This window comes from Bradyrhizobium sp. CCBAU 51745 (assembly GCF_028128715.1).
Taxonomy (GTDB): Bacteria; Pseudomonadota; Alphaproteobacteria; order Rhizobiales; family Xanthobacteraceae; genus Bradyrhizobium; species Bradyrhizobium manausense.
In genome coordinates, this window is record NZ_LBJP01000007.1 from 341,824 (window position 1) to 399,373 (window position 57,550).

50 protein-coding genes and 1 pseudogene (2 of these 51 running past the window's edge) are annotated in these 57,550 nt (G+C 64.8%); 18 read left to right on the forward strand and 33 right to left on the reverse strand.

The annotated features are described in order from the left end of the window. Positions 1-275, reverse strand: the start of a protein-coding gene (locus XH98_RS08865) for a response regulator transcription factor (protein WP_057746069.1). It extends 385 nt beyond the left edge of the window; 275 of the gene's 660 nt are visible here — the first part of the coding sequence; the start codon lies at positions 273-275; the stop codon falls past the left edge of the window. Positions 276-361: 86 nt separating this feature from the next. Here XH98_RS08865 and XH98_RS08870 point away from each other — a divergent pair, with 86 nt between their 5' ends. Further along, complete coding sequence (locus XH98_RS08870; protein WP_271599084.1) at positions 362-1,696, forward strand: histidine kinase; 1,335 nt, start codon at positions 362-364, stop codon at positions 1,694-1,696. Position 1,697: 1 nt separating this feature from the next. Here the strand turns inward: XH98_RS08870 and XH98_RS08875 are convergent, their stop codons facing one another. From XH98_RS08875 to coxB, 9 genes are all read right to left on the reverse strand, one after another. After that, positions 1,698-2,063, reverse strand: a complete 366-nt coding sequence (locus XH98_RS08875) for a nuclear transport factor 2 family protein (RefSeq protein ID WP_057746063.1) — start codon at positions 2,061-2,063, stop codon at positions 1,698-1,700. Between the two features lie 110 nt (positions 2,064-2,173). Beyond that, a complete protein-coding gene (locus XH98_RS08880) occupies positions 2,174-2,938 on the reverse strand; it encodes an SURF1 family protein (protein ID WP_271618389.1) in 765 nt (254 codons plus the stop codon). After that, complete coding sequence (locus XH98_RS08885) at positions 2,935-3,336, reverse strand: DUF983 domain-containing protein (RefSeq protein WP_057746057.1); 402 nt, start codon at positions 3,334-3,336, stop codon at positions 2,935-2,937. The genes XH98_RS08880 and XH98_RS08885 overlap by 4 nt, the downstream gene beginning before the upstream one ends. A gap of 97 nt (positions 3,337-3,433) precedes the next feature. Next, a complete protein-coding gene (locus XH98_RS08890) occupies positions 3,434-4,330 on the reverse strand; it encodes a cytochrome c oxidase subunit 3 (protein WP_271599082.1) in 897 nt (298 codons plus the stop codon). Between the two features lie 65 nt (positions 4,331-4,395). Further along, positions 4,396-5,046 carry a cytochrome c oxidase assembly protein gene (locus XH98_RS08895; RefSeq protein ID WP_271599081.1) on the reverse strand — a complete coding sequence of 217 codons (651 nt, stop codon included), beginning with the start codon at positions 5,044-5,046 and terminating at the stop codon, positions 4,396-4,398. A gap of 6 nt (positions 5,047-5,052) precedes the next feature. Next, positions 5,053-5,229, reverse strand: a complete 177-nt coding sequence (locus XH98_RS08900; RefSeq protein WP_057746048.1) for a hypothetical protein — start codon at positions 5,227-5,229, stop codon at positions 5,053-5,055. Then, the gene (locus tag XH98_RS08905) at positions 5,226-6,170 is read right to left on the reverse strand and encodes a heme o synthase (RefSeq protein WP_271618390.1); all 945 of its coding nucleotides are present in this window, start codon (positions 6,168-6,170) and stop codon (positions 5,226-5,228) included. Before XH98_RS08905 ends, XH98_RS08900 begins: the two co-directional genes overlap by 4 nt. Positions 6,171-6,235: 65 nt before the next feature. Further along, entirely contained in the window at positions 6,236-7,852 is a 1,617-nt protein-coding gene (gene ctaD, locus XH98_RS08910; protein WP_220006769.1) for a cytochrome c oxidase subunit I, read from the reverse strand. Positions 7,853-7,940: 88 nt separating this feature from the next. After that, entirely contained in the window at positions 7,941-8,780 is an 840-nt protein-coding gene (coxB, locus tag XH98_RS08915; protein ID WP_057746038.1) for a cytochrome c oxidase subunit II, read from the reverse strand. A 445-nt stretch (positions 8,781-9,225) separates the two neighbouring features. On the opposite strand from coxB, the gene XH98_RS08920 reads away from it, so the two are divergent. Further along, a complete protein-coding gene (locus XH98_RS08920) occupies positions 9,226-9,798 on the forward strand; it encodes an invasion associated locus B family protein (RefSeq protein WP_271599079.1) in 573 nt (190 codons plus the stop codon). Between the two features lie 216 nt (positions 9,799-10,014). On the opposite strand, the gene XH98_RS08925 is transcribed toward XH98_RS08920, so the two are convergent. After that, a complete protein-coding gene (locus XH98_RS08925) occupies positions 10,015-10,503 on the reverse strand; it encodes a GNAT family N-acetyltransferase (protein WP_271618391.1) in 489 nt (162 codons plus the stop codon). Between the two features lie 89 nt (positions 10,504-10,592). Between XH98_RS08925 and tldD the strand changes: the two genes are divergently transcribed. Genes tldD through XH98_RS08940 form a run of 3 tightly spaced genes read left to right on the forward strand, consistent with a single transcriptional unit; the run spans position 10,593 to position 13,372 of the window. Continuing rightward, entirely contained in the window at positions 10,593-12,020 is a 1,428-nt protein-coding gene (gene tldD, locus XH98_RS08930) for a metalloprotease TldD (protein ID WP_271599077.1), read from the forward strand. Further along, positions 12,017-12,793 (forward strand): signal peptidase I, encoded by a 777-nt coding sequence (lepB, locus tag XH98_RS08935; RefSeq protein WP_057746034.1) that lies wholly within the window; start codon positions 12,017-12,019, stop codon positions 12,791-12,793. The genes tldD and lepB overlap by 4 nt, the downstream gene beginning before the upstream one ends. Positions 12,794-12,805: 12 nt before the next feature. Continuing rightward, on the forward strand, positions 12,806-13,372 hold the full coding sequence (locus XH98_RS08940) for a nucleotidyltransferase family protein (protein WP_271599076.1): 567 nt from the start codon (positions 12,806-12,808) through the stop codon (positions 13,370-13,372). A 131-nt stretch (positions 13,373-13,503) separates the two neighbouring features. On the opposite strand, the gene XH98_RS08945 is transcribed toward XH98_RS08940, so the two are convergent. From XH98_RS08945 to XH98_RS08955, 3 genes are all read right to left on the reverse strand, one after another. Continuing rightward, positions 13,504-14,097 carry a PAN domain-containing protein gene (locus tag XH98_RS08945; RefSeq protein ID WP_271618562.1) on the reverse strand — a complete coding sequence of 198 codons (594 nt, stop codon included), beginning with the start codon at positions 14,095-14,097 and terminating at the stop codon, positions 13,504-13,506. A gap of 119 nt (positions 14,098-14,216) precedes the next feature. Continuing rightward, a complete protein-coding gene (locus XH98_RS08950) occupies positions 14,217-15,587 on the reverse strand; it encodes a glutamate--cysteine ligase (RefSeq protein ID WP_057746029.1) in 1,371 nt (456 codons plus the stop codon). A 101-nt stretch (positions 15,588-15,688) separates the two neighbouring features. After that, the gene (locus XH98_RS08955; RefSeq protein ID WP_057746026.1) at positions 15,689-16,183 is read right to left on the reverse strand and encodes a MarR family winged helix-turn-helix transcriptional regulator; all 495 of its coding nucleotides are present in this window, start codon (positions 16,181-16,183) and stop codon (positions 15,689-15,691) included. A gap of 126 nt (positions 16,184-16,309) precedes the next feature. Here XH98_RS08955 and gstA point away from each other — a divergent pair, with 126 nt between their 5' ends. Beyond that, positions 16,310-16,924, forward strand: a complete 615-nt coding sequence (gstA, locus tag XH98_RS08960) for a glutathione transferase GstA (protein ID WP_271599075.1) — start codon at positions 16,310-16,312, stop codon at positions 16,922-16,924. A 249-nt stretch (positions 16,925-17,173) separates the two neighbouring features. On the opposite strand, the gene XH98_RS08965 is transcribed toward gstA, so the two are convergent. From XH98_RS08965 to XH98_RS08980, 4 genes are all read right to left on the reverse strand, one after another. Continuing rightward, positions 17,174-19,384 carry an FAD-dependent oxidoreductase gene (locus tag XH98_RS08965; RefSeq protein ID WP_271618392.1) on the reverse strand — a complete coding sequence of 737 codons (2,211 nt, stop codon included), beginning with the start codon at positions 19,382-19,384 and terminating at the stop codon, positions 17,174-17,176. Between the two features lie 155 nt (positions 19,385-19,539). Then, on the reverse strand, positions 19,540-20,748 hold the full coding sequence (locus tag XH98_RS08970) for an acetyl-CoA C-acetyltransferase (RefSeq protein WP_271599073.1): 1,209 nt from the start codon (positions 20,746-20,748) through the stop codon (positions 19,540-19,542). 48 nt (positions 20,749-20,796) lie between these two features. Next, entirely contained in the window at positions 20,797-22,587 is a 1,791-nt protein-coding gene (locus tag XH98_RS08975; RefSeq protein ID WP_271618393.1) for an acyl-CoA dehydrogenase C-terminal domain-containing protein, read from the reverse strand. Between the two features lie 40 nt (positions 22,588-22,627). After that, the gene (locus XH98_RS08980) at positions 22,628-23,014 is read right to left on the reverse strand and encodes a nuclear transport factor 2 family protein (protein ID WP_271599071.1); all 387 of its coding nucleotides are present in this window, start codon (positions 23,012-23,014) and stop codon (positions 22,628-22,630) included. A gap of 174 nt (positions 23,015-23,188) precedes the next feature. Here XH98_RS08980 and XH98_RS08985 point away from each other — a divergent pair, with 174 nt between their 5' ends. Next, complete coding sequence (locus XH98_RS08985; RefSeq protein WP_057746008.1) at positions 23,189-23,776, forward strand: PadR family transcriptional regulator; 588 nt, start codon at positions 23,189-23,191, stop codon at positions 23,774-23,776. Between the two features lie 38 nt (positions 23,777-23,814). Here XH98_RS08985 and XH98_RS08995 read toward each other — a convergent pair whose 3' ends face one another. From XH98_RS08995 to XH98_RS09010, 4 genes are all read right to left on the reverse strand, one after another. After that, complete coding sequence (locus XH98_RS08995) at positions 23,815-24,741, reverse strand: MEDS domain-containing protein (protein ID WP_442868561.1); 927 nt, start codon at positions 24,739-24,741, stop codon at positions 23,815-23,817. A 225-nt stretch (positions 24,742-24,966) separates the two neighbouring features. Continuing rightward, complete coding sequence (locus XH98_RS09000) at positions 24,967-25,206, reverse strand: DUF6894 family protein (protein ID WP_271618394.1); 240 nt, start codon at positions 25,204-25,206, stop codon at positions 24,967-24,969. Between the two features lie 457 nt (positions 25,207-25,663). Continuing rightward, positions 25,664-26,698: an IS110 family transposase gene (locus tag XH98_RS09005; RefSeq protein WP_271618395.1), complete on the reverse strand. Its 1,035-nt coding sequence runs from the start codon at positions 26,696-26,698 to the stop codon at positions 25,664-25,666. A 177-nt stretch (positions 26,699-26,875) separates the two neighbouring features. Beyond that, positions 26,876-27,772 carry a LysR family transcriptional regulator gene (locus XH98_RS09010; protein ID WP_271618396.1) on the reverse strand — a complete coding sequence of 299 codons (897 nt, stop codon included), beginning with the start codon at positions 27,770-27,772 and terminating at the stop codon, positions 26,876-26,878. Between the two features lie 131 nt (positions 27,773-27,903). Here XH98_RS09010 and XH98_RS09015 point away from each other — a divergent pair, with 131 nt between their 5' ends. From XH98_RS09015 to XH98_RS09035, 5 genes and pseudogenes are all read left to right on the forward strand, one after another. Continuing rightward, positions 27,904-29,277 carry an MFS transporter gene (locus tag XH98_RS09015; protein WP_271618397.1) on the forward strand — a complete coding sequence of 458 codons (1,374 nt, stop codon included), beginning with the start codon at positions 27,904-27,906 and terminating at the stop codon, positions 29,275-29,277. Between the two features lie 33 nt (positions 29,278-29,310). Next, positions 29,311-31,014, forward strand: a complete 1,704-nt coding sequence (locus XH98_RS09020; RefSeq protein WP_271618398.1) for an FAD-dependent oxidoreductase — start codon at positions 29,311-29,313, stop codon at positions 31,012-31,014. Between the two features lie 54 nt (positions 31,015-31,068). Beyond that, on the forward strand, positions 31,069-32,775 hold the full coding sequence (locus tag XH98_RS09025) for an alpha/beta hydrolase (RefSeq protein WP_271618399.1): 1,707 nt from the start codon (positions 31,069-31,071) through the stop codon (positions 32,773-32,775). Further along, positions 32,775-34,508 carry a thiamine pyrophosphate-requiring protein gene (locus tag XH98_RS09030; RefSeq protein WP_271618400.1) on the forward strand — a complete coding sequence of 578 codons (1,734 nt, stop codon included), beginning with the start codon at positions 32,775-32,777 and terminating at the stop codon, positions 34,506-34,508. Before XH98_RS09025 ends, XH98_RS09030 begins: the two co-directional genes overlap by 1 nt. A gap of 341 nt (positions 34,509-34,849) precedes the next feature. Beyond that, positions 34,850-38,336, forward strand: a pseudogene (locus tag XH98_RS09035) (hypothetical protein). Between the two features lie 147 nt (positions 38,337-38,483). On the opposite strand, the gene XH98_RS09040 reads toward XH98_RS09035, so the two are convergent. After that, positions 38,484-39,257 (reverse strand): MBL fold metallo-hydrolase, encoded by a 774-nt coding sequence (locus XH98_RS09040; RefSeq protein WP_271598715.1) that lies wholly within the window; start codon positions 39,255-39,257, stop codon positions 38,484-38,486. 12 nt (positions 39,258-39,269) lie between these two features. Beyond that, the gene (locus XH98_RS09045) at positions 39,270-40,181 is read right to left on the reverse strand and encodes a DMT family transporter (RefSeq protein WP_271598714.1); all 912 of its coding nucleotides are present in this window, start codon (positions 40,179-40,181) and stop codon (positions 39,270-39,272) included. A gap of 97 nt (positions 40,182-40,278) precedes the next feature. Between XH98_RS09045 and XH98_RS09050 the strand changes: the two genes are divergently transcribed. Next, complete coding sequence (locus XH98_RS09050; protein WP_057746801.1) at positions 40,279-41,142, forward strand: LysR family transcriptional regulator; 864 nt, start codon at positions 40,279-40,281, stop codon at positions 41,140-41,142. Positions 41,143-41,255: 113 nt separating this feature from the next. Here XH98_RS09050 and pdeM read toward each other — a convergent pair whose 3' ends face one another. The 4 genes from pdeM to XH98_RS09070 form a co-directional block, all read right to left on the reverse strand. Then, entirely contained in the window at positions 41,256-41,927 is a 672-nt protein-coding gene (gene pdeM, locus XH98_RS09055; protein WP_271598713.1) for a ligase-associated DNA damage response endonuclease PdeM, read from the reverse strand. Positions 41,928-41,969: 42 nt separating this feature from the next. Next, positions 41,970-44,543, reverse strand: a complete 2,574-nt coding sequence (locus XH98_RS09060; RefSeq protein ID WP_271618401.1) for a ligase-associated DNA damage response DEXH box helicase — start codon at positions 44,541-44,543, stop codon at positions 41,970-41,972. 171 nt (positions 44,544-44,714) lie between these two features. Beyond that, complete coding sequence (locus XH98_RS09065) at positions 44,715-45,944, reverse strand: ABC transporter substrate-binding protein (RefSeq protein ID WP_271598711.1); 1,230 nt, start codon at positions 45,942-45,944, stop codon at positions 44,715-44,717. A 115-nt stretch (positions 45,945-46,059) separates the two neighbouring features. After that, a complete protein-coding gene (locus tag XH98_RS09070) occupies positions 46,060-46,986 on the reverse strand; it encodes a class I SAM-dependent DNA methyltransferase (protein ID WP_271618402.1) in 927 nt (308 codons plus the stop codon). Between the two features lie 133 nt (positions 46,987-47,119). On the opposite strand from XH98_RS09070, the gene XH98_RS09075 reads away from it, so the two are divergent. The 4 genes from XH98_RS09075 (at position 47,120) to XH98_RS09090 (ending at position 51,628) form a co-directional block, all read left to right on the forward strand. Continuing rightward, positions 47,120-48,157, forward strand: a complete 1,038-nt coding sequence (locus tag XH98_RS09075; RefSeq protein WP_271618563.1) for a ligase-associated DNA damage response exonuclease — start codon at positions 47,120-47,122, stop codon at positions 48,155-48,157. Then, positions 48,154-49,842, forward strand: coding sequence for an ATP-dependent DNA ligase (locus XH98_RS09080; RefSeq protein ID WP_271618403.1), 1,689 nt, complete (start codon positions 48,154-48,156; stop codon positions 49,840-49,842). Before XH98_RS09075 ends, XH98_RS09080 begins: the two co-directional genes overlap by 4 nt. A gap of 72 nt (positions 49,843-49,914) precedes the next feature. Then, positions 49,915-50,217, forward strand: coding sequence for a DUF6460 domain-containing protein (locus tag XH98_RS09085; RefSeq protein WP_271618404.1), 303 nt, complete (start codon positions 49,915-49,917; stop codon positions 50,215-50,217). An 85-nt stretch (positions 50,218-50,302) separates the two neighbouring features. Then, positions 50,303-51,628, forward strand: a complete 1,326-nt coding sequence (locus XH98_RS09090) for an MATE family efflux transporter (protein ID WP_271618405.1) — start codon at positions 50,303-50,305, stop codon at positions 51,626-51,628. Positions 51,629-51,645: 17 nt separating this feature from the next. Here the strand turns inward: XH98_RS09090 and XH98_RS09095 are convergent, their stop codons facing one another. Then, positions 51,646-52,743 carry a quinone-dependent dihydroorotate dehydrogenase gene (locus XH98_RS09095; RefSeq protein ID WP_271618406.1) on the reverse strand — a complete coding sequence of 366 codons (1,098 nt, stop codon included), beginning with the start codon at positions 52,741-52,743 and terminating at the stop codon, positions 51,646-51,648. Then, a complete protein-coding gene (locus XH98_RS09100; protein WP_057742634.1) occupies positions 52,740-53,084 on the reverse strand; it encodes a DUF952 domain-containing protein in 345 nt (114 codons plus the stop codon). The genes XH98_RS09095 and XH98_RS09100 overlap by 4 nt, the downstream gene beginning before the upstream one ends. A 304-nt stretch (positions 53,085-53,388) precedes the next feature. Between XH98_RS09100 and XH98_RS09105 the strand changes: the two genes are divergently transcribed. Continuing rightward, positions 53,389-54,042, forward strand: a complete 654-nt coding sequence (locus tag XH98_RS09105) for a S24 family peptidase (RefSeq protein WP_271598707.1) — start codon at positions 53,389-53,391, stop codon at positions 54,040-54,042. A 126-nt stretch (positions 54,043-54,168) separates the two neighbouring features. Here XH98_RS09105 and XH98_RS09110 read toward each other — a convergent pair whose 3' ends face one another. The 3 genes from XH98_RS09110 to XH98_RS09120 form a co-directional block, all read right to left on the reverse strand. Continuing rightward, positions 54,169-55,812 carry a lysine--tRNA ligase gene (locus XH98_RS09110; RefSeq protein WP_271618407.1) on the reverse strand — a complete coding sequence of 548 codons (1,644 nt, stop codon included), beginning with the start codon at positions 55,810-55,812 and terminating at the stop codon, positions 54,169-54,171. Between the two features lie 211 nt (positions 55,813-56,023). Next, positions 56,024-56,959: a transporter substrate-binding domain-containing protein gene (locus XH98_RS09115; protein WP_271618408.1), complete on the reverse strand. Its 936-nt coding sequence runs from the start codon at positions 56,957-56,959 to the stop codon at positions 56,024-56,026. Between the two features lie 102 nt (positions 56,960-57,061). Continuing rightward, on the reverse strand, positions 57,062-57,550 hold the 3' portion of the coding sequence (locus XH98_RS09120; protein ID WP_057742628.1) for an SCO family protein. The gene runs 102 nt beyond the window's last position; only the last 489 of its 591 coding nucleotides appear in the window; the start codon falls outside the window, past its right edge — the gene reads right to left on this strand; the stop codon is at positions 57,062-57,064.

Genomic DNA, 57,550 nt, shown 5'->3' on the forward strand with positions numbered 1-57,550 from the left:
TCTTCATTCATGCTGAACATGATGATCTTGGCGCCCGGATCGTCCTTGCGGATCCGGCGCATCAGCTCGAAGCCCGAGACGTCTGGCAGGCTGATGTCGATGACCGTGACGTCCGGCCGCTTGCTGATATAGGCCTTGTGTCCGGATTTGGCGTCGTTCGCTTCGTCGATCCGAATCGAATGATCGGAGGCAAACAGGGTGCGACAACCTGACAGCACAACGGGGTGGTCGTCGACGATGAGGACCCGGGTCGCCAGTTTGGTTGTATCTTGCATTCGCGCTCTCGTGTTTTGGCAAGTCATAGACCGGCGGGAACAAATGGAAAGAGAGAATCCCGCCAATGCGCGTTAGAATTGTCCTAATGTGGCAACGACTTCCATTCAGGACCCAGTTATTCCTTCCACTCGGCGTGAGCTTCGTCGCCGCGCTGGTCATGGGCGGCGTGCTGCTCCAGACCTTCTCGGCCGGCCAGCTGGCCGACGAGAACGAGCCTGGTCGACGCTCGGCTCAGACCATCGCGGTCGCACTCAACAGCGCCCTGAGCGCGTCAGACAATCCGAGCAAGATGCTCGACGCTTTTGTCAAATCTTTGGGCACCTCCTCCGATATCCAATTCCATCCAGCGGAGGCGGGTCCCGCGCCTTCCGTCCGGGACGGCCTGCACGGCGCGCATGGCGTCCCGCAATGGTTCGTGGACCTGATCGCCATCCCGGATATCGATGCAGCATCGCCTGTGATGATCGACGGCAGGCGCGTTGGCGACATCGTGTTCAGGCCCGACCTGTCGGCCGACCTGTTCGAGAAATGGGTCGGTTTTCTGGCCCTGATGGGCCTCGTCGCGGTGCTGATGGCGTTGACCGGCGCGATCGCCTATCTCTTCGCAAGATCGACGCTGCAGCCGCTGCAAGATCTCGGCGCAGGCCTGACGCGCATACAACGCGGCGATTATGCGACGCCGATCCCGGTCGCGGGGCCGCCGGAAATCCGGCAGAGCTGCAAGGAAGCCAATGCCCTTGCCGCAACGCTCGCGCAATTGAGCCAGCACAATCGCGACCTGTTGCATCGCCTGGTGTCGCTCCAGGATGATGAGCGGCACGATCTCGCCCGCGAGCTGCATGACGAGCTTGGCCCGTTGCTGTTCAGCATCCGTGCCGGCACGATCGCATTGAGCGAAGCCTCGCCGCAGACGGGACATCTCGGCAACTCCGTGCAGGAGGTGATGCGGTCCATCGAGGCGCTCCAGCAGACCAATCGCCGCATCCTCGACCGGTTGCGGCCACTCTACATCGAGGAACTGGGGCTCGAGGCCAGCGTGCAAACGCTGCTGCGCAATTTTCGCGCGCAGGCACCGGATATCGGCCTCACCGCAACGATCGATCCTGATCTCAACGGGATCAGAGGGCCGTTGGCCCAGACCGTCTATCGTGTGATCCAGGAGGCGTTGACCAATGTGCTGCGCCACGCCGGAGCGAGGAATGCCCATGTGGAGGCGGCGACGTCAGGCGATGCGCTCACCATCGAAGTCTCCGATGACGGCGGCGGCTTTCCCGCCGACAATGTCTTCGGCCGCGGCCTGACCGGCATGCACGAGCGCGTGCGCGCGCTCAGCGGCTCGCTGTCATTGCTGCGTGCGGACCAACGCACCTATGTGCGCTGCCGCCTTCCACGCGGGGAGATCAGGGCCGAGCCGAGGTAGATTAACACGCACAGCAATCGTGCGAACCCTGCTGCGCCGGTTCGCACAGCGTGCTGTGGATCTTGCCTTCCGCACTGAAGCGAAACGAGGCGCGGATGCGCAGCGCACCCGCAACGGAATATTCGAGATCGATGCCGCTCTGTGCCGGGTGGATTTCCTCCAGGCCGAAACCCGCCGAGGAAAAGGCGCTGAGCTTCGGTCCCCAATAGGTTTCGAGTTCGCCCCGGCCGCGATAAATCTGCGTGCCGTTGCACGTGCATTCCAGCTTGGCGTCGTCGGCATAGAGATCGAGTAGCATCGCTAGGTCGCCCTTGCGGCAGGCATCCACCCAATCAATGACAAGTCCCATCTGATCGAAATCGCTCAACGCCAGCAATCCTGTTTGCCGCGGAAAAAACCTGAAGGCGGATTAGGACCACCCTCGTGAATATGCGCTGAATAATATAGACCGGACGATACCGGGTTCCCACCGGGAACCTACGGGCTCGCGCCGCCCTGGCGCCGTCCTCTCACCCACACGGCAAAGGCGATGAGCACGGCGCCGGCGAGCGTGAACCAGGTGATGGCGTATTGGAGATGATCGTCCTTCAGATGCACATCGAGCGGCCCCGGACGGGGGATGCCGTTCGCAGGCACCGGCTGCTCCAGATCGATATAGAACGGCGCGGTCGTGCCCCAGCCCAAGGCACCTGCGATCGCCAGATGATCGCGCACGAACCACAACCGCTTGTCGCGATTCTCGGCCGGCGTCAGCCATCCCGGCGCCTCCGGGAAACGCAAATAGCCCGTGAGTGTAGCGGGCGTGCCGGTGACGAGCTTCTGCACGGCGCGATCCTCGACGCCGCGGTCCTGCATCGTGTTCTCGACGAAGCCCGCATCGATCACCACGATCTCGCCGCTCGGCAGCCGCGCCGGCAGGAAGGCCCAGGTGCCGGGCGTGGATGCATCCTTGCGCACCGCGGAGCCGGAGGAATAGACCATGGCATCCGGCAGGGGCGCATAGGTCGCGGTGAAGCTGACGCGGCGAAACTCATCGCGCGCAGGCGTCAGCGCGGGCCATTGCTCTGAAGGCGGCAGCGCAATGGGTGCTGCCGCGAGGCGCTCGGTGAGCGCTGCGATCAGCTCGTGCTTGGCGGAGCGGCGCTGCAATTGCCAGATTCCGAGCGCGACGAAAGCCGCGGTCAGCAAAAGTGTGAACAGCATGAAGCCGGCGACGCCGGGCTTGCGCGACGTCTCGTTCATTTCGCGCGGTCGATCAACCGGCCGGGTGCTGCCTTGTGATGGAATTGCAGCGCGATCAGAAGCGACTTCATCGAGCGTAGCGGCAGGAGCGTGGTGGCGAGGATCAGCGGCAGCCACAGCACCGCATGCAGCCAGAATGGCGGCTGATACTTGACCTCGACGACGAGCGCGCAGCCAACCACGATCGCGCCGGCCAGCATGATGATGAAGATCGCCGGACCATCGCCGGCATCGATGAAGGCGTAGTCGAGGCCGCAACGGCTGCAGGAAGGCGCCAGCGTCAGGAAGCCCGCATAGAGCTTGCCCTCACCGCAGCGCGGGCATTTGCAGGCGAGCCCGCGCAGCGCGCTTTGCAGCACGGTGGGCTGGGCCTCCGGGGTGTCGGCAGTGTCGTTCATCACACGCAAGCCTATCACAATTTCGGCCCAAACTCCGGCCGCTGGATAACGAAAGGGCGGCCCTGCGGCCGCCCTTTGCAGATTGATCCGTCCCGGCTCAGTGCGCGCCGTGGGCCATGGCCTCGGCACCGTGTCCCCAGACATAGATGCAGAGGAACAGGAACAGCCAGACCACGTCGACGAAATGCCAGTACCAGGCGGCGAACTCGAAGCCGAGGTGCTGCTTCGGCGTGAAGTGGCCGGCATAGGCGCGCGCCAGGCACACGATCAGGAAGACGGTGCCGACCAGCACGTGAAAACCGTGGAAGCCGGTCGCCATGAAGAAGGTCGCGCCGTAGACGTTGCCGGCGAAGGAGAACGCCGCGTGGCTGTATTCGTAGGCCTGCACGCAGGTGAAGGTCGCGCCCAGCAGGATGGTGAGGATCAGGCCATATTTCAGGCCCTGGCGATCGTTCTCGAGCAGGGCGTGGTGCGCCCAGGTGACCGTGGTGCCCGAGGTGAGCAGGATCAGCGTGTTGAGCAGCGGCAGATGCCAGGGATCGAAGGTTTCGATACCATGGGGCGGCCAGGTGCCCGGCACCGCGCAGGCGCCGGCCGCCGTGCCGAGACCGCAACCGAACACCGCGTCACGGGTGGCGTGGACGGCGTCGGCCGGAAACAGCGCGGCGTTGAAATAGGCCCAGAACCAGGCGACGAAGAACATCACCTCGGAGGCGATGAACAGGATCATGCCGTAGCGGTGATGCAGCTGCACGACGCGGGTGTGGTCGCCCTTGTACTGGGCTTCCTTGATCACGTCGCCCCACCAGCTCGCCATGGTGTAGAGCACGCCGACGGTGCCGATACCGAACACGATCGGCGCGGCGGAGAACATGTGGTGCATCCAGGAGATCGCACCGACCGCCATGATGAAGGCGGAGACCGAGCCGACCGCCGGCCACGGAGACGGATCGACCAGATGGTAGTCGTGATGCTTGCCTTGCGCGGTAGCCATTGCGGTCTGTCTCCTCAATCCCGTGCCTGTCCGGCACTTATCCCCTTGGTCCAACCTCCGAAGCGTCAACCCGGCGGCTGGAGATTTCCCTTGCGCTTGTTGTCATCACCGGATGCGAGCGGCTTCACCACCGGATCCTTCACCGGATAGAACGTGTAGGACAGCGTGATGGTGCTGAGCCCGTCATTGTCGTGGTCGCCGACGATCGACGGATCGACGTAGAACACCACGGGCATCTCGCGCTTCTCGCCGGGCGCCATGGTCTGCTCGGTGAAGCAGAAGCAGTTGATCTTCTGGAAATACGACCCGACCGTCAGCGGCGCGACATTGTAGGCGGCCTGCCCTGAGGTGATGCGCGCGGCCTGGTTGGTCACGGTGTAATAGATGGTGGTGACCTGACCGATATTGACCTCGACCTCGGTCTGCTCCGGCTCGAACTTCCAGGGCAGGCCGGGGGCGACGTTGGAATCGAACCGCACCGCGATCTTGCGTGCGATCGGGCCGCTGGCGGGCGCGGAGGTCGCGACCTGCGTGGTGCCGTTGAAGCCGGTGGCGCGGCAGAACCAGTTGTAGAACGGCACCGCCGCGTAGGACGCTCCGACCATCAATGCGACCACGCCGCCGCAGATCGAGGCGACCAGCACATCGCGGCCGAGGCCCCGGCCCTTGCCGGCCGTTCGGCTCTGATGCTGCGATATGGTCGGCTTCTGATCCATCTGCCCCTACAACGGCCGAACGAGAACCGCCGGTCCCTTGACCATGGTGACGGCGAAGAAAAGGACGACGAGCACACCGAGCGCCAAAGCAATGGCAATGGAGCGCTGACGACGGCTCTTCTTCTGCGCCTCGGTGAGGACGATTCCATCTGGCTCGGGTTTGTCAGCCATCGCCGTGATCATGCGCCCCCTACCATCCGAGCAAGCACAGGGAATACGACCTCGGCCAGCAAGGTCGCGAACATCGCGAACAGGTACAGGATCGAGAAGGCGAACAGCTTTCGCGTTGCGCGCAGCGACTGGCTGCGCTCGCGGCGGAAGTAGACGTTGATGGCGAGCACCAGCATGCCGGCGCCGAGGATCAGCGAGACGATGCCGTAGACGGCGTCGAAATAGCCGAGCGCCCAGGGCGCTGCGGCCACCGCGATCAGCACGATCGTGTAGAGCAGGATCTGCAGGCGGGTCGCGTCCGGGCCGGCGACATTGGGCAGCATCGGAATGCCGGCGCGGGCATAGTCGTCGGAACGGAACAGCGCCAGCGCCCAGAAGTGCGGCGGCGTCCAGAAGAAGATGATGGCGAACAGCAGCAGCGGCTCGACGTCGACCGTGCCCGTGACGGACGCCCAGGCCACCACCGGCGGCAAGGCGCCGGCGGCGCCGCCGATCACGATGTTCTGCGCGGTCCAGCGCTTCAGGCCCATCGTATAGATGACGACGTAGAAGAAGATGGTGAAGGCGAGCAGCGCGCCCGCGATCCAGTTGACGAGGATGCCGAGCGTCATCACCGAGAAGAAGGCGAGCGTCATCCCGAACGTCATCGCCTCGGGCCGGGTGATGCGGCCACGCGGGATCGGGCGGTTCGCGGTGCGCGACATCTTGGCGTCGATATCGCCCTCGAGCGCCATGTTGAGCGCGCCGGAGGCGCCGGCGCCGACGGCGATGCAGAGCAGCGAGGTGATGGCGAGCACCCAGTGGAAATGTCCCGGCGCCATCGCCATCCCGACCAGCGCGGTGAAGATCACGAGCGACATCACCCGCGGCTTGAGCAGCGCGAGGTAGTCACCAACCTCCGCCTCGGAGACGCGGGGATTGATGTCGATGGCATTCTGATCGAGGACGGACACTTAAACCTGCTCGTTTCGTTGCAGAGCCGCGGCGCCCGTCGCGGGCGCCGCGGGAGTCGGGTTGCTTACTGCACGCGGGGCAGCACTTCGAACTGGTGGAAGGGCGGCGGCGAGGGCAGCGTCCATTCCAGCGTGGTGGCGCCGGCGCCCCACGGATTGTCGCCCGCCGGGACCTTCTTCATGAAGGCGTCGAGCACGCAGTAGAGGAAGATCAGCACGCCGAAGCCGGAGATGTAGGAGCCGATCGAGGAGATCAGATTCCAGCCGGCGAACGCATCCGGATAGTCGACATAGCGGCGCGGCATGCCCGACAGGCCGAGGAAGTGCTGCGGGAAGAACACCAGATTGACGCCGATGAAGGTGACCCAGAAATGCGCTTTCGCCAGCGTCTCGTTGTACATGTAGCCCGTCATCTTCGGGAACCAGTAGTACCAGCCGGCGAAGATCGCGAACACCGCACCGAGCGACAGCACGTAGTGGAAGTGCGCGACGACGTAGTAGGTCTCCTGCAGCACGCGGTCGACGCCGGCATTCGCCAGCACGACGCCGGTGACGCCGCCGACCGTGAACAGGAAGATGAAGCCGACGGCCCAGATCATCGGGGCGCGGAATTCGATCGAGCCGCCCCACATCGTGGCGATCCAGGAGAAGATCTTCACGCCCGTGGGCACCGCGATCACCATGGTGGCGGCGACGAAGTAGGCCTGCGTCGCCGAGGACATGCCGACCGTGTACATGTGGTGCGCCCACACCACGAAGCCGATGCCGCCGATCGCGACCATGGCGTAGGCCATGCCGAGATAGCCGAACACGGGCTTGCGCGAGAAGGTCGAGACGATCTGGCTGATCATGCCGAAACCGGGCAGGATCAGGATGTACACCTCGGGGTGACCGAAGAACCAGAACAGGTGCTGGAACAGCACGGGATCGCCGCCGCCGTCAGGCGAGAAGAACGTCGTGCCGAAATTGCGGTCGGTGAGCAGCATGGTGATCGCGCCGGCGAGGACCGGCAGCGACAGCAGCAGCAGGAACACCGTCACCAGGATCGACCACACGAACAGCGGCATCTTGTGCAGGGTCATGCCCGGCGCGCGCATGTTGAAGATCGTGGTGATGAAGTTGATGGCGCCGAGGATCGAGGAGGCACCGGCCAGGTGCAACGACAGGATCGCGAAGTCGACGGCCGGACCCGGATGGCCCGTGGTCGACAGCGGCGCGTAGATGGTCCAGCCGGCGCCGACGCCGTTGGCACCGGGCTCGCCCTCGACGAAGCTCGACAGCAGCAGCAGCGCGAAGGAGGCCGGCAGCAGCCAGAACGAGATGTTGTTCATGCGCGGGAACGCCATGTCGGGCGCGCCGATCATCAGCGGCACGAACCAGTTGCCGAAGCCGCCGATCATCGCGGGCATGACCATGAAGAAGATCATGATCAGGCCGTGCGAGGTCACGAATACGTTATAGGTGTGCGTTTCGTGGAATATCTGCACGCCCGGAAACATCAACTCGGCACGGATCGCGATCGACATCGCGGCACCGATGATACCCGCGATGACCGCGAAGATCAGGTACATCGTGCCGATGTCCTTGTGGTTGGTCGAATAGACGTAGCGACGCCATCCGGTCGGATGGGCGTGCTCGTCATGGTGCGCGTGATCGCCGTGTGTCGCTGCGCTCGTTGCCATTTTCAAATCCTGCCTTGCGTCCCATTCGGACCTGTGGAGGTCCCGCCCTTTATGTCGCGTTCAGTCCGGTTGAGCCGTCGCCCGGCGCTTACTGCGTCGGACCGGCTGCGGAGGCGAAGGTGCTGGTGCCGCCGCTCGCAAATTTCTTCTTCGCCGCATCGACCCAGGAGGCGAACTCCTGGTCGTTCACCACGCGAATGGCAATCGGCATGAAGGCGTGGTCCTTGCCGCAAAGCTCCGAGCACTGGCCGTAGAACATGCCGGTCTTGGTGGCCTTGAACCAGGTCTCGTTCAGCCGGCCCGGGATGGCGTCGATCTTGACGCCGAACGCCGGCAGCGCGAACGCGTGGATGACGTCGGCACCGGTGACCTGAACACGAATCACCTTGTTGACCGGCACCACCATCTCGTTGTCGACGCCGAGCAGGCGGGGCTGCTTGTCCTGGGCCAGCAGCGAGTCGAACTCGAACTTGCCGTTATCAGGATAGGCGTAGGACCAGTACCACTGCTTGCCGGTCGCCTTCACGGTCAGATCCGCCTTCGGCACGTCGAGCTCGAGGAACAGGAGGCGGAACGACGGCACCGCGATGCCGACCAGGATCAGCACCGGCACCAGCGTCCACACCACCTCGATCAGCGTGTTGTGGGTGGTCCGCGACGGCACCGGATTGGCCCTCGCGTTGAACTTCATCACCACGATCACCAGCAGCGCCAGCACGAACAGCGTGATCAGGATGATCAGCACGGACAAGAAGTTGTGGAACCAGACGATGTTGTCCATCACCGGGGAGCCGGAACCCTGCAGGTGCCATTCCCACGGCTCGGGCTGCCCAAGCTCGGCAAATGCCGCACCGCCCGTCGCCAGCGTCAGACCCGCCACGGCCAATCCCAGCAAGTGCCGGCCCACCCGGCCCATCGACATCTTCATGCCGTTCGCGCTCCCCTAACGAAATCACCCCAAGTGCATTCCCCTATTTTTGGGGAACGCTTATTCGATCCGCCCGTCTGACAAACCGCCGCAAGAATACCTCTAGGAGGAATTGGGGCCAGATCGCTAGAACGCCGAAATCAAGCCTCTCAAACCATAATTCTTGATCTATCGCAATGCAGTCTTGAGGCCCCTCTGTCAGCGATCACCCGCAAGATATTTCCTAGTAACATCAGACAAAAATACCGTTTCCCGGGAGGCCGCGGCTTGACAGCCGAATTGCCCGCTGTAGGCACAGGCGCAGGGCCGTGCAGGAACCTGATTCGTGGCGGCAAGGGCGGCCAAGGCGGCGCGGAATTTGCTTGTGAATTGCCTTCAAGACGCCGTCATTCCCGTATCTGTCCACCAGCGCGAGCGACCCGAGCGAGCAGAGGGACCGACCCCGATGGGGCTTTCGAGATGCATGGCAAGATCGGCTCCAAGATCGGTTGTATGGCCGGCTGACTGCCTCACGACGCTGATCCGCCTCGTGGCGGTCGTCCTTTTCCTGTCCCTTCCCGGCCTTTTCCTATCAAGCGCTGCCCATGCGCAGGGCGCGGTGCGTTCCGTTCATGGCGACTGGCAGATCCGTTGCGATACCCCGCCGGGCGCCCAGGCCGAGCAATGCGCCCTGATCCAGAGCGTGGTGGCCGAAGACCGCTCCAATGCCGGCCTCACCGTGATCGTGCTCAAGACCGCCGACCAGAAGAGCCGCCTGATGCGCGTGGTGGCCCCCTTAGGCGTGCTGCTGCCCTCCGGCCTCGGGTTGAAGCTCGACAACCAGGATGTCGGCCGCGCCGGCTTCGTGCGCTGCCTGCCCAATGGCTGCGTCGCCGAGGTCGTCATGGACGACAAGCTGCTCGGCCAGCTCCGCAGCGCCAAGACCGCGACCTTCATCATCTTCGAGACGCCGGAAGAAGGCATCGGCTTCCCGCTCAGCCTGAACGGGCTCGGCGAGGGGTACGACAAGCTGCCGTAGGGGCCCGGCGCATGTTCTCAGGCCCGTCATCCTGAGGCGCGAGTTCGGCAGCGCGGTTGCGCTGCCGTGCGAGCCTCGAAGGATGAACGGCCGAGCTGCCAGTCGGGCCGCCGTCCTTCGAGGCTCGCCTTGCTTTGCAAGGCGAGCACCTCAGGATGACGGTGAGGGACTAAACTCATAGCCGACACACGGCGCTCCGTAGCCGTCCTGATAGCACTAGAACAGCACCGCCATCTGGATCACGTTCTCGTACACGCCGTCGATTCTGACGGCGTTGCGCGACAGCCCCTCGACGGCAAAACCGACCCTCTCGTAGAGCGCGATCGCGCTCAGATTGTTCTCGCGAACAGAGAGTTCGACTCGCGACAGGCCTATCGCTTGCGCGGCGGCGAGCGTCGTCGTGATCAGCCGCGTTCCGAGCCCTTGGCCTCGGAAAGGCTGCAAAATTCCCGTTCCGAGGACGCCGGCATGGGCGTAGATCGGGCGCGGATGGCGCCTGACGTCGCACCAGCCGACGACGTCGCCGCCGGAAAGCGCAACGAATTGCGGATTTCCCTGCGCAATCATGTCGAGGACGAAACTGCGCGTTGCCTCCAGCGGGGGCGCCTCGAGAAAGGCCAGATGACGCCGCTCCCGCGCAACCGTGTCGAGCGCGCGGTGGAAGCTTTCGATCCGGGCTTCGGATATGGCAATGATTTCAATCATGTCGTTTCCGTAATGTGACGCACCGCCCTCTCGCCGAACGGTCCCGAAGCCATTATGTTGCCCGACATCTCTCCGACAATGGGTGATCGATGACCAACCCTGCCACAACCTCCCTGCTCGACCGCGCCAATCTCGATCGCGACCAGGTTCGCAACGAGGTCGCGCGCGGGCTCTCCGGTGCCGACGACGGCGAATTGTTCCTGGAATACAGCCAGACCGAAGCGCTGATGTTCGACAATGGACGGCTCAAGCAGGCGACCTACGACACCTCGCAAGGTTTTGGCTTACGCGCGGTCAAGGATGATGCCGTGGGCTACGCCCACTCCTCCGATGTGTCGCTGCCGGCGCTGATTCGCGCCGCCGACGCAGTCGCGGCCGTGCGCGGCGGCTATTCCGGCAGCTTTGCCGCGCCGCCTCCGCACACCAATGTGCGCCTCTATGGCGATGAAAACCCGCTCGATGCCCCCGGCTTCGAGACCAAGGTCAAGCTGCTGGCCGAGATCGACGCTTACCTGCGCGACAAGGATCCGCGGGTGCGGCAGGTCAGCGTCAGCCTGGGCGCGACCTGGCAGGTCGTCGAGATCCTGCGGCCCGACGGCGAGAGCTATCGCGACATCCGCCCGCTGGTGCGCGTCAACATCTCCGTCGTCGCAGGGCAAGGCGACCGCCAGGAGAGCGGCAGCAAGGGCTATGGCGGTCGCGCCGGCTATGCCGAATTCATTGAGACCAAATCCTGGCGCGATGCCGCCGACGGCGCACTGCGCGAGGCCCTGGTCAATCTGGAATCGATTCCCGCCCCCGCCGGCGAGATGGACGTCGTGCTCGGCGCCGGCTGGCCCGGCGTGATGCTGCACGAGGCAGTCGGCCACGGCCTCGAAGGCGACTTCAATCGCAAGAAGACCTCTGCTTTTGCGGGCCTGATGGGCCAGCAGGTCGCGGCCAAGGGCGTCACCGTGGTCGATGACGGCACCATCGCCTCGCGGCGGGGCTCGCTGTCGATCGACGACGAGGGCACGCCGACCAACCGGACCGTGCTGATCGAGGACGGCATCCTGGTCGGCTACATGCAGGACCGCCAGAACGCGCGGCTGATGAACATGAAGCCGACCGGCAACGGCCGCCGCCAGGGCTATGCCCATGTGCCGATGCCGCGCATGACCAACACCTACATGCTCGCGGGCGACCGCGACCCGGCCGAGATTCTCGCGTCGGTGAAGAACGGCGTGTTTGCCGCGAATTTCGGCGGCGGACAGGTCGACATCACCTCGGGCAAATACGTGTTCCAGTGCACCGAGGCCTACAAGATCGAGAACGGCAAGCTGGGCGCGCCGCTGAAGGGCGCCATGCTGATCGGCAACGGGCCGACCGACCTGCATCGCATCCGCATGATCGGCAACGATCTCGCGCTCGATACCGGCATCGGCACCTGCGGCAAGAACGGCCAGGGCGTGCCGGTCGGCGTCGGCCAGCCGTCGCTTCTGATGGAACGCATTACGGTGGGTGGAACGGGCGCATGAGCGTTGAGAAGGTAACGGCCGCTCCGAAGCGGAAGAGCTCCGGCTGGGCCGGCCAGTTGATGCAGCTTGCCGGCATCGTCGCCGCGGTGTTCATCGCCAAGGGCGCGCTGGCCGAGCCGTTCTACGTGCCGTCGGGCTCGATGGAGCCGACGCTGCTGATCGGCGATGCGCTGCTCGCCTCGAAATTCCCCTATGGCTACGGCACCTCGTCGCTGCCGATCCAGATCAACTTGCCCGAGACCGGCCGTGTCTTCGCGGAAATGCCGAAGCAAGGCGACGTCGTCGTGTTCCGATGGCCCGGCGACCGCTCGCAGGCCTGGGTCAAGCGCGTCGTCGGCCTGCCCGGCGACCGCATCCAGATGCGGCAGGGGCAGCTCTTCATCAACGACCGTCCCGCCGAATTGAAGCCTGACGGCGTTGGCGCCGCCGAGGACGACAATGGCGGCAGCGAGCCGGCCTACCGTTACGTCGAGACGCTGCCGAATGGCGTCTCGCATCTGATCTTCAAGATGCGCGACAACGGCCCGCTCGACAACACACCGGAGGTGAAGGTACCGGCCGGGCATTTGTTCGTGCTCGGCGATAACAGGGACAACTCGGCCGACAGCCGCGTGCCGCTGCGCTCCGGCGGCGTCGGCCTCTTGCCGGTCGACAATCTGGTCGGCCGTGCCGATGCCGTGCTCGGCTCCTGGGATCTCGGCATGCGCGGCCAGCCGGTCTGGACCTGGCTCTCCGGCTTCCGCCTCGCGCGGTTCTTCACCGCCGTGCGCTGAGGGGATCGCGACATGGGCAAGGACGAGTTTCTCGCCCTCGCCCTGAAAAATCCGGTCAACACCGCAATCATCGACGAGCTTCATCGACTTGCGCTGCCGGACGCGTGGCTGGTCTCGGGATGCCTGGTGCAGACGGTGTGGAACGTGCTCACGGGCCGTGCCGTCGATTACGGTATTGCGGATTACGACATCTTCTACTTCGATCCCGATACCTCCTGGGACGCGGAGGACGCCGTCATCCGCAAGCTGCAAACGCGCCTCGATCATCTCGGCGTCAAGATCGAGACCCGCAACCAGGCCCGCGTGCATCTGTGGTACCCGGCCAAGCACGGCCTGCCCTATCCGGCGTTGTCGTGCTCGACCGACGGCATCGACCGTTTTCTGACGCAGAACACGCAAGTGGGCGTGAGGCGCGCCGGTGATGGTTTCGAAGTCTACGCGCCGCATGGCTTCGATGACGTCGCAGGCCTGATTGCGCGCCCCAATCCGGGTCCGAATTTCTCCGCGGCGAATTACGCGGTGAAAGCTCAGAGATGGAAGGCGTTGTGGCCGGAGCTGACGGTGATTGCCGCGGAGTGAAATCTCGTAGGGTGGGCAAAGGCGCGCGTCTTCGCGCGACGTGCCCACGTCCTGTCGGACTCATGGAGAGGTGGTGGGCACGGCGCAAGTGCGCCTTTGCCCACACGGCTAACCCACCTACGGCACCTTGCCTATCTCACCACGCCCGACGTGAACCCGGCCTTCCGCCGCGGCGGCTTGATATCTTTCTTCAGGAAGCAGCGCGCTTCGCGGCCGGTGTAGCCGGGGCGGGCATAGGTGAAGGCGCGACACTTGTTGTCGGCGATACAGGCGGCCTTGCAGGCGTCCTCGCCCTCACCTTCCTTGAGCTCGAAATTGCGCAAATCGCCGCCGGGGCGGTCGATCGAGGTCTCGACGCCCTCGACGCGCGGCTCGATCACGCCGGCCCCGCGTACCCCGGAGATGCAGCAATTGGCGGGCTGTCGCGGCGGCACGGTATTCTTGAGCCAGCACACCGCCGCGGCGCCATCGATATCGGGATAGGCGAAGCTCCAGGCGCGGCAGCGGCGATCGCGCTCGCAAAGCAGCGCGCAGTCCTCGGGATCACCCGATGTGACCGGCGTATTGAAATAATCGCCGCCGGGCCGGTCGAATGCCGTCTGGGCGCGCGCGGGCACACTCGCAAAGACGAGCGAGAGCAGCGCGGCACAGGCCACGACGCAAGCCAAAGCCCTCGCCATCAAGACCTTTGCCATGACGGTCCCAGGCAGGCGGCCCTTCCCCATCGGAACAGCTTTCGAGTTATTGACGACGCTCAGGTTTTTTCGGCCGGTCATTTGATCGCCGCAAACCTGTACGGCCGATGAACGGTCCCGAATCTGCTCGTCGGCCTATTTGCCCAAAACTAGAACGCGTACTCCGCGTAGGCCGGTTCCACCGAGCCCTTCCAGGGGCCGTTGAACTTCTCGAGCATGTCCTCGGCCGGTGTCCGGCCGGAATCGATGATGCGATCCAGCGGCTCCAGATGCCGGGTTTCGTCGCGGCCAATGGCATCGATGCGGCCTCGCCGCCGCAGGCCCGCATGTGCCAGAACGAGGCATTCCTTGGCGATCTCGAACAGATAGCGGTCCTTGATCCGGGCCTTGAAGCCGAAGCGCGGCACATCGTCGCGCAGGGCCTGACGCTCGTGTGCGGTCCAGTGCTTCACCAAATCCCAGGCCGCATCGAGCGACGCACCGTCATAGAGCAGCCCGACCCAGAACGCCGGCAGTGCCGGCAGCCGACCCCATGGGCCACCGTCGGAGCCGCGCATCTCGAGATAACGCTTCAGCCGCACCTCGGGAAAGATCGTCGAGAGATGATTGGCCCAGTCCGACAACGTCGGACGTTCGCCGGGAAGGTTGTTGTTGCGGCCCTCGAAGAAGGCTCGGAACGAGGAGCCCGACACGTCGATATATTCCTCGCCGCGCTTGACGAAATACATGGGCACATCGAGCGCGTAGTCGACATAGCGCTCGAAACCCATGCCGTCCTCGAACGCCCACGGCATCATGCCTGACCGCGCATTGTCGGTATCGCGCCAGATCTCGGAGCGGAAAGACAGGAAGCCGTTCGGCTTGCCTTCGGTGAACGGCGAATTGGCGAACAGCGCGGTCGCAACCGGCTGCAGCGCCAGCGACACGCGCAGCTTCTTGACCATGTCGGCTTCCGAGCAGAAGTCGAGATTGGTCTGCACCGTGCAGGTCCGGTACATCATGTCGAGGCCGTATTGACCGACCTTCGGCATGTAATTGGTCATGATCTTGTAGCGGCCCTTGGGCATCACAGGGATGTCGGCGCGAGACCAGGATGGCGTCATGCCGAGCCCAAGGAAGCCGATACCGAGCGGGGCAGCGATCTCGCGCACCTGCGCCAGGTGCGCCATCAGCTCGCTCTGGGTCTGGTGCACGTTCTCGACCGGCGCACCTGACAGCTCGAACTGGCCGCCGGGCTCCAGCGAGATCGCGCCGCCGCCGGTGACGTCGTAGAGCCCGATGATGTTGCCCTTCTCCATGATCGGCTCCCAGCCGAGCAGGAGCTTCATGCCTTCGAGCAGCGCACCGATGCCGCGCGCGCCTTCGTACGGCACGGGACGATGGCCTTCGAGCGTGAACGGCGTCTTCTCGTGCTCGGTGCCGATGCGGAATTCGGACGGGTGCTTGCAGCCGGCCTCGAACCACGCAACGAGTTCGTTGCGTGATTGCAGCGGCGTCATATCGATCTGGTCTCGCGCCATATCAAACTCTAATCAAAAGGGCGCTTCGATCGAAGGCGCGCGGGTGACGGGATGGTCCGCGGACCCCTTGGGGTGCACGGACGAGCTGGTTTGCCGCGCGGTCATCGCGACGGCGTGGTTTCGTTGACGTTGACGACGGGCAGCTTCATCTCGCCGCACGAGCATCCCAGCCGGTCGAGCAGACCGCTGAGCTTGACGGCATCGGCGTCGGAGAGCTTCGAGCCGACATATTTCTCGATCGCAGCCGAATAGGCGCCCCACATCCGCTTCTGCAATTCGCGGCCGGCCTCCGTGATCTCGACGAACTGGCCGCGCTTGTCGATCTTGCATTCACGCCGGGAGGCGAGCCCCTCGTCGACCAGGCGGTCGATCAGCCGCGAGGTGGAGTATTGCGGGATCAGCATCTGCCGCTCGAGCTCCACCGGCCGCAATTCGCCACTCGGCGCGCGCGACAATTCGAGCAGCGCGTCGTACCACGCCAGTGGCGGGAACCCGGCCTTCTTCAGGTCCTGCTCCACGCAGTCCAGCACACGGCTCTGCACCCGCATCAGGCGGATCCAGGCACTGGTTGCCTCGGTCGATGGTTTGCGCTTCATGGTCCCGCTCAAGCTCGTCGTCCGCTTCTTACCCCACTCGATGCACCTGCATCAATCTTGACTATTGCATGCAGGTGCATGTAGGCGTTCTTTCGCCCCTACCAAGCCTCAAGAGGAGGAAATTCCATGAAACTGTATTACGCGCCCGGCGCCTGCTCGCTGTCGCCCCATATCGCGCTTCTGGAGGCCGACCTGCCCTATGAGCTGGTCAAGGTCGATATCCGGGCCAAGAAGCTCGAGAACGGTGAAGACTATCTGAAGGTCAATCCCAAGGGTCAGGTCCCCGCGCTGGGCCTCGATAACGGTGAGATCGTGACCGAAGGCCCGGTCATTGTCCAGATGATCGCCGACAAGGTTCCGGCCAAGGCGCTGGCGCCCGCGCGCGACAGCTCCGAACGCTACAAGCTGCTCGAATGGCTGAACTTCCTCACCTCGGAGGTGCACAAGAGCTTCGGCCCGATGTTCGCGCCGGCGCTGAACGACGACGCCAAGGCCTTCTTCAAGGACCGTGTCATGGGCAAGCTGAAGCACATCGACAGCCAGCTCGCCGGCAAGGACTACCTGATGGGCAAGCAGTTTTCGGTCGCCGACGGCTATCTCTTCACCATGCTGACCTGGGCCGACCGGATGAAGTTCGACCTCTCGGCAATGCCGAACCTCTCCGCCTACAAGGCCCGCGTCGCCGCGCGGCCGAAGGTGCAGGAAGCGCTGACCAAGGAAGGGCTGGCGCAGGCGAAGTGAGCCCGCACAAGATGCGAACACGCGAAAGGCCGGATCGACGATCCGGCCTTTTTCGGTTTGCTGCGATCCATCCAAGCGTCGTCCTGGCGAAAGCCAGGACCCATTACCCCGGATGTTCGTTGCTTTGCGCGCGCATCTCCGGGATGACAGCCGCGTAGCCCGGATGGAGCGAAGCGCAATCCGGGAGGGCTTTCGCGACTGACAAACTCTTCCCGGATTTCGCTGCGCTCCATCCGGGCTACGAGTGCCTTAAGCAGCCGCCTTGTTCGGCGCGAAACGGCCATAGAAGGTCTCGCCCTTCGCCGCCATCTCCTCGAGCAGCTTGGGCGGCGTGAAGCGCGAGCCGTATTTCGCCTCGAGCTTGTGGCAGAGCTCGACGAAGGTCTTCGTGCCCATGAAGTCGATATAGGACAGCGTGCCGCCGGTGAACGGCGCGAAGCCGAAGCCGAGGATCGAGCCGACATCGGCTTCGCGCGGATCGGTGATGACGTGATCCTCGACGGTGCGCGCGGCCTCGACCGCCTGCACCACCAGGAAGCGTTGCTTCAATTCCTCGACGTCGAGCGTGTCAGGATCGAGCTGCTTCGGCTGCAGCGCGGAGAGACCCGGCCACAGGCTCTTCTGACCCTTGCCCTCGGGATAGTCGTAGAAGCCCATCTTGTTCTTGCGGCCGAGGCGGCCCTGCTTCTCGACCATCTCGACCATCAGCTTCTTCTGGTCGGGGTTGATGGCGTTGGGGCCGAGATCGGCTTCGGTCGCCTTCATGATCTTCAGGCCGAGATCGAGCGCGACCTCATCCGAGAGCGAGAGGGGACCGACCGGCATGCCGGCCATCTTGGCGCAGTTCTCGATCATCGCCGGCGGCACGCCTTCCAGGAACATCTCGTTGCCCTCGGCGACGTAGCGGCCGACGCAACGGTTGGCGAAGAAGCCTCTGGAATCGTTCACGACGATCGGCGTCTTGCCGATCTGACGGACATAGTCGAGCGCGGTCGCGAGCGCGAGATCGCCGGTGTTCTTGCCCTTGATGATCTCGACCAGCATCATCTTCTCGACCGGCGAGAAGAAGTGAATGCCGACGAATTTGCCCTGGTCCTTGAAGTTCTCGGCCAGGGACGTGATCGGCAGGGTCGAGGTGTTCGAGGCAAAGATCACGTCGGGCTTGAGATAGTCCTGCGCCTTGGCAAAGGTCTCGGCCTTGACCTTGCGGTCCTCGAACACGGCCTCGATGACCAGATCGACGTCCTTCAGGGCCGCGTAGTCCGCGGTCGGCGTGATGCGCGCGAGCAGCTTCTCGGCATCATCGGGCTTGGCGCGGCCCTTCTTGATCTGGTCCTCGATCACCTTCTGGGCATGGGCCTTGCCCTTGTCGGCGCTCTCCTGGTCGCGATCGATCAGGACGACGTCGAGCCCGGCGCGGGCCGAGACGTAGCCGACGCTGGCGCCCATGAAGCCGGCGCCGATGACGGCGATCTTCTTCACCTTGGTCGGGGCTACGTCCTTCGGACGGCGCGCACCCTTGTTGAGCTCCTGCATCGACAGGAACAGGCTGCGGATCATCGCGGCCGCTTCCTTGGAGCGCAGCACCGAGGTGAAGTAGCGCGACTCGACGCGAAGCGCCGCGTCGATCGGCAGCTGCAGGCCTTCATAGACGCAGCTCATGATGGCGCGCGCGGCCGGATAGTTGTCGTAGGTCTCGCGGCGATAGATCGCGTTGCCGGCCGGGAACATCATCATGCCGGCCTTGGAGAACACCGGGCCGCCGGGCAGCTTGAAGCCCTTCTCGTCCCAGGGCGCGACGGCCTTGCCGCCGCCCTTGATCCAGTCCTTCGCGGCCTTGATGAGATCGGCGGCGGGGACGATGGCATGAATGAGGTTGAGCTGCTTCGCCTTGTCGATGGTAACGGGATCGCCCTTGAGCAGGATCGTCATGGCGTCCTGCGGCGGCACTAGCCGCGGCACGCGCTGCGTGCCGCCAGCACCGGGGAACAGGCCGACCTTGACCTCGGGCAGGCCGAGACGCGTCTTGGGATTCTCCGCGGCCACGCGATAGTGGCAGCACAGCGTGATCTCGAAACCGCCGCCGAGCGCGAGGCCGTTGATCGCCGCCGCCCACGGCTTGCCTGACGTTTCGATTCCGCGCAGCACCTGCGAGAAGCGACGGCTCTGGTCGAACAGCATCTGGTTCGCCGCGGTCTCGCCCTGCTCCCTGAGGACTTTTGCGTAGGCCTGGTTCATGCCTTCGAGCATGGAGAGATCAGCGCCGGCGCAGAACGCCTCCTTGGCGGAGGTGATGACGACGCCCTTCACCGCGGCGTCAGCGGTCGTTTCCTTGACGATCGCTTCGAGCTCGCTGGTCGAGGTCTCGTCGAGCACGTTCATCGAACGGCCGGGAATGTCCCAGGTGACGAGCGCGACGCCGTCGGTATCGGTCTCGACCTTGAAGTTCTTGTAAGCCATGTTGGTTGCTCCTCGTGCCGCAGCCGAATGCAGGCGCGGCGGTTGACTGTGATCTCGCAGGGTGGGCAAAGGCGCTCTTGCGCCGTGCCCACCATCTTTCTCCGATCGAAACAGGTGGTGGGCACGCTTCGCTTTGCCCACCCTACGGCAGCTAGCTAAACGCGCTCGATGATGGTCGCCGTGCCCATGCCGCCGCCGATGCACAGCGTGACCAGGGCGGTGGACTTGTTGGTGCGCTCGAGCTCGTCGAGCACGGTGCCGAGGATCATCGCGCCGGTGGCCCCCAAAGGATGGCCGAGCGCGATGGCGCCGCCATTGACGTTGATCTTGGCGTTGTCGATGTCGAAGGCCTGGATGTAGCGCAGCACGACCGAGGCGAAAGCCTCATTGAGCTCGAACAGGTCGATGTCCGACTTCTTCATGCCGGAACGCGCGAACAGCTTTTCGGTGACGTCGACCGGACCGGTCAGCATCATCGCCGGCTCCGAGCCGATATTCGCAAACGCGCGGATCTTTGCACGTGGCTTCATGCCGTATTTGGCACCCGCTTCCTTGCTGCCGAGCAGGACGGCGCCGGCACCGTCGACGATGCCGGAGGAGTTGCCGGCATGATGCACGTAATTGACGCGCTCGATCTCCGGGTGCGACTGAATCGCGACGCCGTCAAAGCCGCCCATCTGCGCCATCATCGTGAACGACGGCTGCAGCTGCGCCAGCGACTGCATGGTCGTCGAAGGACGCATATGCTCGTCCTTGGCGAGGATGGTGAGGCCATTGATGTCCTTCACCGGCACCACCGACTTGTTGAAGCGGCCCTCGTCCCAGGCCTTGGCCGCGCGTTGCTGGCTCTGCACGGCGTAGGCATCGACGTCGTCGCGCGAGAAGCCGTACTTCGTCGCGATCAGATCGGCCGAGACGCCCTGCGGCATGAAATAGGCCGGCACGGCCATCGAGGGATCCATCGGCCAGGCGCCGCCGGAGGCGCCGATGCCTACGCGGCTCATCGATTCAGCGCCGCCACCGATCACCAGCTCATGCTGGCCGCTCATCACCTGCGCGGCCGCGAAGTTCACGGCGTCCAAGCCGGAGGCGCAGAAGCGGCTGATCTGCACGCCGGGCACGGCTTCGCCGAGGCCGGCTTTCAGCGCGGCAAAGCGCGCGATGTCGGAGCCGGCTTCGCCGACCGGATCGACCACGCCGAGCACGACGTCGTCGACGGAATCTTCCGGCAAATTGTTGCGGTCCTTGAGCGCCTTCAGCGGCACGGTGGCGAGCGCGAGCGCGGTGACTTCGTGCAGCGCGCCGTCCGGCTTGCCGCGGCCGCGGGGGGTGCGAACGTGATCGTAGATGAATGCCTCAGGCATGACGCCCTCCTGATCTGTTGTTCGAATTTTGATGATGCGGAAGCCGACTCAGAACGCTTCCGCCGGCAATTCCATGATGGTGGCGCAGCCGGACTGGATGCGCGCGAGATTGGCCGCGGTCTCCGGCAGCATCCGCTCCATGAAGAAGCGGCCGGTGACGAGCTTGGTCGAGAGATAAGGCGTCGCGCCGCCCTCGGCAATCTTGGCCAGCGTGACCTTCGCCATCTTCGCCCACATGTAGCTGAGCGCGACGAAGCCGAAGAGATGCAAATAGTCGGTTGCGGCCGCTCCCGCATTATCGGGCTTCATCATCGCGTTCTGCATCAGCCAGGTGGTGGCCTGCTGCAGATGGCCAAGCGAGGTCGAGAGCGGGGTGATGAAGGGCTTCATCGCCTCGTCGCCGCCGTTCTCCTTGGCGAAGGCCATGACCTCGCCGAAGAAGGCCATGATGGCGCGGCCGCCGTCGCGCGGCAGCTTGCGGCCGACGAGATCGAGCGCCTGGATGCCGTTGGCGCCTTCATAGATCATGGCGATGCGTGCATCGCGCACGAACTGCTCCATGCCCTGCTCGGCGATGTAGCCGTGGCCGCCATACATCTGCTGCGCCTGCACCGCGTTGGCGAAGCCGTAATCGGTGAGGAAGCCCTTCAGCACCGGCGTCATCAGGCCCATGTGATCGTCGGCGGCCTGGCGGTCCTTCGGATCCTCGGAGCGATGAGCCACGTCGCTCTTCAGCGCGGTCCACATCACGAAGGCGCGGGCGGCCTCGTTGAAGGCGCGGATCGAGAGCAGCGTGCGGCGCACGTCGGGGTGCACGATGATCGGATCGGCCGGCTTGTCCGGCGCCTTCACGCCGGTGAGCGCGCGGCCCTGGATGCGCTCGCGCGCATAGGCCACCGCGTTCTGATAGGCGACCTCGGACTGCGCGAGGCCCTGCACGGCGACGCCGAGCCGGGCCTCGTTCATCATCACGAACATGCCCTGCATGCCCTTGTTCTCTTCGCCGATCAGCCAGCCGGTGGCGTTGTCGTAGTTCATCACGCAGGTCGAGTTGCCGTGGATGCCCATCTTGTGCTCGATCGAGCCGCAGACGACGCCGTTGCGGGCACCGACCGAGCCATCGGGATTCACCAGGAATTTCGGCACGACGAACAGCGACACGCCCTTGATGCCGGAGGGTGCGCCCTCGATGCGGGCCAGCACGAGGTGGATGATGTTGGAGGCAAGATCGTGCTCGCCGGCCGAGATGAAGATCTTGGTGCCTGATATCCTGAAGGAGCCGTCGGCCTGGCGCACTGCCTTGGTGCGGAGCATGCCGAGATCGGTGCCGCAATGCGGCTCGGTGAGATTCATGGTGCCGGTCCACTCGCCGGCGATCATCTTCGGCACGTAGGTCTGCTTCTGCTCCGGCGAACCATGCACCAGCAGCGCGGCGGTCGCGCCCATGGTGAGGCCGCCATACATCGAGAACGCCATGTTGGCGGAGATCTGGAATTCGTTGACGGCCTGGCTGAGCGTCACCGGCAGCCCCTGGCCGCCGAACTCGGTCGGCGCGGAAAGACCGAGCCAGCCGCCCTCCGCCACTTGCTTGAACGCCTCCTTGAAACCCTTCGGCGTGGTGACGCTGCCGTCATCGGCGCGCTTGCAGCCTTCGAGATCGCCGACGCGATTGAGCGGCTGCAGCACCTCTTCGGCGAGCTTGGCGGCTTCGCCCAGGATCGCCTCGCGCACGTCGCTCGAGGCATCGGAGAAGCCGGCGAGGTTGTCGTAGCGGTCGATCTGGAAGACGTCGTTGAGCAGGAAGTTCACGTCTTCGACGGGGGCTTTGTAGATCGGCATGGTGGTCTCCCGGCAGGCCTTGGAAAGTGATGATGCTGAATCAGGATTGGGCAGCGGCGAGCTGCTCCGCCATCAGGCGGTGCAGCATGTTGATGGCCTTGAGCGGACGCACCATCACCTTGAAATGGGTGATGCGTCCTTCGCTATCGAAGCTGATGATGTCGACGCCGTTGATCTCGATGCCGTCGATCATGGTCTTGAATTCGAGCACGGCGCCATTGGCGCTGCGCCATTCGCCGACATAGCTGAAGCCGGGACCGCCGAGCACCTTCTCGGCACTGGCGAGGTATTTGAAGGTGATGTCGCGCCCGCGCTGCGGGGTGTGCACCACAGGGCTTTCGAACACCGCGTCAGGATGCAGCAGCTCCCACAACGCCTTGCTGTCGTGGGACGTCATGTAGGCGTACCAGGAGTCGAGGCCGGTCATTGTCAGGTGCCTCCCAAAGGGCTTTGGCAAAAACGCGAAAACAACCCCATGCACAGTAGCGCCAAGGTCGCTTGTCCGGGGGTCTGGAGCCCCACCTCATATGCACATTGACGCATATGCGCCGATGCGCATAAAGTCAAGCTGGTTGGTTCAGAATACAGGGAGGCAGGTCACATGGCGCTGGGCGACGCGATCCTCGCATGCCTGACGGAACGTCCGATGACGGGCTACGAGCTCGCCAAGACGTTCGATTCCTCGATCGGCTTCTTCTGGAAGGCCGACCACCAGCAAATCTACCGCGAGCTCTCCAAGCTGCGCGACCGCGGCTACATCCAGGGCCGCGAGGTCGTGCAGACGGGCAAACCCAACAAGCTCATCTATACGCTCACTCCCGAAGGCCGAACAGCGCTGCGGCACTGGGCCGCGCGGCCGAGCACCCCGCCCTCGATCAAGGACGATCTCCTGGTCCGGCTGCATGCGCTCGACAGCATCGACATCGAGCCGATCCGCACCGATCTGATGGACCGGCTGGAGCATCACCGCGACCGGCACGCCAATTACGAGCGCATCCTGAAGAAGCGTTTTCCCGACGGGACGGCGGAGGGCCGGCTCGACCTCGGCAATTTGCTGCTGCTTCGCCTCGGCGCGCGGCACGAGCAGATGGTGGCGGATTTCTGCGAGGAGGCGCTCGAGGCGCTGTCGGCGATGTCAGGCAAGGGCACCGTGGTGCCGCTGGAGGATGGCAAGCGGGAGAAGGGCTGAGGGCACCGACGGCGAGGGAAGCGGGCCATTGGCTCGCATTATTCGCCGAGAACTTTATGGACGAGATCGGCGACGTTCCGGGCACCGAGCTTTTTCAGGAGATTGGCGCGATGGAAATCGACGGTGCGCGGGCTGATGCCTAGTGTCCGTCCGGCCTCCTTGCTGGAGGCACCCCGAATGATTTGAGCCAGCGCAACACGTTCTTTGGGAGTCAAAATCTGATGTCCGGGGAACGGTTTCGACAGGATATCCAGCGCGCCATTTAGCCTCCTGATTTCCCGCTTGGCCTGCTTGAGTTCGGGCGTCTCGAGAAATTCCCAATTGCCTTTCCGTCGCACGATGCAGCATTGATGCGCACGCGCCACGTCAAGCATGTCGACGGCCCTGCTGGATTGAAACGAATAGGTGCAGAGCACGATCATTTTCTGCCCGACGAGAGAGCGATCGAGTTCGTGCTCGTACTCGCAGAACTCCTTCCAATGTTTCGTTCCTATCCAGAACGCATTTCCGCTCACCCTCACGCCATCGTAGCCTTTGGCCAGGGCCGCGCTGAGCTTCTCGCTCCAGCCGCCGGTGATCTTTTGAAGATCGAACTCGTCGCCCTCAAGGTACCACTCGCTGCCTGCGATCAGTTCGATCTGCCCCGCCTCTCGATAACGGTCAAAACGCGGAATGGCGCGCCGCAGGGCTTCCTCCGCCTGCTCCAGCGAAACCGGATCGGAGACGGCCCATACGCCAAACTCGTTGCTCCTTAACCCCGCTTCGAAATAGCAAACGGCGGTGTCGAGCAGATCCTGGGGAGTTTCATAGAACAGGCAGACATGAGTTCCCCACGGCATATCACCCATGAAGCGAATGCCCGTGTGGCGCAGCGCGGAATCACCGCCTGGCGCCTCGGCCAGGGCCGTCGACGGAACAGAATTCGCTTTGCGACCCCTGTTCGGGAAGGGCGGAGCACCCGGCATGGATATGTCCATAGCGGCGCCGATGTCGCAGCGCGTTGATATCCGTCACACGTCTTATGCGGCGCGGTTTAGCGGCCATCGTTACCATAAGCAGGGAACTCGCAAAATAGCCGATGGGCCCCGCGCCGGTCGGCGTCGCAATCAGTCGGCCGACGACGTCCGGCGGGCTGCCGCCTCCTCAGGCGGGTGGATATGAGTTCGACCTTCGGATCGCTTCCCGGGATCTCAGCCGAACGGATCCGACTTCGTGAGCGTTCTTCCGATGCCGATCGGCACCTTCGCGATTTCATAGCCGCGCGAATTTTCCACCGAAATCCAGCCGCCGTGCCAGGTGTCATCGCCTTCCGACAATTCCTTGGCAACCTGTGTCGCCTCCGCTTCCGCAGCCAGCGCGCTGATGTATTCCCACTCGGCCACGTATTCGAAAGAGTCGGCGTCCCAAATTGTGAAGCGATAGCGTTCCAATGGCACCCTCCAAGGAGCTGCCATGGGCATTTGGGGCCGTCCAAACGGTGGCGTTACTGGTAGGATTGCGAGTACCAAAGCGCCAACCGGTTTTGACGGACCTATGGCACGGACCGTTTTGGGGCCGCTCTTGACCAAAGCCGGCATTTCAGCCGCGATTGGAGGCAGAGCGGACGTGGGGATTTATGAGTACATGCCCTTCTGTAATGGGCCCGATGATGTCAAGCCTCCCGAGTGAACGTCTCGTCGCCGAGCTCATGCTTCTGTCCGTGGTCAACGCCTGGCCGCCACATCATGCTGTCAGAGGGAGCGGTGAGCCTATCTAGATACGCGTGGTTCGTCGGACGACGGCCACTGGGCGTGTAACGGCTTCACCGCATCCACCGTCCCGGCGACGGGACTTCGGGCACCGGGCTTCAGTTCATCCCGGTTGCGTTCTTGATCTCCTCCACGTCTTCTATGCTGCGATTGAGCCCGCTTCGGCCCATCGGTAAGTCGTGCCATCGACCCAGATCCGATGCAGGATCACTGCGAGCTTGCGTGCCAAGGCGACCTTTGCGCGCTTCGAGCCTCTCCGCTTGGCGACGTCCATCCCCCAGCGTTTGAGTTTTGAGAACCGCGTGATGCGCGATAGCAGAACGTTGGCGGCTTCATACAAGGCCGTCCGCACCGTCTCATCGCCGGCCAGCGTGATTCCGCCCGTGACGTCCTTTTCTCCCGATTGATATTTCTTTGGCGTGAGCCCGAACAGCGCGCCTGCTGCCTTTGACTTTACAATGCGATGAGGATCATCAATCGCCGATTTGTAGGTGATGGCCACCAGGGGACCAACGCCTGGTACTGTCATAAGCCGGCGGCAGACTGCATCATCACGCACAATTGCCAGCACAGCCTTGTGTAGTCTTCCGTATTCTGCCTTCAGGGCCGATCGTGCCGAAAGCATCGCACCAGCAATGCGCTCCAATGTCGCCTGGCCTGCAACCAACTCTCGAATCCGCGCTTCGAAACTCCTCCGCGTCACCGGGCCAACCTTCAGCCCGAAGCCGCGCAAAATCCCTCGGATACTTAATTCCACATCGATAAGTCGCCCGAGAAGCTGTTTGCGTGCGATCAGGAGTGCCCGGATCTCCTGGGCGCCGACCGACTTCGCGTGTACCGGCTGGAACCATCCCATCCGGATCAACTGGGCGATCCCGCGGGCATCCTTGCGATCAGTCTTCACCGTCATTGCAGACAATGCGGCCTTAACATGTCGCGTCTCGAGCAGGACCGCCTCGAGCCCCGCTCCTTTCAAGCCTGCATGCAGCCATTGCGACAGCGGCCCCGCTTCCAGCCCAATTCGCTTTACTGCAAAGCCAAGCCTCTCGAAAAAGTCGACTAAGGCGTCGGGTTCGCTCGCGATCTTCGCTTCCTTCAGGATCTTACCCTGGGCATCCACAACGCACACGCTCGACAGTTCCAATGACACGTCAATTCCGGCATAGTTCTCCACGGCTGTCCTCCGTCTCTAGATGCTTGGGGCCGACTCAAGTCGTGACCCCGTTTCATCATCTATCGGGGGACAGCCACCATCATGACCCCTTGCTCGGAGCAGGGCCCATTACCGCATCTAGATCGGTGAAGGCTTAACGAGCGATCCGATCGGGATGAGGCGTCGGCGCTCAGGTAGCTACTTTGTCGACAAGCCGCGCCGGGCGATTTCGGCGAACTGTTCCGCTGCGGGCGAGAGTGTAAAGTCGGCCCGGCTGAGCAGCGAGACATGCCGCCTGACGATCGGCTGGCTCAGCGCAACGGCCGCAAGGGTCGGAAACTGCGCCTTGGGCAGCATGTGCGCCGGCAGAATGCTGATTCCGGCCCCCTCCGCGGTCAATGCCAGGGCCGTCGTGATGAGCGAGACTTCGAGGGCCGGCTTGAGCTCCTGGCCCGTCTGGCCCAAGGCCTCGTCGATCTGGGTCCGGATTCGCGTTCCGCGGCGCATGGTGATCAGGTCGGAGGCGGCGAGCTCGTCCCAGGTCAGGCGCCGGCGCTTCTCGAACCGGCCGTTCCTGATGCCGATCGCCGAGAGCGGGCTTTCCATCAGCGTTTCGATCCGCGCCTCCGATGTGCCATCGTCCTCGAAGCTGCCGATGCCGAACTCGGCGTGGCCGGCCATGACGAACGGCAGCAGTTCGTCCGGAGCGACATCGAACAGGTCGATCCTGACCTCGGGATAGCGGGACCGAAACCTGGCCAGGATGCGCGGAAGCAAGGCCGAGGCCACGCCGGCGGAGACCGCGAGTGCGATCCGCCCCGACCTGACTTCGACGAGGTCGCGCATATGCTGCGCGAGGCCTCGTGCGCTCGACAGGATCCGCTCCGCCGCGGGGATCGCTTCCCTGCACGCAGCCGTCGGGTGCAGTGCGCGCGTCGTCCGATCGAACATCTTGACCTGGAAGTTCTCCTCGATCTGCCGGATCAGGAGGCTGATCGCCGACTGCGTCACGCGCAGTTCGGCCGCCGCCTTGGTGATGCTGCCGAGGCGATAGACCAGGACCAGCGCCTCCAGCTGTCGCATGGTCGGATTCATAAGGCGACCTCATGAATTTATGAGAATTTTGTGGCTAATCGAAAGAGTTGGGGTGTGCAAGATAATTCTGACCGCGATCGCCATCCACGCGGCTGATATCGTCGGAAAAACGAAATACAGGGGAGGGAGATTTGGCGCAGACGATCAACATCGGCCGTTACATCGACGACCGTCCGCTTTCGGCCTTCCAGATTCGCGCGATCTGTTTGTGTGCCCTCGTGATCGGGCTCGACGGCTTCGATGCCCAGGCGCTCGGCTTCGTCGCGCCGGCGCTCAGCAAGGACCTGCATCTGGCACCCGGCGCGCTTGGTCCTGTCTTCGGCGCCTCGTTGTTCGGTGTGATGATCGGCTCGCTGCTGTTCGGCGCGCTGGCCGACTATTTCGGTCGCAAATGGCTGGTGATCGCGGGCGTGATCGTCTTTGCGCTGGGCTCGCTGGCCACCAGCAGGGCCGGAAGCGTTCAGGACCTCGTGGTCCTGCGCTTCCTGACCGGCCTCGGTCTTGGTGGCGTCCTGCCGAATGCGATCGCACTGACCGGCGAATATTCCCCGCAGCGCCGCCGGACGCTGCTGATCATGCTGATGTTCATGACGGTGTCACTGGGATCGGCGATCGGCGGTTCGGTCGCGGCCAGGCTGATTTCGGCTTACGGCTGGCAGGGCATCTTCGTGATCGGTGGCGTCCTTCCGCTCCTGCTCTGCCCGGTCCTGATTGTATGGCTGCCGGAATCGCTGTCGCTGCTGGCGCTCGACGAGCGCAACAGCGGCCGCGTCCGCTCACTCCTCGGGCAGATCGACCCGTCGGCAAAGTTCGCGGAGGACGCACGCTTCGCCGTCGTCGAGGAAAGCGGCAAGGGATTCCTGTTGCCGCAGCTCTTCGCCAACCGGCGGCTCGTCCCGACATTGCTGTTGTGGATCATGTTCTTCATGAACATGCTCGACATCTACTTCCTCAACAGCTGGCTGCCGACGCTGACGCATGGCGTCGGCCTCGACGTCGAGGCCGCGATCGCCGTCGGGATCGCGTTCCAGCTCGGCGGAATGGTCGGCACGGTCGCGCTCGGATTGCTGATCGAGCGGCTCGGCTTCCATCGTGTCCTGTTCCTGACCTATGTCGCCGGCTTCGTCTCGATCGTGACCATTGGATTTGCCGGAGCCGTGCTGCCGATCCTGGTGCCGGCGGTCTTCATTGCAGGCGTCGCGGTCATCGGCGGCCAGATCGGCTGCAACGCCTATGCGGCGCGGCTCTATCCGACCTATATCCGCGCCACCGGAATCGGCTGGGCGCTCGGCATCGGCCGTCTAGGCTCGATTCTCGGCGTGACCGTCGGCGGACTGATGCTCGCCGCGCATTGGAGCGTCCCGTCGCTGTTCCAGACCAGCGCGGTGCCGCAGCTTTGCTCCGCGCTGGTGATCCTTGGCCTTGCCTTGCTCAGCATGCGCCGCGGCGGCGCGCTCAGCGGCCAGCCTCGGCATGACGAGCTTTCGGTGCCCGAGCGCGCCTGAGCCAGCGCGAGAACACGCCAGAGAAGAGATGACATGAAAAACATCCAGACACAGGTCCTGATCGTCGGCGCGGGGCCAGTCGGCTTGACCGCCGCCATGGATCTCGCCTCCCGCGGCATCGACGTTGTCGTCGCCGAGATCCGCCGCGCAGGCGAGCCACCGAACGTCAAATGCAACCACGTCTCCGCGCGCTCGATGGAGGTGTTCCGCCGCCTCGGCATCGTCCGCGCGGTGCGCGAAGGCGGACTGCCGGCCGACTTCCCGAACGACTGCGCCTATCGCACCGCCGTGGTCGGTCGCGAGCTGACGCGGATCCCGATTCCCTGTCGCGCCGATCGCTACACCGCGACCGGCGGCCCGGATACCGATTGGCCGACGCCCGAGCCGCCGCACCGGATCAACCAGATCTATCTCGAGCCGATCCTGTTCGCGGCCGCCGAGGCCCGGCCGGGAATCCGGATTCTCAATCGCGTTCAGGTCGCGCATTTCGATCAGGGCGCAGACGGCGTTGTTGCGCGGGCGCAGGCCCTGGATGATGACCAGACCATCACCATCGCGGCCGACTATCTGATCGGCTGCGACGGCGGCCGCTCGACCGTGCGCAGGCTGATCGGCTCGCGGCTGTCAGGCACCGACGTCGTGCAGCGGGTGCAGTCCACCTACATCCACGCTCCCGCGCTGAAGGATCTGATCACCCAGAAGCCGGCCTGGATGACCATGTCGCTCAATCCGCGCCGCTGCGGCACGACTGTTTCGATCGATGGCCGCGACTTCTGGCTGATCCACAACCATCTCGCGCCTGATGAGCTCGAGTTCGACAGCGTCGATCGCGACTGGGCGCTGCGCACCATTCTTGGCGTCGACGATCGCTTCCAATACGACATCATCAGCAAGGAGGATTGGGTCGGGCGACGCCTGGTCGCCGATCGCTTCCGCGATCGCCGTGCGTTCATTTGCGGTGATGCAGCCCATCTGTGGATTCCCTATGCCGGCTACGGCATGAATGCCGGCATCGCCGACGCCGTCGACCTCTGCTGGATCCTTGCGGCCGTGCTGCAGGGCTGGGCGAGCCCTGCGCTGCTCGACGCCTACGAGGCCGAGCGCCAGCCGATCACCGAGCAGGTCTCGCATTTCGCGATGAACCATGCCCTTGCCGTGATGGGGCAACGCCGCGCGGTGCCGCCCGAGGTCGAGATCGACGGCGAGGCAGGCGATGCCGCGCGCAGCAAGGTGGGGCAAGCCGCCTACGATCTCAACGTCCAGCAATATTGCTGCGCAGGCCTGAACTTCGGCTATTACTACGACCGGTCGCCGATCATTGCCTATGACGGCGAGGCGCCGCCGCCCTACAGCATGGGCAGCTTCACAGCCTCGACCGTGCCGGGCGCCCGCGCGCCGCATGTCTGGCTGGCTGACGGACGTTCGCTGCTCGATGCGCTCGGCCCCGCCTATACGCTGGTGCGATTCGATCAAACCATCGATGCCGCACCGCTGCTGGACGCAGCTGCGCGTTCGGGCGTCCCCCTCACGGTGCTCGACGTCGATCGGGCTGGGGCAGGATTCGATTTTGCCGAGAATCTGCTGATGGTGCGCCCGGATACGCACATTGCCTGGCGCGGCATGGCGGCGCCGCGGGATCCTGATCGGCTGCTTGAGCGATTGCGGGGAGCAGCTTCCGACCCGGCCAGTCGTGAGCACGATTCTGCGGGAGAAGCGGCGGCTGCTCAAATTGCTTGATCGGAAATACGGCTTTCTTGTTTCAAACGGGGGGACACAATGCGTCGAGGGACGATGGCTGCGATAGGAGCCGTTCTCATCTTGCTGGGTGGGATGCTGGCGCATTTCACTCAGACGACCAATGGCATTCGTATCGAAGACGTGCGTTTCAAGGGCGCCGCGGGCAATACCATGAGCGCCCTGGTCTATATTCCGCGAAATGCAAGCGAGAAAAGCCCCGCCCCCGGCATTCTCGCGGTCCATGGTTACATCAACTCGCGCGAGACGCAGGACGGTTTTGCGATCGAGCTCGCCAGACGCGGCTATGTCGTCGTTGCACTGGACCAGACCGGCCACGGCTACAGTGATCCGCCTGCTTTCGCGCACGGCTTCGGTGGTCCCGATGGCCTGGCCTATCTGCGTAGCCTGCCCTATGTCGACAAGGAGAACATCGGCCTTGAAGGCCACTCCATGGGCGGCTGGACGATTCTTGCTGCGGCTGCAGCGATGCCGGATGCCTACAAGTCGCTGGTGCTGGAGGGCTCGTCCACCGGAAAGCCTTTTGCAGCCGATGGCACCCCGACCTGGCCGCGCAACCTCGCCGTGGTGTTCTCGCAATACGACGAGTTCGCGCTGATCATGTGGGGCAGCGAGTACGCCGGGAATGTTCCTCGGTCGGAAAAGCTTGCCGCCGTGTTCGGTGCTGCGGCACCGATCGAGCCCGGCAGGATTTACGGCGACATCAGCAAAGGCACTGCGCGGGTTCTCTACACCCCGGCCATCACGCATCCGGCCGATCATTTCTCGCACGAAGCCATCGGTGACAGCCTCGACTGGTTCAGCAAGACGCTCGCCGGCGGCACGCCGCTGCCGCCAGCCGATCAGATCTGGCTCCGCAAGGAGATCGGCACATTGATCGCCCTCATCGGCTTCCTTGTTCTGCTGCTCGGTGCCTTCGACCTGCTGCTGGCCTCTTCGGCCTTTGCTTCGCTTCGGACCGGGCCGGTCCCTTCGGATGCGACGAGTGCCGAATTGCCAAAAGGCGGACGCTGGTGGGCCGTGTTCTGGATTTCTGCGCTGCTGCCTGCGATCACTTACTATCCCGCCTTTGCGATCGGAAATGCGTGGCTGCCGGCATCGCGCGTCCTCCCGCAGGTTTTCACCACCCAGATCGCGACCTGGGCGCTCCTCAACACGGTGATTACGTTGGCGCTGCTGCCGTTCGTGCCGCGGCGCATCACTCGCAAGGGTGTTGCGGGGCCGGCCGTCTTGATCGCACTGGCGACGGTCGCTGTCGGCGTTCTGGCGGTGTGGCTTGCCGACCTCCTGTTCAAGATCGACTTTCGCTTCTGGGTCGTGGCGCTCAAAATGCCGAGTGCGACGCAATTGATGATCATGCTGATCTATCTGGTTCCCTTTACGCTCTTCTTTGTCGTCGCGCTGCGCGCGCTGCACGCCAATTTCAGCCGGCTCGATGCGCCGGCGATGGGTCACTATGTCACGACCATTCTGGTGCTCTCGCTCGGGATTTTCATTCTGATCGGCGGCCAATATCTGGCGATGTGGTTTGGCGGAAAATTGATCAATCCGTTCCCGGCCTCGCCGGTCGTGCCGCTCTCGACCATCATCGGCATTCAGTTCATCCCGCTCCTTGCGGCGATTGCCGTGATCTCGACCTTCACATGGCGACGTACCGGCACGTCACTGCCCGGAGCCCTGATCTGTGGGCTGCTGGTGACCTGGTACATCGTGGCAGGAACGGCGACGCAGGCGGCCATCTGATGCCGACCTACAGCACCGCGCACTACTTCCTCGAGGCCCTCATGGACCTCGGGGTCGACACCATCTTTGCCAATCTCGGCACCGACCACGTCTCGCTGATCGAGGAGATCGCGCGCTGGGACAAAGAGGGACGGCGGCATCCCGAGATCATCCTGTGTCCGCACGAGGTGGTCGCGGTTCACATGGCAGCCGGCTATGCGTTCGCAACAGGCCGCGGCCAGGCCGTATTCGTCCACGTCGATGCCGGCACCGCCAATGCGTGCATGGCGATCCAGAATCTGTTTCGCTATCGGCTGCCGGTCCTGCTGTTGGCGGGCCGGGCTCCGTTCACCCTGCATGGCGAGCTCAGGGGATCGCGCGACACCTATGTCCACTTCGTCCAGGACAGCTTCGACCAGGCGAGCATCGTACGTCCTTATGTGAAATGGGAATACACGCTGCCATCGGGCGTGGTCGTGAAGGAGGCGCTGGCACGTGCGGCGGCGTTCATGCACAGCGATCCACCGGGGCCGGTCTACATGATGCTGCCCCGCGAGACCCTCGCGGAGAACTGGGACGCGCAGCAAATGCCCGCTTACCCGCCGGCGCGGTATGGCTCGGTCAAGGCCGGCGGGATCGAACCGGCGCGGGCGCATGAAGTGGCTGAAGCGCTGATGGCGGCCGAGAATCCGATCGCGCTGACCGCCTATCTCGGCCGCAATCCAGATGCCGTCGCGGTGCTCGAACGGCTGGCGCTTGCCTGCGGCATCCGCGTCGCCGAATTCAATCCGGTGACGGTGAACATTCCCCAGGACTCGCCGTGCTTCGCCGGCGGCGATCCCTCTGCCTTGGTCGCCCATGCCGACCTCGGCCTGCTCGTCGATACCGACGTGCCCTTCGTCCCGCAGTCCGTGAGGGCCGCGGATGGGCTGCGCTGGATCCAGATCGACATCGATCCGCTCAAGGCCGATATCCCGATGTGGGGCTTTGCCACCGACCTGCGCATCGCCGGTGATTCGGCGATCATCCTGCAACAGGTGTTAGAGGTCGTCGAAGCGCGCGCCGATGACGACTATCGCAGGAAAGTGCGTCGCCGGATCGAGAGCTGGGAGCCACTGCGCGAGGCCGGCCAGGCGAGGCGACGAGCCGCGGCCACGGAAAGAGGCGAATCGGGCGCGATCAATCCCGCCTTCCTTTTCTCGCGGCTGCAGGCACTCTTGTCGGAACACGACGTCGTCCTCAACGAGGCCGTCCGCAACGCACCGGTCCTGCAGCAGCAGCTGCGCCGCACCAAGCCTCTGACCTATGTGGGTCTGGCCGGCGGCGGGCTCGGCTTCAGCGGCGGCATGGCGCTCGGACTGAAGCTGGCCAATCCGGCGCGCCGGATCGTGCAGGTCGTCGGCGACGGCGCTTTCCACTTCGCCGCGCCGGATACCGTCTACGCCGTGTCGCAGCAATATCGGCTGCCGATCTTCACCGTCATTCTCGACAATGGCGGCTGGCAGGCCGTCAAGGCCGCAGTTCAACGGGTTTATCCCGACGGAGAAGCGCAGCGGGCCGACGCGTTCCTGTCCAGGCTTCGGACCGGACGCCAGGACGAGCAGCGGCATTTCATCGACATTGCCCGTGCCTTCGGCGCTCATGGCGAACGGGTGAGCGATCCGAACGGGCTTGATGAAGCAATCACCCGCTGTCTCCGCGCGGTCGACGCAGGATGCGCCGCCGTCATGCATGTCGACCTCGTGCCGCTCTAGGGAGGGGCAAGGGCGATCCAGTTACTCCGAGACGGGGCGGCTAGGATCGAAAAGCCGCGGGGTACTGGATGCCCCGGTCAAGCCGGGGCATGACACCGGTTATTGGGCCACCAATGAGCGCTGCAAGACTCCCCGGTTTCCCACCGCCCAACTTCCCCCGGGTTCCCGCCGCCCAACTTTAAGACACCGGCGACGGCTTCCTTAACCCGTTATTTACCGTAACCGACAAAAGTCAGACTTCGAGGCAGACGACCCGCGCCGAATTCGATTGTCTCGCAAGCGGCACGCGTGGGGAGACTGGAGGCGTCGGGTGGGGCGCGGAGTCGGAACCGGACAGAGTCATGAATTCGCGCGTATCGTGGAGTGTTGACGGTATCGATCCATCCGTCAGGGAGCGGGCCGAAGCCGCTGCCCGCCGTGCCGGCATGTCACTCAACGATTGGCTGAACTCCACGCTCGGCGAGACTGCGCCGCCGAATTTTCGCAGCCCTTACGAGCAGCCGCGTCAGGATCAACGTCACGATCCGCGTTCGCAGCAGCAGGACATTCAGAACCAAGGAATTGGTCAGGCGAGTCGCGAAGTCGCCGACATCCATCAGCGGCTCGACGCGATCACCCGGCAGATCGAACGGATTTCGAAGCCCGCCGCGCCGCGCCAAGACTCTTCCCGTGAAAGAGACGTCTCGCGCGAGCAGGGCGTGGCCCGCCAGCTCAACGATGCGATCTCGCGGCTCGATGCCCGCCTGTCGCAGATCTCGCGGCCGCAGCAACCGCAGCCGCAGCAGCCTCCGGCGCCACGCGCGACGCCTGCGCCCTCACCCGTTGAAACGCGCCATCGCCAGGCCGATGCGGTCGAGCGCGCGGCCGCGCAGGTCTATCGCAACTCGCCGCCGCTGAGTCCCGCCTCGTTCGACGTCGCGGTCGCCGAGATCACCGCACGGCAGGGCGAGCTTGACGGATTCGCACCGCGGCAGGTGCCGTCGCGCGCCGCGCCGCCGATCGCTCCGTCTGCGTCTGTCTATGCTCCGCCGCCACCGCAGGCGGGGCCGGATTTCTCCGCGCTCGAGCGCCATCTGCTCAAGATCACGAGCCAGATCGAGTCGCTGCAGCGGCCTGACCATACCGAGCAGGCCATCAACGGCTTCCGCGCCGAGCTTGCCGAGATCCGCAACGTCATCACCGAGGCGATGCCGCGGCGCGCGATCGAATCGATCGAGAACGAGATCCGCTCGCTGCACCGCCGCATCGACGAGACCCGCTCCAGCGGCACCGACGGCCAGGTGCTGTCAGGCATCGAGCGCGCCCTCTCCGACATCAAGCAAGTGCTGCGCACGCTGACGCCGGCCGAGCAGCTCACCGGCTACGACGAGGCGATCCGCAATCTCGGCGCCAAGCTCGACCTGATCCTGCGCGCCAATGACGATCCCTCGACGGTGCGCCAGCTCGAAGGCGCGATCTCGGCGCTGCGCGGCATCGTCTCCAACGTCGCTTCCAACGAAGCGCTGGCCCGCCTCGCCGAGGACGTGCAGCTGCTGTCATCCAAGGTCGATCAGCTCAATCGCGCCTCGGACCGCGGCGACAGCTTTGCGGTGCTGGAGCAGCGCATCGCCGCGCTCACGGCCGCGCTGGAAACGCGCGAGCGGCCGGCGCCTGCCGAGAGCACCGAGCATCTGGAAGCCGCGATCCGCGCGCTGTCCGACCGTTTGGACCGCATGCAGGTCGGCAACGACTCCGCCTCGACCTTTGCGCATCTCGAGCAGCGCGTCTCTTATCTGCTGGAGCGGCTAGAGGCCGCCTCGGATCAGCGCGGCGGCAATTTCAGCCGTGTCGAGGACGGGCTGCACGACATCCTGCACCACCTCGAGCGGCAGCAGGCGACCTATGCCGCGCTGGCCGAGAGCCGCAATTCAGCGCCGCCGCCCGATTCCGGCATGGTCGATCTCGTCAGGCGCGAGCTGTCCGACATCCGCTTCAGCCAGGCCGAGACCAACCGCAGCACCCAGGATTCGCTGGAGGCCGTGCACAACACGCTCGGCCACGTTGTCGATCGCCTCGCCATGATCGAGGGCGACCTGCGCGCGGTGCGCGCCGCGCCGGGGGGGGGGGGGGGGCGCGCCTGCGCCGATGCCGGTGGCCGCGCCATTGCCGATGGCGGCTCCCGTCGAGCCGGCGCCGATGGCGCGCGAGCAATGGCAGCCTCAGCCGTCGCAGCCGAAATACGATCCGAAGCCCGAGCTGCCCAATCCCGCCGGCCAGCCGCATGCGCATTCCGGCTTCGTCGCCGCGCCGCGCGAATTCCATGCCGCCGCACCCTCCGCGCCGCCGCCGGTGCCGGTGGCGCAGCAAGCTACACCGCCTTTGCCACCGCGCGCGATCAGCGAGATCCTCGAGCCGCACACGGCCCCGGCGCGCGCCACGATCGCGCCCGAACTGCCGCCGGATCATCCGCTCGAGCCTGGCACGCGTCCGGGCGGCCGCCCCGCCACGCCGTCCGAACGCATTGCCGCGTCCGAAAGCGCGATCAGCGAAATCCCGGCTGCGCCCAAGGAGCCGGTGTCGTCGTCGAGCTTCATCGCAGCCGCGCGCCGCGCCGCGCAGGCCGCCGCCGCGCAGCCACAGGAAAAGCCCGCCCGCGGCGTCAAGGCCGCAATCGCGGCGCGCAGCAAGGACAAGGCTCAAGGCAAGGCCCAGGCCGCCGCTTCGGAAGGCGGCTCGACCATCACCTCGAAAATCCGCTCGCTGCTGGTCGGCGCCAGCGTGGTCGTGATCGTGCTCGGCACCTTCAAGATGGCGATGAACCTGCTCGAAGGCGGCAGCGTGCCGCCGGCGCCGCAGGCGATGGAGAATACCAGCCAACAGGCACCGCAGGCGCCGCCGCCAGTCGAGAGCAAGCCGCCCGAGCAGGTCACGCCGTCGATGACCTCACCGACGCCGATCGGCAAGCAGTCCCTGAACAATGCCGCGCCGGCGGCGAGCTCCGGCAGCACGGCTTCCGTCGAAATTCCACCCGCGCCCGCAGCAGCGCCGCTTCCGCCCGCGGCGAACGGCGACGTCACCGGCGCGCTGTCGGGCACGAGCCGCGCGCGGCTCGGCGTGGTCCAGATCCCGCCGAGCGAGAAGCTGCCTGACGGCATCGCCGGTCCCGCTTTGCGCGTCGCTGCGATGAAGGGCGATGCGACCGCGGCCTACGAGATCGGCGTGCGCTTTGCCGAGGGCAAGGGCGTCGCTGCGAATTACGACGAAGCCGCCAAGTGGTACGACCGCGCCTCGCAGGCCGGCGTGGTGCCCGCAACCTTCCGCCTCGGCACGCTTTATGAGAAGGGCCTGGGCGTGAAGAAGGACGCCGACATCGCCCGCCGCTACTACACGCAGGCGGCCGAACGCGGCAACGCCAAGGCGATGCATAATCTCGCGGTGCTCGACGCCGACGGTGGCGGACGCGGCGCCAATTACAAGAGCGCGGCGCAGTGGTTCCGCAAAGCCGCCGACCGCGGCGTCGCCGACAGCCAGTTCAACCTCGGCATCCTCTATGCCCGCGGCATCGGCGTGGAGCAGAACCTCGCCGAATCCTACAAATGGTTCAGCCTGGCGGCCGCCCAGGGCGATGCCGATGCGGCCGGCAAGCGCGACGACGTCGCCAAGCGCCTCGACCCGCAATCGCTCGCCGCCGCCAAGCTCGCGATCCAGACCTTCAGCGCCGAGCCGCAGCCCGACGACGCCGTCAACGTGGCGACGCCCGCCGGCGGCTGGGACAGCGCCCCGCAGGCGGCCACCAAGCCCGCGCCGAAGCCGGTCGCGACGAAGAAGACGGCGTCGGCGGCGCATTGATTTAAGACGCCATCTCCTCTGGTCGTCGCCCGGCTTGACCGGGCGACCCAGTATTCCAGAGGCCTTCGTCGGATAGCTCGCTCCCACAACACCCGCTGCGGCGTACTGGATGCCCCGGTCAAGCCGGGGCATGACATCCTAGCAAGATCACGGCGCCTCGATCACGGTCGGCACGCCGGGCTCCAGCAATCGCAGCCGCGGTCCGAACCCGAGCACGTCAAACGTCTTGCGCAAATCCTCGCCGTTCTGGCGGAAATGCGCCCAGCCTTCGGTGTGCACGGGCACGATCATCGCATCGGGAAAGGCGCGCGCGGTCTCGATGGTGTCGTTGGTGTCCATGGTGAGATGGAACGGGCCACGCGTTTGCGCGGCGCCGGCAAACGGCAGCACCACGCCGCACTTGAAGCGGCGCGCAACTTCGGCGACTCCGTCGAACCAGGTGGTGTCGCCGCTGATATAGACCGCGCTCGTGTCCTTGCGGCTCGATTGCACCACGAAGCCGATGACGTCGCCCGACAACGGCTCGATGCCGGCAGGGCCGTGACGCGCCGGTGTCGCGGTGATGGTGAGCATGTTGCCGTCGTCGTCCTTCAGATGCGCGGTTGCCCAGGGCGCGAGGCCCTCGACATGGCCGCCGAGGCGTTTGGCGCCGGCCTCCGTCGTCAGCGCGCGTGGTGCTTTCAGCAAGAAGTCGCGCCCTGAATTGTCGAGATTGTCCGAATGCTGGTCGTGGCTGAGCAGCACGGCATCGATGGGGCCGATCGCAGCGGCTTTCACCGCCGGGCCGGTGGTCTTCTCCAGCTTCACATGCGGCAATTGATAGGCGCCCGGCGCATCGAAGGTGGGATCGGTGAGCAGGCGAAAGCCGTCGATCTCGATCAAGGCGGTGGGGCCGCCGATCAGGGTGATTGAAACGGGCATGCGGAACTCCTCTTACGCCACCGGCTTTGCGGGGCGCGTCACCAGGTAAATGCCGAGCGCCACCGGAATGATCCCCAAGAGGTCGCGCGCCTCGACGTGTTCGCCGAGCACGAGAAACGCGAACAGCATGCCGAGCGGCGGCATCAGGAAATGATAGGCGCTCGCCGCGGTCGCACCACACACTTTCAGGAGATGAAACCAGAGCCAGGAGGCGAGGATCGAGCCGCCGAGCACGAGGAAGGCGAAGGCGCCGATCAGGCCCGGGGTAAAGTCGATCGCGCGGACATCGGCGAAGGTGAATGCGATCGGCGCGAGCACGATGCCCGCTGCGAGGCTCTGCACGCCATTGCCGATCCACAACGAGCCCTTCGGCGCGAGCAGCTTGAACAGAATGGTGCCTGATACGATGGAGGCGAGCGAGGCCAGCGTGAAGACAATGCCGTGCAGGCTGTCGGTGCCGACCGAGAGACGGTGCCACACGATCGCCGTCACGCCGACGACGCCGAGCAAAAGGCCGCTCGCCTTGCGCCAGGTCATGCCTTCGCCGAGCAGCAGTGCGGCGAGCGCCGCCGTGAACACCGGATTGGTCGAGACGATCAGCCCGCCGAGGCCGGCGGAGACCGATTGCAGGCCGGTATAGCCGAGCCCGAGATAGAGCGCGTTGTTGGCGATGCCGAGCACCGCGAAGATCGCGGCGTCGCGCCAGGACAATGACCAGGCTTCGCCACGGATCAGCGTGGCACCCAGGATCAGGATGCCGGCCAGCGAGAAGCGCGCGGCGAGCAGGATCAGCGGCGGGCAATGGGTGACGCCGATCTTGCCGGCGACGAAGGCGTAGCTCCAGAGCAAGCAGAACAGGCCGATGGCGAGCGGCAGCGTGTTGAAGCGGGTGCGGGGAACCGAAATCGAAGGCGCAAGCGACATGAGGCATTCTCCTGAACCCCCGATCTAGGGACGCCGCTTGCCATTTGGAAATTAAATGATTAACTACGGATCAGTTGATTTTCGAATGGAGGCTGATATGCTCGATCTCGAGCTTCTGCGCAGCTTCGTCTCGGTGGTCGAGGCCGGCGGCTTCACCCGCGCCGGCGAGCGCGTCCACCGTACGCAGTCGACCGTGAGCCAGCAGATCAAGCGGCTGGAGGAGGATGTCGGCCAGGTGCTGCTGCACCGCGACGGCAAGGACGTGCGCCCGACCGAGGCCGGCGAGCGGCTGTTGTCCTACGCGCGGCGGCTGCTTTCGCTTGCGGAAGAGGCGCGCGACGTGCTGCGCCAGCCGGGCGGCGAAGGCGCGATCCGGCTCGGCATCCCCGAGGATTTTGCGGCCTATCGGCTGACGAAGCTGCTGGGCACGTTCTCGCGCTCGCACCCGGGCCTGCGCCTCGACGTGCGCGCCGACCAGAGCAAGCACCTCGCCCGCGATCTCGAACGCGGCGAGCTCGATCTCGCGCTCTACAAGCGCGCGGCCGGCGAGAAGGGCGCGATCGCGGTGTGGCCGGAGCGGGTGCACTGGGTCACCAGCAAGAGCCATCCGGTCGACGTCGACGTGCCATCAGTGCCCCTGATCGGCTTTCCGCTCGGCTGCGTCTATCGCGCCGGCGCCATCCACGCGCTGGAAAGCGCGGGCCGCGCCTGGCACACCGCCTACACATCATCGAGTCTCTCCGGCATCCAGGCCGCGGTGGCCGCGGGCATGGGCTTAAGCATCCTGTCGGAGATGTCGATCCAGTCCGACCACCGCGTGCTGACCGCCAAGGACGGCTTTGCGCCGATCAACAAGACGGAGGTGGCGCTGATGGCCTCGCCCAATGCGAGCCCCGCGACGCTGCGGCTGGCGGATCGCTTGGCGGAGTTCTGCGAGGACGTGCAGGCGAAGGCGGCGTGAGCTTGGGAGATGCGTAGGGTGGGCAAAGGCGCGAAGCGCCGTGCCCACGATCCTTCAATAGTTAGCAGGTGGTGGGCACGCTACGCTTTGCCCACCCTACGAGAGCAGCGACTTCAGTAACACCTTGACGCCGCTATCGCGTGCACGCGGCGGTCGCCGAGGAGATGGGCGACAAAGCCGGTCTTCGCAAAGATCCTTGCAAACGCGGCGTCGCGGATGCTGAGGCCGCCGGCATAGGCGCCGAAGGCGGGCATCACGGCGCGCATTCCGTCGCTGGCGAAGCAGCGCCGCTCCATCGAACGGCCGCGGGCGGAGATGCGGGCCTTGGGGTGCAGATGGCCGGCAATCTCGCCAGGCGCGCCTGATGGCTCGTGGCGGAAGGTGATGGGGCCAACAGCAACTTCGTCGGCGACGGTACCGCCGAGATCGCGCGGCAGCATTGGATCGTGATTGCCCGAGATCCAGATCCAGTCGCGCCCTGTTTGGAGCGCGGCGACGGCATCGCGGTCCTCCGCGGACAGGCGCTCATGCGCGGTGCGATCATGAAAACTGTCGCCGAGCGCGATGATCGTTTTGGGATTATGGCGGGAGATGACAGCAGCGAGCCGGCCAAGTGTCGCGACGGTATCGTAGGGCGGCAGCAGCACGCCGCGGGTGGCGAAGCTCGAGCCCTTCTCCAGATGCAGATCGGAGACGACCAGCAGGCGCTGCTCGTCCCAGAACAGCGCGCCGGAGAGATCGGCCGCGAAGGTCACATCGATGATGGTGACTCTGGAAACGCGCATGTCCTCGTCATCCCCCGAAATCAGCGCGCCTGCCGTCACGTCTTACCCGCTTCTATCCATCGCCTCTTTGACGAGTTCATCCGCGGCTTCGGCCAGCAGCTCGTCTGCAGCTTCGCCATAAACTGACTCGCGGCCGATTTCCAGCATCACGGGCACGGCGAGCGGGGAGACATGGTCGAGTTCCCGGTGGGTGATGCGGCCCTGGATGCGCATCAGCATGTCGCTGAGGCGGCGCAGATCCAATAGGCCGGTGGCGGCATCGGCGCGCGCGGCGCGCAGCAGCACGTGGTCGGCCTGATGCTTGCGCAGGACGTCGTAGACGAGGTCGGTCGAGAACAGCACCTGGCGGCGGCTCTTCTCTTCGCCGGTGTGGCGGCGCGCGATCAGGCCGGAGATGATCGCGCAGTTGCGGAAGGTGCGCTTCATCAGCGCGGATTCGGCGAGCCAGGCCTCCAGATCGTCGCCGAGCATATCAGGGTCGAACAACCCGTTGAGATCGATGCGGCCGTCCCTGATCATGAAAGAGAGGTCGCCGAGCCCCCAGATCGCCACCGCATATTCATTGGCGACGAAGCCGAGCGGCCGGGCGCGGGCGCGCTCCAGCCGGCGCGTCAACAGCATGCCGAGCGTCTGATGCGCGAGGCGGCCTTCGAAGGGATAGCAGACGATGTAATGCTTGTTGGCGCGCGGAAAACTTTCCACCAGCAGCTCGCGCACGGCGGGCACGCGGCTGACGTCCTTTTGCTGCGACAGCCAATCGCGCACCTGCTCCGGCAAGCCACCCCAAGCACGCCCGTCGTCGAGCAGACGACGGACGCGTTCGGCAAGATAGGTCGAGAGCGGGAATTTTCCGCCCATATAGGACGGCACTTTCGGATCCTTGTCATGCGCGCGTGAGACATAGACCTGGTCCTCGACCAGGGTCTCGTAGCGCACCACCTCGCCGGAGAACACGAAGGTGTCGCCGGGCGAGAGGCCTTCGATGAAGGCCTCCTCGATCTCGCCGAGCAAGCGGCCGCCGCGCGCGATCACCCCCGTCGAACCGTGACCGCCGCCGCGCGAGCGCACCAGCCGCACTTTCAGCATGTCGTCCTCGACGATGGTGCCGACATTCATCCGGTAGCTCTGCCGCACTTTTGGATTGGCGACGCGCCAGCGGCCCTCCTTGTCCTGCTTGATGCGGGCGAAGCGCTCATAGGTCTTCAGCGCGTAGCCGCCGGAGGCGACGAAATCGACGACGTCGTCGAAATCCTGCCGCGACAGGTCGGCGTAAGGCGCGGCGGTGCGGACCTCGGCATAGAGTTCATCGGAGAGAAACGGCTCGCCGCAGGCGCAGCCGAGCACGTGCTGGGCCAGCACGTCGAGCGCGCCGGTACGCAAGGGCGGGGTGTCCTGCGCATTCTCGGCGATGGCATCGATGGCGACGCTGCATTCCAGCACCTCGAAGCGGTTGGCGGGCACCAGCACGGCGCGGGAGGCTTCATCGAGGCGGTGATTGGCGCGGCCGATGCGCTGCATCAGGCGCGAGGAGCCCTTGGGCGCGCCGATATTGACGACGAGATCGACGTCGCCCCAGTCGACGCCCAGATCGAGCGAGGAGGTGCAGACCACGCCGCGCAAGCGTCCTGCCGACATCGCATCCTCGACCTTGCGGCGCTGCGCGACATCGAGCGAGCCGTGATGCAGCGCGATGGCAAGGCCGTCGTCGTTCATGCTCCAGAGATTCTGGAACAGCATCTCGGCCTGGCTGCGGGTATTGACGAACACCAGCGTGGTCTTGTTCTGCTTGATCAGCTCGTAGATCTCGGGGAGCGCGTGACGTGCGCTGTGGCCGGCCCAGGGCAGGCGCTCGCTTGTGTCGAGCATCTGAACCAGCGGCGGCGCGGCGCCGCCGGCGACGACGATATCGGCGGCAACTTCCTTGCCTTCGGGCTGCGGCACCAGGAAGCGCGCGAGTTGCTCCGGCTCCGCCACGGTCGCCGACAGGCCGATGGCGCGCATCTGCGGGGCGAGACGCCACAGCCGTGCAAGGCCGAGCGACAGCAGATCGCCGCGCTTGGACGTCACCAGCGCATGCAGCTCGTCGAGCACGATGCGCTTCAGCGAGGAAAACAAAAACGGCGCATCGTCGGAGGACAGCAGCAGCGCGAGTTGCTCCGGCGTCGTCAGCAGAATGTCGGGCGGATAGCGCCGCTGCCGCTGACGCCGCGACACCGGCGTGTCGCCGGTGCGGGTCTCGACCTTGATCGGCAGGCCCATCTCGGCGATGGGGCGCTCGAGGTTGCGGGCGATGTCGACGGCGAGCGCTTTCAACGGCGAGATGTAGAGGGTGTGGAGACCGGCGCTGCGCTGCACGCTGCGGCCGGTGGAGACGAGGGATTTCGCGGGCGTCGCCGGCGCAGAGCTGAGTTCCACCAGCGTCGGCAAGAATCCCGCCAGCGTCTTGCCGGCCCCGGTCGGAGCGATCAGCAAGGCCGATCGATCCTCACGCGCCTTTTCCAGCAGCGCGAGCTGATGCTCGCGCGGCGTCCAGCCGCGGGCCGCAAACCATTGCTGGAAACGGTCGGGCAGCAGCGGGGCCGGCTCGGCCGGAATTTTGAGGATGCGGGGCGGCACGGCGTTAGAGGTAAGCCGTGGGGGCGGGTTCGTCGAGGGGTGAGACGGTCTCGTCGTCTCGTAGGCGGGCAAAGCGAAGCGTGCCCACGCATTTTTGCGATCGAGAGGAATGGTGGGCACGGCGCAAGGGCGCCTTTGCCCACCCTACGGCATCTCGATTGTGGAGACCCGCTACTCCACCACCGGCTTGTCGGAGACCTCCCAGTCCTTGCCGTTGAAGACCTGGATGAACAGCGTCTTCATCGGTGTGTAGTCGTCCGGGGTATAACTGTAGGTGACGCCGTCGAGGAAGAACGGCGAGTGGAAGCCATTGAGGTTTGAGGCCTGCTTCAGCACATTGGCGCGGGTGAGGTCGTCGCCGCAGCGGCGCAGGATCTCGCCCATGGTGACAGCCTGGCCGTAGCCGGCATAGGCGATGGTGTTATCAGGAGCGACGTTCGGCAGATATTTCTTGCGCAGCTCCTCGAATGCCATGGGGCCCGGATCCTTTTCCCAACGGCCCGGCCCGGCATCCTTCGCATAGCTGATCGAGACGATGTCCTTGGCATTCTCGAAGCCAGCGGCGCTGAGGATGGATTTGCCGGTCGAGCCGGCCGAGAGCAGTTGCAGCGGCTTCCAGCCGAGCTCGGCCACTTTCCGGATCGACTGCGACGACGCCTTGCCGGTGGAGATGTTGTAGAAAACATCCGCGCCCGATTTCGACAGGTTGATCAGCTGTGAATCGACCGTCGGATCGGTGAGATCGTAGGTCTGCTCCATGATCACCTGCGCCGTGCCGCCGGCATCGGCCAGCACCTTCTTGAAGGGCCCAAGGAAATCGCGGCCGAAATCGTCGTTCTGGTAGAGGATACCGATCCTGGCATTCGGCTTCACGTTGACGACGTGTCGCGCCAGGATGCGCGCTTCGGTCGGATAGAGCGGCAGGCCCGCCATCGTCCATTTGAACTCTTTCGGATTGTTCCACTTCGAGGCGCCGGTGTTGAGCAGCAGCTGCGGCACGCCCTTGGAGTTCAGATATTTGTGCACGGCGGTCTGCGGCGCGGTGCCAAGCGAGCCGTAGAGCGCCAGCACCTCCTCCTGCTCGACCAGGCGCCGCGTCGCCTCGACGCATTTCGGCGCGCTGTAGGCATCGTCGAGCGTGAGGAAGTTGACCTTGCGTCCGTTGATGCCGCCGCCTTCGTTGAGCATCTGGAAATAGGCCTCGCCGACGCGCCCCAGCACGCCGTAGAGCGAGCCGGGACCGGAATGCGGCACGGTCTGCCCGATCTTGATCTCGGTATCACTGGCGCCGGCATCGTATTTCTTCTCGGCGGCCCAGACATAGGGCGCGGGCAGAACGGATGCGGCGATGGTGGCGAACGCGGCGGCGCTGACATCGCGCCGCGATGGATTCCTGGTCATTGTTTCTCTCCCTGGTGCTGCGCATTGTGCTGGGAACGCAGCGCAGCTCGCAAGTCCGAAGACGCCGCTTTGCGACGCAATGACGCTAAAATTGCAGGGTGTTTAGCGCCTAGACTCAAGTTTTCTCGGCAACGATGACGAGACCGCGCACCGGCTCGTTGTTCTCGTTGCGCGGCGAGCACGGCTCAAGCGTGACGAGCTTCAGGGTGGCCTTCGCAATCGCACCCCGCACATATTCCGCCGAATGGGCATAGCGCAGGCCTTCGCCGAGCACGATGCCATCGCCGTCATGCGTCTCCAGCGTGAAGGCGAGCACGCCGCCTGATACGAGCACGCGCCTGGCCTCGTTCAGCACAGGCGCGAGATCGGAGAGATAGACGAACGCATCCGCGGCGACGACGAGGTTCGCGCTGGCATCGGGCTTGGTGCGCAGGCCCTCGACCATGTCGGCGACTTCGAGCTCGGCATAGAGGTTGGTGGCCCGCGCCTCCTTGATCATGCCTGGCGACAGATCGATGCCGATGAATTGGTCGACCTGCTTGGCAAACGCAGCGGCCGCAAGCCCGGTGCCGCAGCCGAGATCGATTGTGCGCTTGAAGAAGGCCGGCTTCTTCGCCGCGACGCGCGCGGCCAGCACCGCCTTGAAGATCACGCTAGGAGCGCGATAGCCGAGATCGTTGATCAGCGCGTGCTCGAAGCGCGGCGCGTATTGGTCGAACAGCGCCTGCACATAGGCCTTGGGCATTTCCGCCATTTCAGTATCGCCCAGCCGCATCAGATGGAGACCGGCCCCGTGCTGATCCTCAGGGTCGGATCGCCGTGCTTCCCGGAACGCTGCGATGGCCTTGTCGCGCTCGCCGAGCTGCTGGCGGATCTCGCCAAGCGTGAACCAGGCCGAGGTGAAGTCAGGCGCGAGCTCGATCGCCTGCTCCAGCAGGTCGGCGGCGGCGGCCAGATCGCCCTTGAGCTGGAGGTCGCGCGCGAACTCGAAACGGCGGTCGGCCATGAGATCGCCGGAGGTCAGGAACAGGCGGAGCGGCATTGCAGGAACCGATTGTCATTGCCGGGCTTGACCCGGCAATCCATCAAAAAAGACCTCTTTAAGAGGATGGATGCGCGGGTCAAGCCCGCGCATGACGGGTTAATTTGGAGCACGATGTTCCTATATGACGATCATGCGCCCGCAAGACATCCTGCTGCCAACTGCTGACGGCCTGTGCTGCAGGCCCGGCGGCTTCCACATCGATCCGATCCGCCCGGTCGAGCGGGCATTGATCACCCACGGCCATTCCGACCATGCCCGCGCCGGCCATGGCGCGGTGCTGGCGACGCAGGAAACGCTCGACATGATGCGGCTGCGCTACGGCGAGAATTTTGCCGGCTCGACGCAAGTCATCAGCTATGGCGAAGACATCAGGCTCGGCGACGTCAAGGTCAAGTTTCACCCGGCCGGTCATGTGCTGGGCTCGGCGCAGATCGCGGTGACAGCCAAGGACACCTGCATCGTTGCATCAGGCGATTACAAGGATGCGCCGGACCCGACCTGCGTTCCGTTCGAGCTGGTGCCTTGCGATGTCTTCATCACCGAGGCGACGTTCGGCCTGCCGGTGTTTCGCCATGGCGATGCGGCCCTCGAGGTGAAGAAGCTGCTGGCCTCGGTCGCTTTGTTCCCCGAGCGCGCCCATCTCGTCGGCGCCTATTCGCTCGGCAAGGCGCAGCGTGTGATCGCGCTGCTGCGCAAGGCCGGCTATGACGCGCCGATCTATCTGCATGGCGCGATGGAGAAGATCACCGCGTATTATCAAAGCCGCGGCATCGACCTCGGCGAGCTGCGGCCGGCGATGGGCATGAAGAAGGCGGCACTCGCCGGCACCATCACGTTCGCGCCGCCTTCGGCGACATCGGACATCTGGGCCCGGCGCTTCCCCGATCCCGTCACCGCCTTCGCCTCGGGCTGGATGCGCGTGCGCGCCCGGGCGCGGCAAGGCGGTGTCGAGCTGCCGCTGGTGATTTCCGATCACGCCGATTGGAACGGCCTCACCGCGACCATCGCGGCGACCGGCGCTAGCGAGATCTGGGTCACCCACGGCCAGGAAGACGCGCTGGTGCATTGGTGCAAGACGCAAGGTCTGCGCGCCCGGCCGCTCGATCTCGTCGGCTATGGCGACGAGGAGGAGAGCGAGCCGCAGCCTCGAAGCGAGGCCGAGGCATGAACCGCTTCGCCGAACTCCTGGACCGCCTCGCCTACGAGCCCGGCCGCAACAACAAGCTGCGGCTGCTGCAAGGCTACTTCCGCGAGGTCGGCGATCCCGACCGCGGCTACGCGCTCGCTGCGCTCACCGGGGCGCTCAGCTTCAAGCACGCCAAGCCCGCGCTGATCCGCGACCTCATCGCATCGCGCACCGATGAGGTGCTGTTCGGGTTGAGTTACGACTATGTCGGCGATCTCTCGGAAACGGTGGCGTTGATGTGGCCGAAGACGGCGCTGGCCGCCCACAACAACCCGCCTCCTCCGACCCTGACCGAGGTCGTCACCACGCTGCGCACGCTCGGCAAGACCGAGCTGCCGAAGCGGCTCGAACGCTGGCTCGACGAGCTCGATGAGACCGGCCGCTGGGCATTGTTGAAACTTGTCACCGGCGCCATGCGCATCGGTATCTCGGCGCGGCTGGCGAAGACCGCGGCCGCGGCGCTTGGGGATAAGGATCCGCATGAGGTCGAGCTGCTCTGGCCGGGCCTCAGCCCGCCCTATCTCGACCTGTTCGCCTGGCTGGAAGGCCGCAGCGAGAAGCCGGTCAATCGCGATCCCGCGCCGTTCCGGCCCGTGATGCTGGCGCATGCGATCGAGGACAGCGATTTCGCAAGCCTCGAACCCGCCGATTACATCGCCGAATGGAAATGGGACGGCATCCGCGTGCAGGCGGTCGCCGGCCGCGATGAGCACGGGCAGATCACCGCGCGGCTCTATTCGCGCACCGGCGAGGACATCACGGGAAGCTTTCCGGATCTCGTGCCGTCGCTGCGCCTGCCCGGCGCGATCGACGGCGAGCTCTTGATCCTGCGCGAAGGCCGCGTGCAGAGTTTCAACGTCCTGCAGCAGCGGCTCAACCGCAAAATTGTCTCGCCGAAGCTGATCAAGGATTTTCCGATTCACTTGCGCGCCTACGATCTGCTCGGGGATGACGAGAACGATCTGCGCGAATTGCCCTTCGCCGAGCGGCGCGAGCGGCTTGAGACCTTCATCGGCAAGCTCGACGATCCCCGCCTTGATCTCTCGCCCACCATTCCCTTCGCAAGCTGGGATGCGCTCACCGCCGCGCGCGCCGATCCGGCAAGCGCCGGCGCCGGCGAGGATGCCGACGCCGTCGAAGGCGTGATGCTGAAGCGGCGCGATGCGCCCTATCTGCCGGGACGGCCGAAGGGACAGTGGTGGAAGTGGAAGCGCGATCCGCACATCATCGATGCCGTGCTGATGTATGCGCAGCGCGGCCACGGCAAGCGTTCGTCCTATTACTCCGACTACACTTTTGGTGTCTGGACCGAAACCGACAATGGCGAGGAACTGGTGCCGGTGGGGAAAGCCTATTTCGGCTTCACCGACGAGGAACTGTTGCAGATCGACCGTTTCGTCCGCCGCAACACCACGGAAAAGTTCGGCCCCGTCCGCCATGTCGTGCACGAAGGCGACAAGGGGCTGGTGCTGGAGGTGGCGTTCGAGGGCCTGCAGCGCTCGCCGCGGCACAAATCCGGCGTCGCGATGCGCTTCCCCCGCATCAGCCGCCTGCGCTGGGACAAGCCGCCGCGGGAGGCGGATAGGCTGGAGACGCTGGAAAGGATGTTGAAAGCGGACGAATCCCTACCAACAATTAAGGTCGCGGCCTCCGCCGACGGCCATTGACGCCCCATTGCGGGTTCCCCATGTCCCCCGCCGTGACCTATAATCGGGGCTAGCCCCCACGAGGAGTTTGAGATGGCCCACGACGTCAGAGATTTGCCGGCCGGCCACAGCGATGGCCTGCACCGCTTTCTCGGCGGCTCGCCGCTGGCGGTCGCGTTTCGCCTGATGCTGCTCTCGATCCTGGTCGGCGTCGTGCTGGCGGCGATCGGCTTCGACCCCTGGAATATCATTTACAGCATTCGCCTGCTGTTCCAGCGCCTCTGGGATCTCGGCTTCGACGCCGTGAACTGGCTGTGGCGCTACTTCCTGCTCGGCGCCGTCATCGTGATCCCGATCTGGCTGTTGTCGCGCATCTTCGGCTCGCCGCGCCGCTAAGGCGCTCTGAAATGCGCGGCCGGCGCAAGCACGCCATGCCGGCCGCGATGGTGCATTCGGCGCGGGGCTCGGATACACGCACCTGATGCACGCCCCGGTTCATCCCAAAGTCGGCAGCCGCCAGGTCTTCGCCATCGCGGGTCCCGCGATGGTCGCGAACCTGACGACGCCGCTGATCGGCGTGGTCTCGACCACCGCGATCGGCCGGCTCGATGATGCCGCGCTGCTCGGCGGCGTCGCGATGGCGTCGGTGATCTTCGACTGCCTGTTCTGGCTGTTCGGCTTCCTGCGCATGAGCACGCTCGCCTTCACCGCACAGGCGCTCGGCGCCGGCGAGACGCGCGAGGAGACCGTGATCCTGGTGCGCGGCTTCATCGTCGCCGGCCTGATCGGCGGCGGACTGATCCTGCTGCAACTGCCGCTGGCCGACGTGCTGTTCGATGTGATGGGTGGCAGCGCGGGCGTGACGCACGCCGCAAAAACCTATTTCATGATCCGGATCTGGTCGTCGCCCTTCGCGTTCGCCAACTATGTCATCCTCGGCTGGTTGGTCGGGCTGGCCCGCGCCAATCCAGCGCTCGCGCTGCAAGTCGTCATCAACCTCGTCAACATGGCGGCGACGATCTTGCTGGTGCTGGTCTACGACACCGGCATTGCGGGCGCGGCGATCGCCGCGCTGCTGTCGGAGGGCATCGGCTTCGTGTTCGGCGTTATCGTCTGCCGCCGCTATGCGCATGGCGGCTTTGCCGTGCCCCGCGCGATGCTGTTCGACCGCACCAAGCTGATGCGGCTGTTGGCTGTCAATTCCGACATCATGATCCGCACTGCGGCACTGATCGCCGTGTTCCTGTTCTTCACCGCCAAGGGCGCGCGGGCCGGCGACGTCACGTTGGCCGCGAACTCCGTGCTGAACAATTTTCTCCTGGTCAGCGCCTTTTTCCTCGATGGCCTCGCCAACGCCGCGCAGCAGCTCTGCGGCCGCAGCTTTGGCGCGCGCGACGCCCAGGGCTTTGCGGATTCGACCCGGCTGGTGCTGCTGTGGGGGCTCGGCTTTGCGCTTGTCGTCGCGGTGCTGTTCGCGCTGTTTGGGCCCGATATCATCAGCTTCATGACGGCGAGCGAGGACGTCCGCCGCGCCGCGCGCGAGTTCCTGCCGTTCATCGTGATAGCGCCGATCCCCGGCGTGTTTGCCTTCGGTTTCGACGGCATCTATGTCGGTGCCACCTGGGCGCGCGAGATGCGCAATCTGATGCTGGCTTCGCTCGCGATCTTCTTGGGCGTGTGGTGGGCGCTGCAATCATTCGGCAATGCCGGGCTGTGGTGCGCACTGCTCGCGTTCTATGTCGCGCGCGGCGGATTGCAGGGCGCGCGGTATCCGGCGCTGTATCGAGCGACCTTCGCGAAGTCGTAGCCCGGATGCAGCGGTGCTTATATCCCAGGCCAGTCTTCCGCCGTCAGCGTGGCCGCATCGGCGCCGACGATCTCGGACAGCGAATCCCGGCCCGTGCGCAGCAATGTCGAGGTCAGATCGCGCTTGATCTCGTCGACGAGGCCGAGGCCCTTATAGACCAGCGACGAATAAAGCTGGATCAGGCTCGCGCCGGCGCGAATTTTTGTCAGCGCCGCACCGCCGGAGTCGACGCCACCGACGCCGATCAGCGGGAAGGCGCCCTCGACCCGGACATAGGTCTCCGCGACCATGCGCGTCGACAGCCGGAACAGCGGCCGGCCGGACAGGCCGCCCTGCTCTTTCGCGCGCGTCTGCTCGCGCAACGTGCTCGGCCGCGCAATGGTCGTATTCGACACGATCATGCCGTCGACCTTGCGCGAGCGCGCGACCTGGACGACGTCGTCGAGCTGGGCGAGGCTGAGGTCGGGCGCGATCTTCAGCAGCACTGGCGTGTCGCCGGCCTTCTGCCTGACGCGCTCGCGCGCATCGATGACGCGTCCGAGCAGATCGTCGAGCAACGCGCCTTCCTGCAGATTGCGCAGGCCCGGCGTGTTCGGCGAGGAGACGTTGACGGTGAAATAGCTTGCGACGGGTGCAAAGGTCTCGATCAGCTTGACGTAGTCACCGACGCGATCGGGCGAATCCTTGTTGGCACCGACATTGACGCCGACGATGCCGCCATTGGCCGCGCGGGCGGCGAGCCGGCGCAGCACGACTTCCGCGCCGTCATTGTTGAAGCCCATGCGGTTGATGACAGCCTCGTCGCGCTCGAGCCGAAACAGCCGCGGCCGCGGATTGCCCGCCTGCGGCTTCGGCGTCACCGACCCGATCTCGACAAAGCCGAAGCCGAGCCGCAGCAGCGCGTCGGGCACCTCGGCGCTCTTGTCGAAACCTGCGGCCATGCCGATCGGGTTGGGGAAGTTGAGCCCGAAGGCGCGCACGGCAAGCTTGGGATCATCGGTGCGTGGCTTCACCGGCGGCAGGAAGCGCAGGCCCTGGATGGCGAGGCGGTGGGCGTCCTCCGGATCGAGCCAGCGCAACACCGGCAGCGAGAATGCATCGAAGGCGCGGATCACGGGGCGAGCTCCGGTGTATCGTGGCCACCATCGGAGCGTATGTTGAGGTTCATCACCGAGAGCACGGCGCCGAGATCGAGCTCGCCATACAGATGCGGAAACAGCTCGTCATTGCGCGAGCGCTCCCAGCGCAATTCGCTGCCGAGCGCATCGCCATCGACCTCGACCAGGAACAGCGCGCGCTGGCCGGAATAGTGCTTGCGCAGAGTCTCAGGCACCTGGCTCGCGGTCGAGAAATGGATGAATCCATCGCGCGCGTCGTCCGCGCTGCCCCGGTACACGCCCTGCCGTTCCGCCTCGCGCCAGGCCGAGGCCGGACAGATTTTGTAGATCTTGACCACAGATTGCCGGAGCCCTGTTTGCTCTTCGACTCAGCTCTTTGAGTCTCTTGGTTTTTTTCGTCCCGAACGGGTCTTCAAAACCCGGCGCGACCGTAAAGGCGGCCCCTTCCGAACTCAAGTCCTAGAGCCTTTTCCGTTCCGATTTCATCGGAACGGGGCTCTAGATTCTTGTTTTGACGCGTTTTCTTGACGCGAACCGGTATCCACTTCGCTTGAAAACGCTTCCGCCGCCCTCTTGCGCGAAAAACGGAAAACCGGTTGATTTGAGGATAGTTTTCCTGAGTTGCGACGGGCTGGACCTTCCATGGTCAAACAGGCCAAAGCGCAGAGGATGCTGACCCACGACCAGATCTGGGCCGCACTGGACCAACTGGCCGCGCGCGCCGGGCTGTCGCCGTCTGGCCTTGCCAAACGGGCCGGGCTCGACCCCACCACCTTCAACAAGTCCAAGCGCGTCACCACCGACGGCCGCGAGCGCTGGCCCTCGACCGAATCGATTGCGAAGGCGCTGGCGGCAGCGGACTCGTCGATCGAGATCTTTGCCAAGCTCATCGACGACGAATCCGGCGACGGCCGCACGATACCGCTGCTCGGTTTCGCACAGGCGCCTGCGAGCAGCGCATTCGACGAGCAAGGCTCACCGTCCGGCAAGGGCTGGAGCGAAATCGCGCTGCCGATCACTGACGACGTCAGCGCCTTTGCCCTGGAGATTTCCGGGGATTCGCTGCTGCCGGCCTATCGCAACGGAGATGTGATCCTGGTCTCGCCCGGCGCGCCGGTTCGCAAAGGCGACCGTGTGGTGGTGAAGACCAGGGCGGGCGAGGTCATGCTCGCGACGCTGAAGCGCCGCACGGCAAAGGCGCTGGAGCTGGTGCCGCTCGACGCGACGCTAGGCGAGCGGACAGTGGCGGCCGGAGATGTGGCCTGGATCGCAAGGATCGTGTGGGCGAGCCAGTGAAACTTACTCCGCTGTCATGCCCCAGCTTGACCGGGGGCATCCAGTACGCCGCAGCGTCTCTGCCTAATCACAACCGTCTCGGAGTACTGGATCGCCGCCTTAGCGGGCGATGACACCGAGGATGGTTTACGCACTCCGTGCCAGCGCGCCGTCGATCATGTTGACCGCGTTCTGCACGCCGTAGACCGCGACGAAGGAGCCGAAGCGCGGGCCCTTCTCCTGGCCGAGCAGCACCTGGTAGAGCATGTTGAACCAGTCGAGCGTGACGCCGGGACGGCCGTCCTTGCCCTTCTTGACCTGATCGAGGAACGGCTCGCGGCGGCCGATCTCGTAGACGACGTTCTGGATGTCTTCGGCGGATGCGTCTGCCGGCAACTGCGACAGCGCATCGCGCAGATCCTGCAACGCGGCGCGCTCGGTGTCCGTGGGCACGCGGAACTGCTTCGTCGGTGCGACGAAGTCGCGGTAATAGTTGATGGCGTAGCCGACCATTGCATCCAGCTTCGGATGCGTCTGCGGCGACACGCCGGGACGATAGCGCCCGATGAAGCCCCACAGCGTCTCGGCGTTCTCCGCATTCGACGACGACACCAGCGTCAGCAGCAGCTGGAACGTGACGGGCATGTCGCCTTGCGGCGGATGGCCGCCATGGATGTGCCAGACCGGATTGCCGAGCTGCTGCTTGGCGTCCTGCCTGGGGAAGCCATCAATGAATTGCTGATAATCGTCGACCTGGCGCGGGATCACGTCGAAGAACAGCCGCTTCGCCGCCTTCGGCTCGCGATACATGAACAGCGACAGCGATTCCGGCGAGGCGTAGCGCAGCCACTCGTCGATGGTGAGGCCGTTGCCCTTCGACTTCGAGATCTTCTGACCCTTCTCGTCGAGGAAGAGCTCGTAGTTGAATCCTTCGGGCGGCATGGCGCCGAGCGCCCTGGCGATGGCGCCGGAGAGCTTTACGGAATCGATCAGATCCTTGCCGGCCATCTCGTAGTCGACGCCGAGCGCGACCCAGCGCATCGCCCAGTCGGCTTTCCACTGACACTTGACGTTACCGCCAGTGACTGATGTTTCGACTTCCTCGTTGGTATCAGGGTCAACATAGGTCACCGTACCGGCCGCGACGTCGCGGCGGATCATCGGCACCTGCAGCACGACACCTGTCGTCTTGCTGATCGGCAGGAACGGCGAATAGGTTGCACGGCGATCCGGCCCGAGCGTCGGCAGGATGATGTCCATGATCTTGTCGTAGGCGGCGAGCATCTTCAGCAGCGTCGCGTCGAAGCGGCCCGACTTGTAATAGACGGTCGAGCTCGCGAATTCGTAGTCGAAGCCGAAATGATCCAGGAAGGCGCGCAGGCGCGCGTTGTTGGCATCGCCGAACGACGGATGCTCGTTCGAGAACGGGTCCGGCACCGCGGTGAGCGGCCGTCCCAGATATTGCGCCAGCAGATCCTTGTTCGGCACGTTGTCAGGCACCTTGCGGAAGCCGTCCATGTCGTCGGAGAAGGCGAGGAGCCGCGTCTTGATCTTGTCCTCGGTCAGCACGCGGAAGGCATGGCGCACCATCGAGGTGCGCGCGACCTCGCCGAACGTGCCGATATGCGGCAGGCCGGAGGGACCGTAGCCGGTCTCGAACAGCACCTCGTCCTTCGGGCTTTTCTTCAGCCGCGCGGCAATGGCCTTCGCCTGCTCGAACGGCCAGGCGTTGGATTGTTCGGCGAGCGCACGAAGATCGCTCGGGCTCATGTTCGGGTCGATAACGGACATCAAGGGGCCTCCGGGCCGCGGAAAATAGCGATTTCCGGGCAGAATGCAATTTTGTGGGGCGACGCTGCCGCCTCCACCGTCATTGCGAGCGAAGCGAAGAATCGTAGGGTGGGCAAAGCGAAGCGTGCCCACCATTTCTAAAGACGTGGGCACGGCGCTGACGCGCCTTTGCCCGCCCTACGGCAGCCCGCTCGGTTCAAGAGCTGCGAACCTAAAACGGGCTCACCGAAAAATACTTCAGCCAAAGATCGGTGTAGCGGCCTTTTTCCCAGACGCGGAACAGGGCCCAGTTCAGGGCCTGGCGCAACACGTCGTTGCCCTTGCGCACGGCAATGCCGACACCCTCACCGAAGAAGCGGCTCTCCACGAAGGGACCGCCGGAGAAGGCGCAGCAATCGCCGGAATCGGTGCCGTTGATCCAGAACGCCAACGAGATGGCGTCGCCGAAGATGAAATCGACCTCGCCTTTGCGCAAGGCGGCGCGCAAGGCATCGTCGTTCGGATAGGGGTGCAGCTCGGCGTCGGTGAACATCGATTTCAGATAAGCCTCATGCGCTGAGCCAGCGATGACGCCAACCTTCTTGCCTTCGAGATATTCGGGGCGAATCTCCGGCATCACCGCATCCTTGCGCGAGACGAAGCGCGCCGGCACGCGGTAATAGGGATCGGTGAAGTCAACGCGCGCGCGCAGCTGCGGGCTCACCGCCATGGAGGCGATGATCGCATCGCCCCGGTTGGAGGTGAGCGCATCGACCAGCGTCTCGAAGCGGCGCATCTGCACGGTGCAGCTGACCTTGATCTCCTCGCACAGGCTGCGGGCGAGATCGACATTGAAGCCGGCCGGATTGCCGTCGGCACCGGTGAAGTTGAACGGCGGGTAGTCGGTCTCGGTCAGGAAGCGGATCACGGTCAGGCGCGACAGGTCCGGCCGCTCCGGCCGCCGCCGCGGGTCCCAGAAGCCGGGCACCGCCTGGGGAGCGGCTTGGGGCGCGACCGGGGTGGTGGCCTGAGGCGCCGCGGGAGGTCGCTTGGCAGGGGCCTGGGCCCTTGCCGAGGACAAACCTGCGAGCAGGCAGGCCGTGACGGCCAGCCCCATCAGCAAGCCACGGGCAGATTTCGACGATTTCGCCTGTTGCGATGGAGCCATCGGCCGGAGATGCATGAATTTCGTTGGGATCGGAAGGCCTTATAGACCATCCGGCCGGGAACGCGAGCCGAAATGCACTCCCCCGCCGCCTGCGGGGTGTCCCTACAGATACTTCTTCAGATCCGCCGCCGCCTCTTCAGGGGTCCGCTTCAGGTTGAACGGCGAGACGAAGCGGCCGTCGCGATCGATCAGGTAGATCAGCGCGGTGTGGTCCATGGTGTAGTCGCCGTCCTTGGTCGGGACCTTCTTGGCATAGACCCGGTAGGAGGTGATCACCTTGGCGGTCTCGGCGGGATCGCCGGACAGGCCTTCGAGATGCGGATCGAAGCTGGAGAGATAGTCCTTCATGGTCGCGGGCGTGTCGCGCTCCGGATCAACCGAGATGAAGACGGCGTTGACCTTGTCGGCATCCTTGCCCATCGCGCGCAGCACTTCCGACATCTCGAACAGCGAGGTGGGGCAGACGTCAGGGCAATGGGTGTAGCCGAAGAAGATGAGGGTCGGCTTGCCCTTGAGGCTCGCCTCGGTGACGGTCTTGCCGTTCTGGTCGGTGAGCTGGAACGGGCCGCCGATCGCGGCCGGCTGCGCCAC

Excerpts from the sequence above, each read along its gene's own strand:
- tldD (WP_271599077.1), top strand. The coding sequence starts at position 10,593 with ATGACCAACCCTGCCACAACCTCCCTGCTCGACCGCGCCAATCTCGAT.
- XH98_RS09080 (WP_271618403.1), top strand. The coding sequence starts at position 48,154 with ATGAACCGCTTCGCCGAACTCCTGGACCGCCTCGCCTACGAGCCCGGC.
- XH98_RS08980 (WP_271599071.1), bottom strand. The coding sequence starts at position 23,014 with ATGACCGGCCTCGACTCCTGGTACGCCTACATGACGTCCCACGACAGC.
- XH98_RS08970 (WP_271599073.1), bottom strand. The coding sequence starts at position 20,748 with ATGCCTGAGGCATTCATCTACGATCACGTTCGCACCCCCCGCGGCCGC.
- XH98_RS09040 (WP_271598715.1), bottom strand. The coding sequence starts at position 39,257 with ATGCCCGTTTCAATCACCCTGATCGGCGGCCCCACCGCCTTGATCGAG.
- lepB (WP_057746034.1), top strand. The coding sequence starts at position 12,017 with ATGAGCGTTGAGAAGGTAACGGCCGCTCCGAAGCGGAAGAGCTCCGGC.
- ctaD (WP_220006769.1), bottom strand. The coding sequence starts at position 7,852 with ATGGCAACGAGCGCAGCGACACACGGCGATCACGCGCACCATGACGAG.
- XH98_RS08885 (WP_057746057.1), bottom strand. The coding sequence starts at position 3,336 with ATGAACGACACTGCCGACACCCCGGAGGCCCAGCCCACCGTGCTGCAA.
- gstA (WP_271599075.1), top strand. The coding sequence starts at position 16,310 with ATGAAACTGTATTACGCGCCCGGCGCCTGCTCGCTGTCGCCCCATATC.
- XH98_RS09110 (WP_271618407.1), bottom strand. The coding sequence starts at position 55,812 with ATGTCCGTTATCGACCCGAACATGAGCCCGAGCGATCTTCGTGCGCTC.
- XH98_RS09030 (WP_271618400.1), top strand. The coding sequence starts at position 32,775 with ATGCCGACCTACAGCACCGCGCACTACTTCCTCGAGGCCCTCATGGAC.
- XH98_RS08890 (WP_271599082.1), bottom strand. The coding sequence starts at position 4,330 with ATGGCTACCGCGCAAGGCAAGCATCACGACTACCATCTGGTCGATCCG.
- XH98_RS08870 (WP_271599084.1), top strand. The coding sequence starts at position 362 with ATGTGGCAACGACTTCCATTCAGGACCCAGTTATTCCTTCCACTCGGC.
- XH98_RS08920 (WP_271599079.1), top strand. The coding sequence starts at position 9,226 with ATGGGGCTTTCGAGATGCATGGCAAGATCGGCTCCAAGATCGGTTGTA.
- XH98_RS08985 (WP_057746008.1), top strand. The coding sequence starts at position 23,189 with ATGGCGCTGGGCGACGCGATCCTCGCATGCCTGACGGAACGTCCGATG.
- XH98_RS09070 (WP_271618402.1), bottom strand. The coding sequence starts at position 46,986 with ATGCCGCTCCGCCTGTTCCTGACCTCCGGCGATCTCATGGCCGACCGC.
- coxB (WP_057746038.1), bottom strand. The coding sequence starts at position 8,780 with ATGAAGATGTCGATGGGCCGGGTGGGCCGGCACTTGCTGGGATTGGCC.
- XH98_RS08880 (WP_271618389.1), bottom strand. The coding sequence starts at position 2,938 with ATGAACGAGACGTCGCGCAAGCCCGGCGTCGCCGGCTTCATGCTGTTC.
- XH98_RS09075 (WP_271618563.1), top strand. The coding sequence starts at position 47,120 with ATGCGCCCGCAAGACATCCTGCTGCCAACTGCTGACGGCCTGTGCTGC.
- XH98_RS09045 (WP_271598714.1), bottom strand. The coding sequence starts at position 40,181 with ATGTCGCTTGCGCCTTCGATTTCGGTTCCCCGCACCCGCTTCAACACG.
- XH98_RS09105 (WP_271598707.1), top strand. The coding sequence starts at position 53,389 with ATGGTCAAACAGGCCAAAGCGCAGAGGATGCTGACCCACGACCAGATC.
- XH98_RS09025 (WP_271618399.1), top strand. The coding sequence starts at position 31,069 with ATGGCTGCGATAGGAGCCGTTCTCATCTTGCTGGGTGGGATGCTGGCG.
- pdeM (WP_271598713.1), bottom strand. The coding sequence starts at position 41,927 with ATGCGCGTTTCCAGAGTCACCATCATCGATGTGACCTTCGCGGCCGAT.
- XH98_RS08955 (WP_057746026.1), bottom strand. The coding sequence starts at position 16,183 with ATGAAGCGCAAACCATCGACCGAGGCAACCAGTGCCTGGATCCGCCTG.
- XH98_RS09010 (WP_271618396.1), bottom strand. The coding sequence starts at position 27,772 with ATGAATCCGACCATGCGACAGCTGGAGGCGCTGGTCCTGGTCTATCGC.
- XH98_RS09020 (WP_271618398.1), top strand. The coding sequence starts at position 29,311 with ATGAAAAACATCCAGACACAGGTCCTGATCGTCGGCGCGGGGCCAGTC.
- XH98_RS08925 (WP_271618391.1), bottom strand. The coding sequence starts at position 10,503 with ATGATTGAAATCATTGCCATATCCGAAGCCCGGATCGAAAGCTTCCAC.
- XH98_RS08995 (WP_442868561.1), bottom strand. The coding sequence starts at position 24,741 with ATGCCGGGTGCTCCGCCCTTCCCGAACAGGGGTCGCAAAGCGAATTCT.
- XH98_RS09050 (WP_057746801.1), top strand. The coding sequence starts at position 40,279 with ATGCTCGATCTCGAGCTTCTGCGCAGCTTCGTCTCGGTGGTCGAGGCC.
- XH98_RS09115 (WP_271618408.1), bottom strand. The coding sequence starts at position 56,959 with ATGGCTCCATCGCAACAGGCGAAATCGTCGAAATCTGCCCGTGGCTTG.
- XH98_RS09085 (WP_271618404.1), top strand. The coding sequence starts at position 49,915 with ATGGCCCACGACGTCAGAGATTTGCCGGCCGGCCACAGCGATGGCCTG.
- XH98_RS09090 (WP_271618405.1), top strand. The coding sequence starts at position 50,303 with ATGCACGCCCCGGTTCATCCCAAAGTCGGCAGCCGCCAGGTCTTCGCC.
- XH98_RS09065 (WP_271598711.1), bottom strand. The coding sequence starts at position 45,944 with ATGACCAGGAATCCATCGCGGCGCGATGTCAGCGCCGCCGCGTTCGCC.
- XH98_RS08895 (WP_271599081.1), bottom strand. The coding sequence starts at position 5,046 with ATGGATCAGAAGCCGACCATATCGCAGCATCAGAGCCGAACGGCCGGC.
- XH98_RS08940 (WP_271599076.1), top strand. The coding sequence starts at position 12,806 with ATGGGCAAGGACGAGTTTCTCGCCCTCGCCCTGAAAAATCCGGTCAAC.
- XH98_RS08945 (WP_271618562.1), bottom strand. The coding sequence starts at position 14,097 with ATGGGGAAGGGCCGCCTGCCTGGGACCGTCATGGCAAAGGTCTTGATG.
- XH98_RS08900 (WP_057746048.1), bottom strand. The coding sequence starts at position 5,229 with ATGATCACGGCGATGGCTGACAAACCCGAGCCAGATGGAATCGTCCTC.
- XH98_RS08950 (WP_057746029.1), bottom strand. The coding sequence starts at position 15,587 with ATGGCGCGAGACCAGATCGATATGACGCCGCTGCAATCACGCAACGAA.
- XH98_RS08975 (WP_271618393.1), bottom strand. The coding sequence starts at position 22,587 with ATGCCGATCTACAAAGCCCCCGTCGAAGACGTGAACTTCCTGCTCAAC.
- XH98_RS08965 (WP_271618392.1), bottom strand. The coding sequence starts at position 19,384 with ATGGCTTACAAGAACTTCAAGGTCGAGACCGATACCGACGGCGTCGCG.